43 protein-coding genes and 1 pseudogene are annotated in these 48,937 nt (G+C 69.4%); 13 read left to right on the top strand and 31 right to left on the bottom strand.

Annotated features, from left to right (window positions below; all coding sequences use genetic code 11):
• Positions 1 to 118: 118 nt before the first annotated feature.
• The 3 genes and pseudogenes from JHD63_RS06895 to mltG all read right to left on the bottom strand — a co-directional run.
• Positions 119 to 802, bottom strand: a pseudogene (locus JHD63_RS06895) (DNA polymerase III subunit delta'); the annotation flags it as partial.
• The gene (tmk, locus tag JHD63_RS06890) at positions 799 to 1,446 is read right to left on the bottom strand and encodes a dTMP kinase (RefSeq protein ID WP_198970006.1); all 648 of its coding nucleotides are present in this window, start codon (positions 1,444 to 1,446) and stop codon (positions 799 to 801) included. The pseudogene JHD63_RS06895 and the gene tmk, both read right to left, overlap by 4 nt.
• Positions 1,447 to 2,499 carry an endolytic transglycosylase MltG gene (gene mltG / locus JHD63_RS06885; protein WP_233167733.1) on the bottom strand — a complete coding sequence of 351 codons (1,053 nt, stop codon included), beginning with the start codon at positions 2,497 to 2,499 and terminating at the stop codon, positions 1,447 to 1,449.
• A gap of 47 nt (positions 2,500 to 2,546) precedes the next feature.
• On the opposite strand from mltG, the gene ygfZ reads away from it, so the two are divergent.
• Positions 2,547 to 3,464, top strand: coding sequence for a CAF17-like 4Fe-4S cluster assembly/insertion protein YgfZ (gene ygfZ, locus JHD63_RS06880; protein WP_198970005.1), 918 nt, complete (start codon positions 2,547 to 2,549; stop codon positions 3,462 to 3,464).
• An 80-nt stretch (positions 3,465 to 3,544) separates the two neighbouring features.
• Here the strand turns inward: ygfZ and JHD63_RS06875 are convergent, their stop codons facing one another.
• The 17 genes from JHD63_RS06875 to JHD63_RS06800 form a co-directional block, all read right to left on the bottom strand.
• Positions 3,545 to 4,417 carry a YbgC/FadM family acyl-CoA thioesterase gene (locus JHD63_RS06875; protein ID WP_198970004.1) on the bottom strand — a complete coding sequence of 291 codons (873 nt, stop codon included), beginning with the start codon at positions 4,415 to 4,417 and terminating at the stop codon, positions 3,545 to 3,547.
• Positions 4,414 to 5,376: an alpha/beta hydrolase gene (locus tag JHD63_RS06870; RefSeq protein ID WP_445327098.1), complete on the bottom strand. Its 963-nt coding sequence runs from the start codon at positions 5,374 to 5,376 to the stop codon at positions 4,414 to 4,416. The genes JHD63_RS06875 and JHD63_RS06870 overlap by 4 nt, the downstream gene beginning before the upstream one ends.
• A 313-nt stretch (positions 5,377 to 5,689) precedes the next feature.
• Positions 5,690 to 6,412: an ABC transporter ATP-binding protein gene (locus tag JHD63_RS06865; RefSeq protein WP_198970003.1), complete on the bottom strand. Its 723-nt coding sequence runs from the start codon at positions 6,410 to 6,412 to the stop codon at positions 5,690 to 5,692.
• Between the two features lie 10 nt (positions 6,413 to 6,422).
• The gene (locus JHD63_RS06860; protein WP_198970009.1) at positions 6,423 to 8,366 is read right to left on the bottom strand and encodes a branched-chain amino acid ABC transporter ATP-binding protein/permease; all 1,944 of its coding nucleotides are present in this window, start codon (positions 8,364 to 8,366) and stop codon (positions 6,423 to 6,425) included.
• A 17-nt stretch (positions 8,367 to 8,383) separates the two neighbouring features.
• Positions 8,384 to 9,259 carry a branched-chain amino acid ABC transporter permease gene (locus JHD63_RS06855; RefSeq protein WP_198970002.1) on the bottom strand — a complete coding sequence of 292 codons (876 nt, stop codon included), beginning with the start codon at positions 9,257 to 9,259 and terminating at the stop codon, positions 8,384 to 8,386.
• Positions 9,260 to 9,337: 78 nt separating this feature from the next.
• Complete coding sequence (locus JHD63_RS06850) at positions 9,338 to 10,564, bottom strand: ABC transporter substrate-binding protein (protein WP_198970000.1); 1,227 nt, start codon at positions 10,562 to 10,564, stop codon at positions 9,338 to 9,340.
• Positions 10,565 to 10,867: 303 nt separating this feature from the next.
• Complete coding sequence (locus JHD63_RS06845; protein ID WP_198969999.1) at positions 10,868 to 11,692, bottom strand: HDOD domain-containing protein; 825 nt, start codon at positions 11,690 to 11,692, stop codon at positions 10,868 to 10,870.
• Positions 11,693 to 11,776: 84 nt separating this feature from the next.
• Entirely contained in the window at positions 11,777 to 14,161 is a 2,385-nt protein-coding gene (locus tag JHD63_RS06840; protein ID WP_198969998.1) for a Tex family protein, read from the bottom strand.
• Between the two features lie 176 nt (positions 14,162 to 14,337).
• Entirely contained in the window at positions 14,338 to 16,443 is a 2,106-nt protein-coding gene (locus tag JHD63_RS06835; protein ID WP_198969996.1) for a S8 family peptidase, read from the bottom strand.
• A complete protein-coding gene (locus JHD63_RS06830) occupies positions 16,444 to 17,394 on the bottom strand; it encodes an FHA domain-containing protein (protein WP_198969994.1) in 951 nt (316 codons plus the stop codon). It lies immediately after the preceding gene.
• Positions 17,395 to 17,454: 60 nt separating this feature from the next.
• Entirely contained in the window at positions 17,455 to 19,653 is a 2,199-nt protein-coding gene (locus JHD63_RS06825) for a TOMM precursor leader peptide-binding protein (protein WP_198969993.1), read from the bottom strand.
• Entirely contained in the window at positions 19,646 to 20,443 is a 798-nt protein-coding gene (locus JHD63_RS06820; RefSeq protein ID WP_198969992.1) for a class I SAM-dependent methyltransferase, read from the bottom strand. The genes JHD63_RS06825 and JHD63_RS06820 overlap by 8 nt, the downstream gene beginning before the upstream one ends.
• Positions 20,444 to 20,504: 61 nt before the next feature.
• A complete protein-coding gene (locus JHD63_RS06815) occupies positions 20,505 to 21,293 on the bottom strand; it encodes a BMA_0021/BMA_0022 family TOMM bacteriocin (RefSeq protein WP_198969991.1) in 789 nt (262 codons plus the stop codon).
• Positions 21,294 to 21,310: 17 nt separating this feature from the next.
• Complete coding sequence (locus JHD63_RS06810; RefSeq protein WP_198969990.1) at positions 21,311 to 25,336, bottom strand: TOMM system kinase/cyclase fusion protein; 4,026 nt, start codon at positions 25,334 to 25,336, stop codon at positions 21,311 to 21,313.
• A 115-nt stretch (positions 25,337 to 25,451) separates the two neighbouring features.
• The gene (locus tag JHD63_RS06805; protein WP_198969989.1) at positions 25,452 to 26,168 is read right to left on the bottom strand and encodes an MgtC/SapB family protein; all 717 of its coding nucleotides are present in this window, start codon (positions 26,166 to 26,168) and stop codon (positions 25,452 to 25,454) included.
• A 20-nt stretch (positions 26,169 to 26,188) separates the two neighbouring features.
• Positions 26,189 to 26,311 carry a hypothetical protein gene (locus JHD63_RS24540; protein WP_255519254.1) on the bottom strand — a complete coding sequence of 41 codons (123 nt, stop codon included), beginning with the start codon at positions 26,309 to 26,311 and terminating at the stop codon, positions 26,189 to 26,191.
• Positions 26,292 to 26,498, bottom strand: a complete 207-nt coding sequence (locus JHD63_RS06800) for a hypothetical protein (protein WP_198969988.1) — start codon at positions 26,496 to 26,498, stop codon at positions 26,292 to 26,294. The genes JHD63_RS24540 and JHD63_RS06800 overlap by 20 nt, the downstream gene beginning before the upstream one ends.
• Before the next feature lie 382 nt (positions 26,499 to 26,880).
• On the opposite strand from JHD63_RS06800, the gene JHD63_RS06795 reads away from it, so the two are divergent.
• Positions 26,881 to 27,468: a DUF2239 family protein gene (locus JHD63_RS06795; protein ID WP_198969987.1), complete on the top strand. Its 588-nt coding sequence runs from the start codon at positions 26,881 to 26,883 to the stop codon at positions 27,466 to 27,468.
• Positions 27,465 to 28,844: an MATE family efflux transporter gene (locus JHD63_RS06790; RefSeq protein WP_198969986.1), complete on the top strand. Its 1,380-nt coding sequence runs from the start codon at positions 27,465 to 27,467 to the stop codon at positions 28,842 to 28,844. Before JHD63_RS06795 ends, JHD63_RS06790 begins: the two co-directional genes overlap by 4 nt.
• 72 nt (positions 28,845 to 28,916) lie before the next feature.
• On the opposite strand, the gene JHD63_RS06785 is transcribed toward JHD63_RS06790, so the two are convergent.
• From JHD63_RS06785 to JHD63_RS06770, 4 genes are read right to left on the bottom strand one after another with little or no spacing between them, the layout of a single operon-like run.
• The gene (locus JHD63_RS06785; protein ID WP_198969985.1) at positions 28,917 to 29,930 is read right to left on the bottom strand and encodes a TRAP transporter substrate-binding protein; all 1,014 of its coding nucleotides are present in this window, start codon (positions 29,928 to 29,930) and stop codon (positions 28,917 to 28,919) included.
• 37 nt (positions 29,931 to 29,967) lie between these two features.
• Positions 29,968 to 31,248 carry a TRAP transporter large permease gene (locus JHD63_RS06780; protein WP_198969984.1) on the bottom strand — a complete coding sequence of 427 codons (1,281 nt, stop codon included), beginning with the start codon at positions 31,246 to 31,248 and terminating at the stop codon, positions 29,968 to 29,970.
• Between the two features lie 10 nt (positions 31,249 to 31,258).
• Positions 31,259 to 31,765, bottom strand: a complete 507-nt coding sequence (locus JHD63_RS06775) for a TRAP transporter small permease (RefSeq protein ID WP_198969983.1) — start codon at positions 31,763 to 31,765, stop codon at positions 31,259 to 31,261.
• A complete protein-coding gene (locus JHD63_RS06770) occupies positions 31,762 to 32,283 on the bottom strand; it encodes a gluconokinase (protein ID WP_198970008.1) in 522 nt (173 codons plus the stop codon). Before JHD63_RS06770 ends, JHD63_RS06775 begins: the two co-directional genes overlap by 4 nt.
• A 220-nt stretch (positions 32,284 to 32,503) precedes the next feature.
• Between JHD63_RS06770 and JHD63_RS06765 the strand changes: the two genes are divergently transcribed.
• Positions 32,504 to 33,529 carry a LacI family DNA-binding transcriptional regulator gene (locus JHD63_RS06765; protein WP_198969982.1) on the top strand — a complete coding sequence of 342 codons (1,026 nt, stop codon included), beginning with the start codon at positions 32,504 to 32,506 and terminating at the stop codon, positions 33,527 to 33,529.
• Positions 33,530 to 33,759: 230 nt separating this feature from the next.
• Complete coding sequence (locus tag JHD63_RS06760) at positions 33,760 to 35,151, top strand: DUF4041 domain-containing protein (protein ID WP_198969981.1); 1,392 nt, start codon at positions 33,760 to 33,762, stop codon at positions 35,149 to 35,151.
• 350 nt (positions 35,152 to 35,501) lie between these two features.
• Here JHD63_RS06760 and eda read toward each other — a convergent pair whose 3' ends face one another.
• The 3 genes from eda to JHD63_RS06745 all read right to left on the bottom strand — a co-directional run bounded on the left by eda (position 35,502) and on the right by JHD63_RS06745 (position 39,116).
• The gene (gene eda / locus JHD63_RS06755; protein ID WP_198969980.1) at positions 35,502 to 36,155 is read right to left on the bottom strand and encodes a bifunctional 4-hydroxy-2-oxoglutarate aldolase/2-dehydro-3-deoxy-phosphogluconate aldolase; all 654 of its coding nucleotides are present in this window, start codon (positions 36,153 to 36,155) and stop codon (positions 35,502 to 35,504) included.
• A complete protein-coding gene (edd, locus tag JHD63_RS06750) occupies positions 36,146 to 37,987 on the bottom strand; it encodes a phosphogluconate dehydratase (RefSeq protein ID WP_198969979.1) in 1,842 nt (613 codons plus the stop codon). Before edd ends, eda begins: the two co-directional genes overlap by 10 nt.
• A gap of 148 nt (positions 37,988 to 38,135) precedes the next feature.
• Positions 38,136 to 39,116, bottom strand: a complete 981-nt coding sequence (locus JHD63_RS06745; protein ID WP_198969978.1) for a Bug family tripartite tricarboxylate transporter substrate binding protein — start codon at positions 39,114 to 39,116, stop codon at positions 38,136 to 38,138.
• Positions 39,117 to 39,298: 182 nt separating this feature from the next.
• Here JHD63_RS06745 and JHD63_RS06740 point away from each other — a divergent pair, with 182 nt between their 5' ends.
• The 4 genes from JHD63_RS06740 to JHD63_RS06725 are packed head-to-tail and all read left to right on the top strand — an operon-like array spanning position 39,299 to position 43,396.
• Entirely contained in the window at positions 39,299 to 40,168 is an 870-nt protein-coding gene (locus tag JHD63_RS06740) for an HpcH/HpaI aldolase/citrate lyase family protein (RefSeq protein ID WP_198969977.1), read from the top strand.
• Between the two features lie 39 nt (positions 40,169 to 40,207).
• Positions 40,208 to 41,416: a CaiB/BaiF CoA transferase family protein gene (locus JHD63_RS06735; protein ID WP_198969976.1), complete on the top strand. Its 1,209-nt coding sequence runs from the start codon at positions 40,208 to 40,210 to the stop codon at positions 41,414 to 41,416.
• A complete protein-coding gene (locus JHD63_RS06730) occupies positions 41,403 to 42,536 on the top strand; it encodes an NAD(P)/FAD-dependent oxidoreductase (RefSeq protein ID WP_198969975.1) in 1,134 nt (377 codons plus the stop codon). Before JHD63_RS06735 ends, JHD63_RS06730 begins: the two co-directional genes overlap by 14 nt.
• On the top strand, positions 42,533 to 43,396 hold the full coding sequence (locus tag JHD63_RS06725; protein ID WP_198969974.1) for an amidohydrolase family protein: 864 nt from the start codon (positions 42,533 to 42,535) through the stop codon (positions 43,394 to 43,396). The genes JHD63_RS06730 and JHD63_RS06725 overlap by 4 nt, the downstream gene beginning before the upstream one ends.
• On the opposite strand, the gene JHD63_RS06720 is transcribed toward JHD63_RS06725, so the two are convergent.
• Positions 43,384 to 44,292 (bottom strand): LysR family transcriptional regulator, encoded by a 909-nt coding sequence (locus tag JHD63_RS06720; RefSeq protein WP_198969973.1) that lies wholly within the window; start codon positions 44,290 to 44,292, stop codon positions 43,384 to 43,386. The two genes, JHD63_RS06725 and JHD63_RS06720, sit on opposite strands and share 13 nt — an antisense overlap.
• An 80-nt stretch (positions 44,293 to 44,372) precedes the next feature.
• Between JHD63_RS06720 and JHD63_RS06715 the strand changes: the two genes are divergently transcribed.
• Entirely contained in the window at positions 44,373 to 45,359 is a 987-nt protein-coding gene (locus JHD63_RS06715) for a tripartite tricarboxylate transporter substrate binding protein (protein WP_198969972.1), read from the top strand.
• A gap of 106 nt (positions 45,360 to 45,465) precedes the next feature.
• Here JHD63_RS06715 and JHD63_RS06710 read toward each other — a convergent pair whose 3' ends face one another.
• A complete protein-coding gene (locus JHD63_RS06710) occupies positions 45,466 to 45,969 on the bottom strand; it encodes an OmpA family protein (RefSeq protein ID WP_198969971.1) in 504 nt (167 codons plus the stop codon).
• A 101-nt stretch (positions 45,970 to 46,070) separates the two neighbouring features.
• Between JHD63_RS06710 and JHD63_RS06705 the strand changes: the two genes are divergently transcribed.
• Together JHD63_RS06705 and JHD63_RS06700 are read left to right on the top strand one after the other, a co-directional pair.
• Positions 46,071 to 46,637, top strand: a complete 567-nt coding sequence (locus tag JHD63_RS06705) for a gamma-glutamylcyclotransferase (protein ID WP_198969970.1) — start codon at positions 46,071 to 46,073, stop codon at positions 46,635 to 46,637.
• A 45-nt stretch (positions 46,638 to 46,682) separates the two neighbouring features.
• On the top strand, positions 46,683 to 47,219 hold the full coding sequence (locus JHD63_RS06700) for a superoxide dismutase family protein (RefSeq protein ID WP_198969969.1): 537 nt from the start codon (positions 46,683 to 46,685) through the stop codon (positions 47,217 to 47,219).
• On the opposite strand, the gene JHD63_RS06695 is transcribed toward JHD63_RS06700, so the two are convergent.
• On the bottom strand, positions 47,206 to 47,778 hold the full coding sequence (locus tag JHD63_RS06695) for a nucleotidyltransferase family protein (protein WP_198969968.1): 573 nt from the start codon (positions 47,776 to 47,778) through the stop codon (positions 47,206 to 47,208). The genes JHD63_RS06700 and JHD63_RS06695 overlap by 14 nt on opposite strands.
• 32 nt (positions 47,779 to 47,810) lie before the next feature.
• On the opposite strand from JHD63_RS06695, the gene pdxH reads away from it, so the two are divergent.
• Positions 47,811 to 48,458, top strand: coding sequence for a pyridoxamine 5'-phosphate oxidase (pdxH, locus tag JHD63_RS06690; RefSeq protein ID WP_198969967.1), 648 nt, complete (start codon positions 47,811 to 47,813; stop codon positions 48,456 to 48,458).
• 13 nt (positions 48,459 to 48,471) lie between these two features.
• On the opposite strand, the gene JHD63_RS06685 is transcribed toward pdxH, so the two are convergent.
• On the bottom strand, positions 48,472 to 48,937 hold a 466-nt coding region (locus tag JHD63_RS06685; RefSeq protein ID WP_198969966.1), incomplete at its 5' end, for a TonB-dependent receptor domain-containing protein.

Genomic DNA, 48,937 nt, shown 5'->3' with positions numbered 1-48,937 from the left:
CCCCCCCCCCCCCCCCCCCCCCCCCCCCCCCCCCCCCCCCCCCCCCCCCCCCCCCCCCCCCCCCCCCCCCCCCCCCCCCCCCCCCCCCCCCTCTTTACACAGATGTGTATAAGAGACAGGCGCGGGCCTGCGCCAGGGCGTCGGCGGGCCGGCCGCCGGCGGCGCGCAGCAGCGCCGCGGCATCTTCCGGCGCCACGCCCTCCCCGGCCAGCCAGGCCTGCATTTCCTGCTGCGACGGCCACAGCATGGTGTGGGCCTGGCAGCGGCTGCGGATGGTGGGCATGAGCTGGTGCGCCGCCTCGCTCGCCAGCACGAAGCGCACCTGGCCGGTGGGCTCCTCCAGGGTCTTGAGCAGCGCGTTGGCGGTGATGGCGTTCATCTGCTCGGCCGGGTAGACCAGCACCACCTTGCCGCGCCCGCGCGCGTCGGTGCGCTGCGAGAACTCGACCGCATCGCGCATAGCCTCGACCCGGATCTCGCGGCTGGGCTTGCGCTTCTTGTCGTCGATCTCGGCCTGCGCCTTCTCCGGCAGCGGCCAGTCCAGGGCCTGCATCTGCACCTCGGGCATGAGCACGCGCAGGTCGGCATGGGTGCGCACCTCGATCGCGTGGCAGCTTGCGCACTGGCCGCAGGCCAGGCCCTCGGGCGTGGAAGCGTCGCAGAGCCAGGCGCTGGCCAGCGCCAGCGCCAGGGGGTACTGGCCCAGGCCCGAGGGCCCCTGCAGCAGCAGGGCGTGGCCGCGCTGCGCCAGCAAGCTGCCGAGCTGGCGGGCGATCCAGGGCGCCAGAGGCGCGGCGCTCATGGCGCCCCTCCTGCGGGGCCGGTGCGCCGCGCCATGGCGGCCTGCACCTGCTGCGCCACGGCTGGGCGCGGCAGGTTGGCGTCGATGCGCACGAAGCGCGCGGGCGCGGCGGCGGCGCGCGCTGCGTAGCCCGAGGCCACGCGGCGGAAGAAGGCTTCGGGCTGGGCCTCGAAGCGGTCGGGGGCCCGGCTGCCGGCCAGGCGCTGCGCCGCCACCTCGGGCGGCAGGTCGAACCAGAAGGTCAGGTCGGGCTGGCGCACGCGGCCCTCGCCCGTGTCCTGCACCCAGGCCTCCAGCGCGGCCAGCAGCCGCAGGTCGAAGCCGCGGCCGGCGCCCTGGTAGGCGAAGGTGGCGTCGGTGAAGCGGTCGCACAGCACGACCTCGCCGCGCGCCAGGGCCGGCTCGATCACCTGCTGCAGATGGTCGCGCCGCGCGGCGAAGACAAGCAGGCTCTCGGTCAGCGGGTCCATGGCGTCGTGCAGCAGCAGGGTGCGCAGTTTCTCGGCCAGCGGCGTGCCCCCGGGCTCGCGGGTCAGCAGCACCGCCCTGCCCTGCGCGCGCAGCGCCTCGGCCAGGCCGTCGATGTGCGAGCTTTTGCCGGCACCGTCTATGCCTTCGAAGCTGATGAAGAGTCCGTCCTGCATCTACTCTGCTTTCGTGCCCGGGGGGCGATCCTGCCGGACCGCGGCGGGCGGCAGGCCGCGCGCGAGGCCGCGCTGGTACTGGTCGACTGCCCGGTTGTGCTCGTCCAGCGAAGGGCTGAAGTGGCTGCTGCCGTCGCCCCGCGCGACGAAGTACAGCGCGGTGGTGGCGTCGGGCCGCACGGCGGCCAGCAGCGCGGCGCGGCCGGGCATGGCGATCGGCGTGGGCGGCAGGCCGGCGCGGGTATAGGTGTTCCAGGGGGTGTCGGTGAGCAGGTCCTTCTTGCGCAGGTTGCCGTCGAAGGCGGCGCCCATGCCGTAGATCACCGTGGGATCGGTCTGCAGGGGCATGCCGATGCGCAGGCGGTTGGCGAATACCCCGGCGACCAGCCCGCGGTCGCTGGCGCGGCCGGTTTCCTTCTCGACGATGCTGGCCAGGACCAGGGCCTCGTCCGCGTTGCGCAGCGGCGTGTCGGGCGCGCGCTGGGCCCAGGCCGCCTCCAGCCGCTTGTCCATGGCGCGCAGCGCGCGCCGCAGCACGGCCAGGTCGCTGGAGCCCTTGGCATAGGTGTAGGTATCGGGGAAGAAGCGGCCTTCGGCCGGCACGCCCGGGCGCTGCAGCTGCTCCATGATGGCGGCGTCGGCCAGGCCCGCCGTGTCCGGGCGCAGTTGCTCGGCCTTGGCCAGGGCCTCGCGCACCTGGCGGAAGTTCCAGCCCTCCACCAGGGTCACGGCGCGCAGCGCCTCGTCGCCGCGCACCAGCTTGGACAGCAGGCTGCGCGGCGTGGTGCTGCGGTCCAGCTCGTAGCTGCCGGCGCGGATCTGCCGGTCCTGCCCGGACAGGCGGAACCACAGCCACAGCACGCGCGGATCGACGCGCACGCCGGCATTGGCCACGTCCTGCGCCACGCCGCGCGGCGTGCGGCCGGGTTCTATGGACAGATCGACGCTATCGGCCGGCAGGGGCAGCGGCTGGTGCAGCCACCAGAAGGCGGTGCCGCCCGCGGCCAGGAGCAGCAGCAGGACCAGCACCAGTAGTCGACGTAGTGTTTTCAAGCCCAGCGTGTCCTTCCTGACATCAACCGGGCATGATAATTCAGCGCATGACAGCGACCCTGAACGGAATCACCCCTCTCGAACATCTGGGCACCCTCCGCGTGGCGGGCGACGATGCCGTGGCCTTCCTGCAGGGCCAGTTGACGCAGGACTTCGTCCTGTTGCCGCCCGACCAGGCGCGGCTGGCGGCGTTCCTGTCGGCCAAGGGGCGCATGCAGGCGAGCTTCGTGGGCGTCGTGCGCGGGCCCGGCGAGGTGCTGCTGGTCTGCAGCCGCGACCTGCTGGCCGCCGCGCTCAAGCGCCTGTCGATGTTCGTCCTGCGCGCCAAGGCAAAGCTGACCGATGCGACGGCCGAGGTGGCGCTCTGGGGCCTTGCGGGCGAAGCCGCCGCCGCGGCCGGTGCCGTGGGGCCGACCTGGTCCAGGACCCATCCGGCCGAAGGGGTGGACCTGGTGGTGTTGCCGCCGGCCGCGGGCCAGGTGCGGGCGCTGTGGGTGGCGCCGTCAGGCGGGCCGGCACCTGCCGGACCTTCGCTCGCGCCAGCACTCTGGCGCTGGGGCGAGGTCGCCAGCGGCGTGGCGACGCTGACCGCTCCGCTGGTGGACCTGTTCGTGCCGCAGATGCTCAACTACGAGTCGGTGGGCGGCGTCAATTTCAAGAAGGGCTGCTACCCGGGCCAGGAAGTGGTGGCGCGCAGCCAGTTCCGCGGCACGCTCAAGCGCCGCGCCTACCTGGCGCATTCGGACTCCGAGCCTGCGGTGGGCGCGGAGGTGTTCCATTCGAGCGACGACAGCCAGCCCTGCGGCACCGTGGTGCAGGCCGCCGCCGCGCCCGCAGGCGGCTTCGATGCGCTGGTGTCGCTGCAGACCCGTGCGGCCGCAGATGGCCTGCTGCGCGTCGGCTCGCCCCAGGGGCCGGCGCTGGTGCTGCAGCCGCTGCCCTACGCGCTGCTCGACGATATCTGAAAATTCCGTATCAAAAATGGCTCAAGCCCAGGTATCACCTGGGCTTCCAGCTATATTAAATATAGCGCCAGCACCGTAAGCTAGAAGCAGAGCCGCATGCCGATGTGGGGGATGCCGACCTCGTCGAAGGGCGCGCCCGTCGGGGTGAAGCCGGCCTGCGCGTAGAAGCCCTGCGCGCTGCACTGGGCGTGCAGGATGACTTCGCGGTCGCCGCGTGCCCGGGCCTGGGCCAGCAGCGCGTCGAGCACCGTGCGCCCCAGGTGGGCGCCGCGCAGGGCGCGCAGCACGGCCATGCGTCCGACGCGGCCCACGCCCTCGGCGTGCCGCAGCAGCCGGCCGGTGGCCAAAGGCTGGCCCAGGCGGTTGTAGACCACGGCATGCACGGCGCCGGCGTCGTCGGCGTCCCACTCGTCCTCGGGCGCAATCGCCTGCTCCTGGATGAAGACTTCGGTGCGTATGCTGGCGGCATGTGCGCCCAGCGCGGCCCAGGGGCCGGAGCGGACCTCGGTCACGCCGGCGCCGGCCTCGAAGTCCTGCAGCAGGGCGCGCAGCGCCGGCGGCACCGGCCGCGCGGTCTGGGTGGCCGAGTCGGCGAAGACGTAGACCAGCTCGCACTCGATCAGCCGCCGGCCATCGCGGAAGATCGCGCCCTCGAACCCCATGGAGCTGTTGCCGATGCGGGCGCAGCGCACGGCAGCTTCCAGCAGGTCGTCCATGCGGGCCGAGGCGTGGTACTGCAGCGTGGCCTTCTTCACGTAGAGTTCGCCGCCCAGCAGGTGCATGGCCGACTCGTAGGGCAGCGCCAGCGCGCGCCAGTAGTCGGTGACGGCGGTGTCGAAGTACATCAGGTAGTGGGCGTTGAAGACGATCTTCTGCATGTCGACTTCGGCCCAGCGCACGCGCAGGCGGTGGCGCACACGGAAGTCGGCGGGGCGGGCGGCGGCGTGGGTCATGGGGCGGTTCCAAAGGCCTGGCGCAGCGCGGCGGCAGCGGCGGCATGGGCCTGCCGCGCCTGCGGCACGACGCGGCCCATCTTGATGAATTCGTGGGTGACGCCGCGCCAGAGCTCCAGCCCCACCGGCACGGCGGCGGCGCGCAGCAGGTCGGCATAGGCCAGGCCTTCGTCCAGCAGCGGGTCGCACTCGGCCAGGCCGAACCAGGCCGGCGCCACGCCTTCGGCGTCGGGCACCCGCAGCGGGGCGAAGCGCCAGTCCTCGCGGTCGGCGTCGTCGCGCAGGTAGAGGCCGAAGAACCAGGCGATCAGCTCCCTGCTCAGGATCGGCCCCTGGGCGTAGCGCCGGTGCGATCCGGTGTCCTGCCAGGCGCCGCAGCCGGGGTAGAACAGCAGTTGCAGCGCCAGCGGCAGGCCGGCGTCGCGGGCCTGCAGTGCGCTGGCGGCGGCGAGCGTGCCGCCGGCGCTGTCGCCGCCGACGGCGATGCGGCGGGCGTCGATGCCGTGGCCGGCGCCCTCGCGGTGCAGCCACGCGAGCGCATCCCAGGCGTCGTCGTGGGCGACCGGGAAGCGGTGTTCCGGCGCCAGCCGGTAGTCCACCGACACCACCGCGCAGCCGGCCAGCCGCGCCAGCTCGCGGCACAGCGTGTCATGCGTGGCGACCGCGCCGATGGTGAAGCCGCCGCCGTGCAGGTAGAGCAGCGCCGGCAGCGGCGCCGCGCCCTGCCCTGCGGCCACGGGCGCGTACAGCCGCAGCGGCAGCGCATGGCCGTCGCGCGCGGCGATGGTAAAGTCCTCCACGCGCGGCAGGGCGGCGCGCGGCACCTCCAATACCTCGGCCGCCGCGGCGTAGGCCTGGCGCGCCTGCTGCGGCGTGAGGGTCTGCATCGGCGCATGGCCGGCGCGGGCAATGCCCTGCAGCACGCCGCGCATCGCGGGCGTCAAGGCAGGCGCCTGCATCAGCGGGAAGGCGCGCCGAGTGCGGGCTTGGCGGCTTTTGGAAGGGGTGCGAGCGCGCGCGCCACGTGGCGCTGCGGTGTGTGCGGAGATGGCATGTCCTCGTTCTGTGTGCGGTTGGGGTGCGCCGCATTCTGTCTCAGAAGGTTCTCTAAGGCGACGCTGAACAAGTCCCCGCGCTGGCGCGCGCCCTGGTGTGGGATGGGATGCAAGGCGCAAACCGCAGCCATGGCCGCAGCCATGGCGAGGATTTGCAACGCCGCAGACCGCCCACGGCAGGGATGCGCGACGCGCGAGGGACTTGTTCAGCGTTGCCCTAATGCCCTCCGCCCAGGTAGGCGGCCTTGACCGCAGGATCGTTGCGCAGCTTCTCGGCCGGGCCGTGCAGGGATATGCGGCCGTTCTCCAGCACGTAGCCGTAGTCGGCCACGCCCAATGCCGCGGCCGCGAACTGCTCGACCAGCAGCATGGTCACGCCTTCGCTCTTGAGCCGCCCGATGATGCGGAACACCTCGGCCACCAGGATCGGCGCCAGGCCCATGGAGGGTTCGTCGAGCAGCACGACGTCCGGGTTGAGCATGACGGCGCGCGCCATGGCCAGCATCTGCTGCTCGCCGCCGGAGAGCGTGCCGGCCAGTTGCGTGCGACGCTCCTTGAGCCGGGGGAAAAGCTCCAGTGCGCGTTCGAGGTCGGCCGCCACGTCGCCGCGCGGCCGGCTGCCGGTCAGGCGGGGGAAGGCGCCGAGCGTGAGGTTGTCGGTGACCGTCATGGTCGCGAAGACGCGCCGCCCCTCGGGCGAATGCGCCAGGCCACGCTTGGCGATGTCGTAGGACTCCAGGCCGTCGATGCGCTGGCCGTTGAGCGTGATCTCTCCCGCGCCCGGGGCGATCATGCCGGAGACGGCCCGCATGGTGGTGGTCTTGCCGGCGCCGTTGGAGCCGATCAGGGTCACGACCTTGCCCTGGGGCACCTCGATCGAGATGCCGTGCAGCACCTCCACCTTGCCGTAGCCGGCGAAGAGATTGTGGATCTTCAGCATGCTGCGTTCCTCAGGCGGTGGCCGTGGCGGCATCCTGCCCGCCCAGGTAGGCCTCGATCACCCTCTCGTCGGCCTGCACCGCGGCAGGCACGCCTTCTGCGATCTTCTGGCCGAAGTCGAGCACCGACACGGTATCGCAGATGCCCATCACCACATCCATGTGGTGCTCGATCAGGATCAAGGTCACGCCATGCTCGCGGATCTTGCGGATGATGACCATCAGCTCCTTGATGTCCGGGGCGGTCAGGCCTGCGGCCGGCTCGTCGAGCAGCAGCAGCTGCGGATCGAGCGCCAGTGCGCGCGCGATCTCCAGCAGGCGCTGCTTGCCATAGGGCAGGTTGCGCGCCTCCTCGGCCGCGAAGGACTCCAGTCCGACGAATTGCAGCAGGCCCAGCGCGCGGGCCGCGGCGGCTTCGCTCTCGCGCCGGTAGCGCGGCGTGCCCAGGGCCACGTCCAACAGGTTGCTGCGGAAGCTGTGGTGCAGGCCCACCTGCACGTTCTGCAGCGCGCTCATCTCGCCGAACAACTGCACGTTCTGGAAGGTGCGCGCGATGCCGGACAGCGCGATGTCCGCCGAGGTGCGGCCGACCAGCGAACGGCCCGCGAACACCAGGCTGCCGGCGGTCGGCACGTAGATGCCGGTCAGCACGTTCATCATGGTGCTCTTGCCCGAGCCGTTCGGGCCGATCAGGCCATGGATCGACCCGCGCCGGATGGTCAGGTCGACGTCGTTGAGCGCCTTCAGGCCGCCGAACTGCATCAGCACGCCCTGGGCCTGCAGCAGATCGCCGGACGCGCCGGCATGCGCGGCGGTGAATACCGCGTCGGACTGTGCCCCGCCCTCTTCCACGCTCGGCGCGCGGGGCTGGGGCGTGCGGATGTTGATGGCCTTGCGCACGAAGCCGACGATGCCGTCCTGCAGGTAGTACACGACGAAGAGCATGATCACGCCGAAGATCGAGAGCCGCCAGTCGGTCATGGTGTCCAGCCAGAACGACAGGCCCGCGAGCGCCATGCTGCCCGCCACGGGGATGGCCATCTGCACCGCAGTGGCGCGCCCGCGCCGGATGGCCACGGCTGCCGTGGCCACCACCGCCACCGCCAGCGCCACCGAGACGTAGCGGAACAGCACCACGTCGTCCAGCAGCTTGGGCAGCAGCACGATGATGGTGGCGCCGAGCATGGCGCCGATGCGGCTCTTGCGCCCGCCCATGATGACGGCGAGCAGGAACAGCACCGTGAGTTCGAAGTTGTAGGTGTTGGGCGAGATGTACTGCTCGGAGTACGCATACAGGCAGCCGGCCAGGCCCGCGAAGCCGGCACTGATGACGAAGGCGTAGACCTTGTAGCGGTAGACCGAGACGCCCATGCAGTCCGACGCCACCGGGCTGCCACGCAGCGCCTCGAAGGCCCGCCCCAGGTGCGAGCGCAGGATGCGGTGCACCACGAGCAGCGCCAGCACCATCAGCACCGCCACCACCCAGTAGTACTCGCGCTCGTCGAGCTTGTGGCCGAACAGCGCGGGCTTCTCGAGCTTGATGCCCATGGGCCCTTCGGTCAGGAAACTCATCTCGTTGATGAGGATCTGGATGATGGTGCCGAAGGCCAGCGTCACCATGGCCAGGTACGGTCCCGACACCCGCAGCGCCGGCAGGGCCAGCAGCGCGCCGAAGCCGGCCGTGAACAGGATGGCGACCGGCACGGTGATCCAGAACGGCGCCGCCAGCTTGAGCACGAGCACGCCGGCCACATAGGCGCCTAGCCCGAACAGCCCCGCATGCCCGAGCGACACCTGGCCGGTGTAGCCGACCACGATGTCCAGGCCGAACAGCACGATCGCATAGATCATGATGGTTTCGAGCAGATGGATGTAGTACGGGTTGTCGATGCCGACCGGGAACAGCAGCAGCGCGGCAACCCCTGCGATGGCCAGCAGGCGGTGGCTGGTTTTCATTTTCTCGGACACCGTGCTCACACCTTCTTGATCGCCGTCTTGCCGAACAGGCCGGCCGGGCGCACCGCCAGCACGATGAGCAGCAGCACCAGGCCGGGCACGTCCTTGTAGCCGGTGCTGAGGTAGAAGCCGGTGGTGGTCTCCGCGATGCCGAGGATGATGCCACCCAGCACGATGCCCATGCCGCTGGTCAGCCCGCCGATGATGGCGACGGCGAAGGCCTTGAGGCCGAGCACCGCCCCCATGGTGGCGCCGGTGAGCGTCAGCGGCGCGATCAGCACGCCGGCAAATGCGGCCGTCATCGACGACAGCGCATACGAGAAGGTGATGACGAGCCCGGTATTGATGCCCATCAGCTTGGCCGCATCGCGGTCATTGAAGGTGGCGACCACGGCCTTGCCGTAGATGGAGCGGCGGTTGAACAGCTCGACCGCCAGCATCATCAGGATCGCGCCGGCCACCACCAGGATCTCCATCGGCAGCACGTTGGCGTTGAGGAACTTGATCGGAGACTCCGGCAGCGGCGACGGGAACTTCAGGTCATCGCGCCCCCAGACGTTTTCCGCCACGTTCTTGAAGATGATGCCCAGCGCGATGGTGGACATGATCCAGCCGAACTCCGACCTGATCTTGATCGCCGGCCGCACCCCGATGCGCTCCACCACCGCGCCCTGGAGCGCCCCGAACAGGCACACCAGGGGAATCATCAGCCAGTAGTTCACGCCTGCGTTGACCAGGGTCAGGCCGACCAGCGCGCCCAGCATCAGGGCGTCGCCCTGGCCGAAATTGAGGGTATCGGAGGTGGCAAAGGTGAGCTGGTAGCCAAACGCGATGACGGCATAGATCATGCCCAGCGCAATGCCGCTGAAGATGAGTTGCGTGAGGATTTGCATGGCGGCTTTCGAAAGGCGTGGACCAAAAAATGCGCCGCCGCGGGAGTTCCCGGGGCGGCGCCGGCATGCAGGCCGCGCCTACTTCATCAGTGCATCATTGGCCGCGACATCCTTCAGGCGAACCTGGGACGCGCTCTTCTGGTCGTCGGCGCTGGCAAAGACCACACGGCCGCCCTTGACCTCGCCGAACACCGGGATGTTGGCGGTGATCGCCTCATGGTCGGTCTTGGAGAAAGGCTTGTTGTAGGTGGTCACCACGCCTTCCACCGGCGTCTGCAGGTCTTCCAGGGCCGCCTTGATCTTCGGCCCGTCGGTGCTGCCGGCCTGCTTGATGGCCGCTGCCAGCAGGTAGATCGAGTCGTAGCCCTGCGCTGCGGACACCGGCGAATCCATGCGGTTGTTCTTCGGCTTGAAGGTCGCGAGGAAGGCGTCGATGAAGGCCTTGCGCTTGGGCGTGGTCGGCTCCTGGATGAAGGTCTGCGGCATGCGCGCGCCGTCTCCGCCCGGACCCGCGTTGTCGATGAAGTTGGCCATGGCCAGCGTCCAGCTGCCGATGATCGGCACCTTCCAGCCCAGCTTGGTCATGCCATTGGCGATCTGGGCGAGTTCGGGGCCGATGCCGTAGGTCAGCACGGCCTCGGCGCCCGCCTCCTTGGCCTTGAGCAACTGGGCCGTCATGTCGACGTCCTTGATGTTGAACTTCTCCACGGCGACCGCCGTGATGCCCTTCCTCTTGAGCGCCTTCTCCAGGTCTTCCCGGCCGAGCTGGCCGTAGTTGGTGGAGTCGGCCAGTATGGCGACCTTCTTGAAGCCGCGGCGCACGATGGCCTCCTCCACGATCATCGGGGCCTGGATGCTGTCATGCGCGGCGTTGCGGAAGACGTAGTTGTCCGGGTCCTTGTCGAACTGGTGCGTGATGACGGAGCCCGTGGCCACGTTGTTCAGCACCGGAATCTTGGCGTCCTGGAAGAAGCGCTGCGATGCCAGTGCCACGCCGGTGTTGATGTAGCCCACCACGGCCACCACCTTCTCCTTGTTGATGAATTCCTGCGCGATCTGCACGCCGCGCTCGTTCTTGGCTTCATCGTCGCGTTCGATGAGCTGGATCTTGCGGCCGAGCACGCCGCCGGCCTTGTTGATCTCTTCGGTGGCCAGGCGCACGCCGTCGCGCATGCTGACGCCCATGGACGACGAGCCTCCGGTGAATGGCCCGTCCACCCCGATCTTGATCGGGTCGGCGGCGAAGGCGCCGGCCGAGAACGCGATGGCGCCGGCGACGGTCAGGAGCTTGAAACTGAACTGCATGGCACATGTCTCCGATGGTGGGGCTGGCAGCCGCGGCGTCATGCCGCAGCGCAGGCCTGGGCCAACATAGCCAGAAGTCACACGCTTGAAGAGAGTGACAACCCTAGGGCAACGCTGAACAAGTCCCTCGCGTGTCGCGCATCCCTGCTGTGGGCGGTCTGCGGCGTTGCAAATCCTCGCCATAGCTGCGGCTATGGCTGCGGTTTGCGCCTTGCATCCCATCCCACACCAGGGCGCGCGCCACCACGCGGACTTATTCAGCGTTACCCTAGGCGTGCCGGGGCGCAGCCAGGCAAATGGCACTCAGAGGAACGGGCCGGCCTCGGTGCTGCTCGTCCAGTCGATCGGGTCCTGCTGCAGCACCGCGTCGATGTCCAGCCCCAGGGCCAGCCCGACGAGGTCCGGGAAGCTGGTGGCGAGTTCGCGCTCTCCCAGCCCGGCCTCGCGGGCCCGGGCGCGCCAGGCGGCCAGGTGGATGATGCCGGCCAGCGGCTCGCAGGCCTCTTCGTCGAAGGGCGCATGCTGGTGCCCCAGCGCATCGACGATCTGCGCCGGGAACTGCCAGTTGCGGGCCAGGCCGGCGCTGACCTGTGCATAGCTGTAGCCGAAGACGCGATGCTCCACGCGGGCGCGGCGCAGGTCCAGCGGCGGCACCGAGGCGTCGAGCGCCAGCATCTTTTCGGGCATGCCGCTGTGCATCACCAGCTCGCCCACGGCATGGACCAGGCCCGCGGAGAAGGCCGTACCGAGGTTCTGGTGCACGAGGCCTGCCAGCGAGCGCGAGATCCTGGCGACGTCCAGGCTGTAGCGCCAGAACTGCTGCATGTTCATGCCCGGCACCGAGCGGAACGCGCCACCGAGCGAGGCGGTGCTGACCAGGCTGCGCACATGGGCCAGGCTCAGGATGGCCAGCGCCTCGGACACGCCGCCGATGCGCTGCGACGGCTGGAGAAAGGTCGAATTGGCCAGTTGCAGCACGCGGGCGGTGAGGCCGGGGTCCGTGCCGATGAGCTGGCTGATCTTGCGCAGGTCCGGCGCCTCTTGATCGAACTCGTTCAGCAGCAGCGCCACCACCTTGGGGATGCTGGGAATGGCCGTGGGCGAGGCCAGCAAAGCGTTCAGCTCCATGGAACCGCTCCTGGTGGCGGGGCGTTGGTCCGGGGCGCTGCCACCGAAAGCGCCCGGGTCATTACCGCCTCGCGCGCGGGCCGTTCATTTGCCCGGTCCGCGGTTCTGCAGCCGCGCGAAGGCCGACGCCATGGCGCCGCCGACCTGGGGCGCGGCCGGCGCCGGACGGCGCGGCTGGCTGCGGCCGGCAGCCTCGAAACGGTTCTCGCGGGGCGCGTCGCGGCGGGCGCCGGCGCCGCCGCCGTCGAGCTTCATGCTCAGGGCGATGCGCTTGCGCTCCACGTCGACCTCGACCACGCGCACCTTGACGATGTCGCCGGTCTTGACCACCTCGCGCGCGTCGTTGACGAACTTGTAGGCCAGCTGGCTCACGTGCACCAGCCCGTCCTGGTGCACGCCCAGGTCCACGAAGGCGCCGAACTGGGCGACGTTGCTCACCGTGCCCTCCAGCACCATGCCCTCGCGCAGGTCCTGGATGTCGTCCACGCCGTCGTTGAAGCGTGCCACCTTGAAGTCGGGGCGCGGGTCGCGGCCGGGCTTCTCCAGCTCGGACAGGATGTCCCTGACCGTGATGACGCCGAAGCGCTCATTGGCGAACAGCTCGGGCCGCAGGGTCTTGAGCATGTCGGCCCGCCCCATGACCGAGGCCACCGGCTGGCCGATGCGGGCGATGATCTGCTCGACCACCGGATAGGTCTCGGGGTGCACGCCGGTCATGTCCAGCGGGTTGTCGCCGCCGCGGATGCGCAGGAAGCCCGCGCTCTGCTCGAAGGTCTTGGCGCCCAGGCCGGTGACGGCCAGCAACTGCTGGCGGTTGGCGAAGGCGCCGTTGGCTTCGCGCCAGCGCACCACGGACTTGGCCACGCTGCCCGACAGGCCCGACACCCGGGCCAGCAGCGGCGCGCTGGCGGTATTGAGGTCCACGCCGACGGCGTTGACGCAGTCTTCCACCACGGCGTCCAGCGTGCGCGCCAGTTCGCTCTGGTTGACGTCGTGCTGGTACTGCCCGACGCCGATGCTCTTGGGGTCGATCTTGACCAGTTCGGCCAGCGGGTCCTGCAGGCGGCGGGCGATGCTGGCGGCACCGCGCAGGCTCACGTCCACGTCGGGCATCTCCTGGCTGGCGAACTCGCTGGCGGAGTAGACCGATGCGCCGGCCTCGCTCACCACGACCTTCTCGATGCGGCGCTCGCTGGCCTTGGACAGCAGCTTGATCAGGTCGGCGGCCAGCTTGTCGGTTTCGCGGCTGGCCGTGCCGTTGCCGATGGCGATCAGGTCCACGCCGTGCTTCTCGCACAGCCTGCCCAGCGTATGCAGCGCGCCGTCCCAGTCCCTGCGCGGCTCGTGCGGGAAGACGGTGGCGGTATCCACCAGCTTGCCGGTGGCGTCCACCACGGCCACCTTGACGCCGGTGCGGATGCCCGGATCCAGGCCCATGACGGTGCGCGGGCCGGCCGGCGCGGCCAGCAGCAGGTCGCGCAGGTTGTCGGCGAAGACCTTGATGGCGACCCGCTCGGCGTCTTCGCGCAGCCGGGCGAACAGGTCGCGCTCGGTGGACAGGCTGAGCTTGACGCGCCAGGTCCAGGCCACGCACTTGCGCAGCAGCTCGTCGGCCGCGCGCCCGGCGTGGCTCCAGCCCAGGTGCTGGGCGATGCGGCCTTCGGCCAGCGAGGGCGGCGCGCCGCGGCCGGTGGCGGGCGCGTCCTCCACCGTGGGGGTGACCAGCCTGGCTTCCAGGATGCCCAGCGTGCGGCCCCGGAACACGGCCAGCGCGCGGTGCGAGGGCACGCGGGCGATCGGCTCGTCGTACTCGAAGTAGTCGCGGAACTTGGCGACGTCGGGGTTCTGTTCGTCCTTGCCTTCGACCTTCCTGCTCTGCAGCAGGCCTTCGGCCCAGAGCCATTCGCGCAGGCCCTGCACCAGGGCAGCGTCTTCGGCCCAGCGCTCGGACAGGATGTCGCGCACGCCGTCCAGCACGGCCGGCACGGTGGAGAAATCCGCGCCAGGCTTGCCGTCGTCCAGCACTTCGGGCGGGCGGGTGAAGGCCACGGCTTCCACGGCCGGGTCCAGCGTCGGGTCGTCCAACAGCTTGTCGGCCAGCGGCTCGATGCCGAATTCGCGCGCGATCTGGCCCTTTGTGCGGCGCTTCTGCTTGTAGGGCAGGTAGAGGTCTTCCAGCTCCTGCTTGGTGGGCGCGGCCTCGATGGCCGCGCGCAGGGCCGGGGTGAGCTTGCCTTGTTCGTCGATGCTTTTCAGCACCGACTCGCGGCGCTCCTCCAGCTCGCGCAGGTAGGACAGGCGGGCTTCCACCTCGCGTAGCTGGATGTCGTCCAGGCCGCCCGTGGCCTCCTTGCGATAGCGGGCGATGAAGGGCACGGTGGCCCCGCCATCGAGCAGCTCGACGGCGGTGCGCACCTGCTGCTCGGTCACGCGGATTTCGGAAGCGATCTGGCGAAGAATTTTCTGCATGTCTCGGCGCGCGGCCAGGGGACCGGCGAGGGAAGGTGAACGCGAAAAAGGACAGGAGCGGGCGAGTGTGCCATAGCCCGGGCCGCCTGGCGGCGGCATCGTTTTGCTACAAAATATATAGCATACAGCCCAAATAAAACCTGGGCTTCAAGGACTTTTTTCTTGAAAACGCTCGATCAGCCCGCCTCGCTCGGGGTTCGGAGACGGATCGGGCGCAGGCCAGGGTGACGGGCCCGGACGCGCTCGTAGCAATCGGCCACGCCGGGCGCTTGCAGGCTGACGGCCAGGACGCATTCGAGAACAGGGGCCGCTCCGGCCGGAATGGCGTCCGCGGCCATGCCCGCCCAGTAGCCCACGTCGAACACCGGCCGGTCGAGGCCCGCGCCGCCCCGCCAGCGCTGGCGGTGCAGGACCAGGCCCGATTCGGGCGCCGCAGCGGGCGCATCGAGGAAGAACGGACTGGCGCGCAGGTCGCCCCGCCCCGCCAGCGGCCGGAAGCTGATCTCCGCTCCCGGACCGGCGCGCTCCCTGGCGTGCTCCGGCCCCAGGCTGACTCCGGCGCAGAAGCTGGCCGTGATGCAGAGGGTGTCGGCCGGCAGCCAGGGGATGGAGAAGCGCCAGCACTCACCCGCGGCAATGGCGGCGCGGAACAGCACGGTGACGCCGTCGGGAGCGCATGCCAGCAGGGCCGCCCCGTCGTCCGTGAAGCGGCCCCAGCCGGTCTCGGCCGTTGCCCCGTCCGGATGCGGCGCCGCATGGTGGATGAGCAAGGTCTTCAGGGCCAGCGCGGACAGCCGGTCGGCGGCGCGGGCCGCCAGCTCGGCCGCCGCGCGCAGCACCAGGGGCGCGGCGAAGCTGGTGCCCGCCAGCCCGACGACGGCGCGCTGGAAGGGGCTGTACAGCGCCAGCAGTTCCTGCCGGGAGCCGCCGAAAGCCAGGCCGTCGGGTTTGAGCGGCCCGGCTCCGCGCCCGGGTCCGCAGCAACTGTAGGACGCGCGTTGCCATGCCGCACCACTGCGGTCGCAGGCGCCCACGGTGAGGGCATTGGCCATGTCGCCCGGCGGCTGGATGCGGCGGGCGTCGCCCGCTTCGCCATCGTTGCCGGCGGCGACGGTCAGCAGGATGTCGTGGCGCGCGCAGGTCTGCTCCAGCACCGCCGTCCAGACGTGCGCCTCATCGTCCTGGATCGGCATGCGCGGGCCCAGGCTGATGTTGGCGAAGCGGTGGCGGCCTACCTGCAGTTCGCGCTGGATGCGCAGCAGGACGTCGAACAGATCGGGGTCCTGGTACGAGTCCGGGGTGAGTACGCGGTAGTGGTCCACCCCCATCACCGGGCGCCGGAACGCGGCGCCCTGGCCCGCCTGACCGAACAGGAAGGCGGAAGTGACCTCCGTGCCGTGCATGAGGAACGCGCGCGCCGTGGCGGCCGTCTCGGGGTAGGCATGCTCGCGCGCCCAAGGCCCCATGTCGGCCACGCCCAGCCCGCCGTCGAAGATCGCGGCCCGCTCGCACGGGCTCGGCGGCGCGGCGAATGGCGGCGGCGCTGCGGGCCTGCGCAGCGTGCGGCGTGGCAGCGGTGGGACGCGCGCCTGCAGGGCCCGGGCCCGCCTGGCCAGTCGCAGGAAGCCGAAATCGGCCACGGCCAGCACCTGGGCCGCGGTGGCGACCACGCGCAGGAAGGTCAGGCCACCCGCGCGGATCTGACGCTCCGGGTCCGGCTGAATACCGTGTTGCAGGCAGAGCGCATGGAAGGCCGCAAGCGTGTCTGCGTCGCCCTCGCCCGCATGCAGGACCAGCTCGAAGACTCCGGGCTTGCCGGCCTCGGGCATCTCGCCCCGGAGCTTGTCTTGCGCCGTGGGCCAGTGCACATGCTCGACGGCATGGCGCGCCGGGTGTGCGCCGGACTCCAGCAGCGCCTCCCATCGGCAGACCGCCGGCTCGCCGCCTGCGACGAAGATCGTCAGTGCTGCGCCGCCGGCTGGCAGGGGCGCCATGCGGCTGCCGATCTCCCTCAGGCCGGCACGACGCAGGGATTCGAGCGTGAGATGGGCCGCCTCCCGGCGCGCCGGCGGCAGCCGTGCCTCGAAGACCGCTTCCCCTTGCACCAGGGCGTGCACAGGGGCGACCCGCCACTGGCGGCGCATTTCGCGGATCGAATCGAGCAGGCCCGGCGCGTCCGGCAGGCCGCCGCGGCAAGCGGCCTGCTCGGCATTGCGCTGCGGCGCGCGGCCCTGCTGCGCCAGCCTTTCGCCCTCGCCGAGCAAGAGCCCTCCGGCGGCCATCTAGCGCAGCCCACCCTCGTAGACCGTGCCCTTTCTGACGGTGAAGGCATAGCCCCCGAAGCGGATCTCGCCACGCCGGCGCTCGACCAGCGGCGGCAGCGGGCCCGGCTGCGGCAGGGCATTGCTGAGTTGGTGCTTGACCCGGAAGATCTGGATGTTGACGTACGACGGATCGACGTCGAGCATGCGCGAGAGTTCCTCCAGCGCAATCCATCCCTGGCTCTGCGCATCCAGGCCCCTGACCGCGTCCTGCAGGCGCAGCCGCGCCAGTGTGGCCAGGGTGTAGTGGTGGATGCGCTCCCCCAGCGGTATCGATTCGCTTCCCAGCACCAGATTGAGCCGGGTGTGCTCTTCGTTCTGGCTGACTTCGAAGTGCAAGGTCAGCTCCGAAAGATCGAGCCCTGCGCCTGCGGCCTGGGTTTCCTTCGTGGACTCCACATCGGCGCACAGCACGAACTCCCAGGCGTTGCCCGAGGTCTGCACCGTGGCGCCATCGGCCAGGTGGTCCAGGCCGCCGATGTGCTCCAGCATCCAGTGCCCATCGAGCACGTAGATGCTGAGCTCGGGCTGCGCGGCAGTGGGCAGAAGGTTGCCCTGCGGACTGAGGGCTATGGCACTGCCGCGCCCGTCGCGCGGAAAGAGACAGGTGGCCGGCGGGCTCAGGTCATTGACCGTCCAGATCGCACCCATGCTGGCACTGAGGCATATTTCCATGCCCAGCGCCAGAGGCGTCCAGTGGCCGGTGGGCAGACGCCGGCCACTGACCAGCGTCCCATTGCGGCTCTGGTCGATGATCTCCCAGCGGTTCTGGTTCCAGCGTACCAGCGCATGGATCTTCGACACGTCCGCCGCCGGTATGACGGTCTGGCATGCCGAGGGGTGACGTCCGAACGCATGGATCGGGCGCAGCATGACGCCGCTGTCGGAGTGCTTGTTCCAGAAAATTGCCATGAAGTCGTCTTGCCCTCGCGCAGTTCCATCGCCGCCATCCTGACGGCACGGAGCACCCGCTCAGACATACAGTCCTTGGGGATTCAGTTCTTCTTCGACCAGGGGCCGATCGCGCCAACCCATCGTGACCGGCACCTGGTAGAGCCGCGGGTTCGCCCGCTCGGGCCAGATATGGCACAGGCCCGGCACCACCATTTTCACGCAATGCAGCGCAATGTCCGGCCGGCTGTAGTCCAGCGCCAGGACCTCCATCCCGAGTGCCCGGGCCGCACGCACGCAGGCGCCGATCTCGTCCGCGATATCGGAGGACTGCGCACACTCCGATCGAAGGCGTGGCGTGGCGCCGGCAGCTGCCGCGCCGAGCAGGAATGCAGAATGGGCGTCTGCCACGGCGAACTGCTTGCCCGCGGCGACCAGTTGGCAGATCTCCGTCAGGGCCCGCTCGCACGCGACCGCCGCGTCCAGGCTGCAGCCGAATCCGACGGCCCACGCGCCACTGTGCTGGTGGTGCCCGACGGCCGCTGCCACCGGGATGCCGAAGTCATGGCGGATGTCCATGACCCAATGGCGCCATGCGGGCCCGAGCGTGCGGCCCACCCGCGCGCGGAATTCAGGCCGCAGCCCATCGAGATCCACACGCGGCCTCGCAAGCTGGTTGTACCACCAGATGGCCGCCGCATCGCGCTCCACCAGTTCGAGCAGGCCTTGCAGGATCGCCTCCTCGAGGGTGTTTCCGGCGGCACAGCCGTTCGACGTCCATCCGGCATGGCGTGTGCTGTGCGCCGGCGCATGGGCATAGCAATAGCCCAGGGGCAGATAGCACCTCGCTTGGTGGGTCAGGGACCAGGCGGGTGCCCATGACATCGTCTCGCCGGGTTCTGGCGCCACTGGCGCCTGCAGCAGCGTGCCGGCGCTCAGCCTGCGCGCCTCGCCGGTTTCGTGCTGACGTGCGCTGAAGTACGCCAGCGCCTGCGGCGGTATGCAGCGGGCATCCAGCTCCTCCGCCGCGGCGGTGACGAGCGCCTCGTCGCCCTGGTAGAAGGCCGCGTAGCGCTCTATCGCCTCGCACATGGCACTGGCACGGGACTGTTCTGCGGACATGCCTTTGCCCAGGCACCACTGCAACCAGGACTCCGGCGGCGGCGCAGCACCCTCGCTCAACGGGGTTCTGAAAATGCCGCTGCGATACACGCGCAAGCCGTCGCCGTCCTCTTCTCCGAGAGGCGCGACCTCGGTGATGGCGCCGCACAAGGCGCTCAACTCGGGCAGCAGTCGCTGCACGGTGTCGGCAGCCGGCATGCTGCGAGAGCCGCCATCGCGCTGGCGCAAGCGCAGGCAGGAGGCCGGCACGACGGGGCGCCGCTGCTGCTCGGCCAGCAAGCCCGGGTTGCCGCAACGCGCGCACTGCGGCCGCGCCGTGACGGCATGTACCCTTGGCGTGCCGACCGGATCGCCGGAGTCGGGCGGTGTGAACAGCAGGCCGTGCCTGCTGCCCGCCAGCACTTCCTGCAGACAGGGTTGCAGCGTGCGCCACCTGCCCTGCAGGAGCGCAGGGCCGTGGCGCACCGGCAGTGCCGGCACAGGGCCGCCGCTGTGCGCCTGCCACCAGGCGCGCGCCGGCTGGTTGCGCATCAGCCGGTGCGCCAGGCAGTGCCAGCATGCAGCCCCCGGCACGCGTGGTTTGAACAGCGGGCCGAGCATGGCCTGCTCTCCGGCGGGCCGGACCAGCAGCCAGGCGCGGCCCATGGCCGTTTGCTCGGTGTCGATCCGTTCGAGCCGCGTGTCGAGATAGTCGTCGCAGAAGACGAACGTGAGGCTGCCGCGGCCGGGTTGCGCCTCGTATGCCGAAGACGCCCAGTTCGCGGCATCGGCGGCATCGATCAACTCCGACAGCACGATGGCATCGGCGCCATGCGCGAGGGATGTGCGGACGAACGGCCGGGAAAAGTCCGGCGTGTGGTAGTTTTCGCCGCAAAGCCCCGCCGCGGGCTGGACGAAACCCTGCCGCAGCAGACCGTCGAGCGCATGCAGCATTCCAGCGAGCAGGCCCGCCGCACTCTCGTGGCTCCTGCAATACGACTCCAGGCTATCGCCCCGAGCAAGAACCTGCGCGAGTGCGAGCACGATTGGCGAATCGAACCGATAGGCCCCGGTCTCGCCAATCAGTTGCAGCCAGCCCGGCCCCGTCGCCGGCGGCAGATAGCGGCCATGCCACCGGAAAATGCCGCCGTAGAGATCCGTCCAGGCGCCCCTATCCATCGCCTTCCTTGCCCAGGCCAAGACTCAGCACCGTGTAGGGCCAACGGCGCCGCACCGCCTGGAATGCCGCCTCGAAGAGCCGATGCTGGTTCGAAAATGAAGAGAACGGATGTTCCTCCGAGAGAATCCGCATCGAGCGGTGCAGCCGGGCGATCTCCCCAGCCGTGTCGAAGCCGCATACCACCGGCAAGCGCATTCCGCCGACGTCCATGGGCAGATGCACGAGATCGGAGTGCACATAGTCCAGCACCAATCGCCCCATGCTGCGGCTCTGCTGCAGACGTTCGGCCAGACCTTGCAGCAGCGTTTCCAGCGGCGCCTTGGCGAGGTAGGGACACACCCCTTCCATGAGGAGGAGCACCGGCCTGCCGGGCCGCAGGCCGACCTGTTCCAACCATGCCGGCTCCAGAATCGAGCAGCTGAGATTGCGCCCCGCGCTCGGCGCATCCATGTAGCGCTCGCGCAGGTGTATGGCTTCGGGGAGGTCGATGTTCACCCAGTCCGCGGCCTGGCTGCCGGGAAGGCTCGCAAGGATGCGGCTCCTGCGCGTGCAAAGGCCGGCGCCCAGCGTGATGGCCATGCCCTGCGGATGGGACAGGAAGAACTCGGCGGCGAGCCGGTCGAACAGCGCCGCCCGCAACGCCGTGCCCCGAACAAAGGCCGCGTCTTGCGCATAGCCCGAGACATCGAGCGGCAGTCTGGAAACGATCTGCTGCGCCAGCGGATCGGAAAAGCCGGTGTCGGGAGCGACCCTGTGCGCCGCGGCACGGGCCGACAGGGTCAACAGCATGGTCGCGGCGGCACCCTGCAGGGCAGGCCAGGGCACATCGCCAGCGCCCGCCGCAACGTCTTCAGCAGGTGAAGGGATAGGCGCTACCCGTGTTGTTGTACGAGGTCAGCGCGATCGGCCGCATATGCTCCACTGCCGGTGCCACGGGATAGTTGAGCACGATGGCGTTCTTGATCGGGCTGCCGTCATCGTTCGTCCGGTTCCACTCACCCGCCTCGGCATCCCAGGTGAATGCCGGGTTGGTGACGAACTTGACCTGGAAGTTGAACGGGTTGTTGTAGCCCAGCCATTGGCTCAGCACCGGCGCCGCGTCCGTATCCGTTTCGCCCGACCGGGTCAGTTGCTTGAGGAACTCCGGAGACTGCCACGCGAGCGTGACGGCCCGCAGCACCACACCGCCGAAAGCCAGCAGCGAATCGGTTCCGCCGCTGGGGATGCCCAGGCTGGTGGGCAAGGCGCCGCGCAGCACCGAGGTGGCGCCGTCGTCGAAGGTGGTCACCGATCCCATGAAGTCCGGGAACATCTGGTAGTAGGCAGCCAGTGCTTCGGTGGCCTTGGCCTTGGGGGCCTGCGGCAGCACCACGGAGAACCCGTCGTCCATTCCGATCCAGCCCGCCGTCAGTTCCGGCTTCCATTCGGTCTGCTCGGCCGGATCGGCGCTGCGGTTGAGGACGATGTCGAGATTGGGCCACCAAGTGTTCAAGCCGAAGTCGCGGTGCAGGATGGGCTGGATGTCCTTCTGCGCCAGCAGTTCTTCCTGGTAGGCAGGATCGTCCCAGGATCGCGCGATGGCACGCAGATAGGCCAGTCGAAATTCAAGTAGCGGTTCCCCGCCCTGGTGGATTGCCATGAAGAACTCCTCGGTGGTTAGGAAATGTAAGCATAGCTCGGATTCGAGTGCCATGTTTGCAAATCCGAGCGCACGGCAGCTATATCGCCCAGGCGCGCAGCGATCCTCTCCTGCCCGGGGTGGAGTGCCTGCAGCGCGCTCAGGGCGTCCCATTCGGTTTTCAGCTTTCCTCCTTCGCGGGCCAGGCGAGCGGCCAGCAGGAGGCTGGGGCTTATGGCGGCGGGACTGCTGCCAGCTTCCTGCAGATACTGCGCCTTGCGCAGGTGAAGCTCGGCACCATAGAGCCCTTCCTGCAGTTGCTCGGCCAACTGCAGACACTCATCGATGCGCTGGATCGCCTCCTTCCAACGGCCGCGCTCGGCCAGCACCTCGGCGGCCAGCGAGCGGTAGTAGGTCTGGCAATAGGCACAGCCCATCTGCCAAAGCTCCTGCAGCGCCTCGTCCGCCTGATCGATCTCTCCCAGCGCCCAGCAGCGTATGGCTTGCCCGTAGCCTGCGAATGCCGGGAGCCCATAGCGTGCCGTGAGATGCAGCAACTCGGCGGTGGACCGCAGCGCGGCCTGCTTGTCGCCCCGGTGCTGGTGGCCGACGCTTTGATAGAGCAGCGCCATGCCCAGCGAAGGAATGTGCGACAGCGCCCTCGCCCATCCAACGGCATTGGCCGCATCCATCTGCGCGAGCGCATGCTCGCCGGTGAACCACCGCACCAGCGCCCGACCCGCGGCAGCCCAGACCCGGGTGTCGAATCCGAAGTAGCTGGCGTGGTGCGCGTGCGCGCGGACCGAATAGCCTTCGATGGCCTGGGTCAGCACCCGCTCAGCGGCGTAGAAATTGCCGTCGGAATAGTGCGCCAGGCCCAGGTAGGTATGGGCCGCCACCCGCGCGCCGGTATCCTGGCGTTCGCCGGCCAGATCCAGCAGCCGGTAGCCCAAGTGCCGGACCTCTTGCCGGTGGCTGGCCACGTGGTGATAGGTGATCATGGCCCACAGGTGCTGGACTTCCTTCTCCGTGGCCACCGTGCCGGTCAGCAGCGACTCCGACAGGGCGATCCTCTCCTTCACCTGCGCATGCGCCCAGCCGTACTTGTTCATGAGCGCCTGGGTCACGTAGCCGTTGAGATCCAGGCGCGCCTCACGCTGGCCGACGCCCTCGAGCCGGTCGATCCAGCGGTCCACCACTTCGGCGTAGGCGATGGTCTCGTCGTTCAAGGCGCGGTGCTGCGTGATGCGCAACTGCTGGATGGCATGGGCCACGGCCTGTACATGGTCCCCGGCATCGGCGTAGTGCTGCGCGATGCTGCTGGGCTCTTTGGTCGCGCGCAGCGGGTACAGGCGCGCCAGGGTCTGGGCCACGATCCAGTGCTGCTGCCGGCGCTGCACCGCCAGCATGCATTCATACGCCGCATCGCGGATCAGCGCATGGCGGAAGATGAAACCCGCCGCGTCGGAATCGGCCGCGCGCACGATGAGCCCGGCATCGAGCAATGCGGCCAGGCCGTCGGCCACGGACTGCGGGGTCTTGCCGGAGCAGGACTGCAGCAGTTCGAGGTCGAATTCCCGGCCTATGGTGGCCGCGAGCTGCAGCAGCTCCTTCACCGGTCCGAGCCGGTCGAAGCGGCTGATCAGCGAGTCCCGGAGGGTGACGGGAACGTCGACCGGCCGCGCCGAACTCTTGAAGAACCACGCGCCGCCCTTGTCGACCAGGTAGGTGTCGCGCAGCATGCGCGTGAGTTCATGGACGAACAGCGGAACGCCGTCGGTGCGGCCCACGATGTTGTCGATGACGGCCGGGTCGACGGTGTTGGGTGCCAGCAATTGGCGCGCGATCTGCGCGGCCTGCGCGTCGTCCAGTCGTGCGATCGGCAGGTGCGCGGCCTGCAACGCGGGCGGGCAATCCCATCCGGTGCGCGCGCTCAGCACCAGCAGCATCCGGCTCCTGGACAAGGCGGCCGCGACATGCTCCAGCAGCTCGACCGTGGTGGGATCGACCCAGTGCAGATCTTCCACCACCACCAGCAAGGGCGCCGACTGCGCCTGATGGAGCAGCCACCGGGCGATCGACTGCAACAGCAACGCCTTTTGCAGCGCCGGTGATATCTGGCTTTCGGCATAGGGGCCGAGCGGCAGCGAAAGCCACGAGCAGAAGATCGGCAACACCCGGCGGGCATCGCAGCCGGCCGCGCTCAGGGCATCCTGCAGGCGGTCCCGGGCCTCATGCGCGGCAAGCCCGGGTGCCGTACCGTCATACTGCTGGCGCAGCAGAGGCAGGATCGGCGCCAGGGCATTGTTGCGGTACTCCGGCAGGCACTGGAAAGCCATGACGCGGTGACGGTCCTCTTCGAGGCGATCGCGCAACGTCTCGACCACACACGACTTGCCGATGCCCGCTTCGCCACTGAGCAGCACCGCGCTACCGGTACCCAGTTCGGCGCCTCGCCATTGCTGCAACAGTTGCTCGAGCTCGCGCTCACGCCCGATGCACTTGCGCGATGGCAGCCTGCTCCTGCCGGGCAGCGTGGCCGTGGCGGCGAGGGACAGGTACTCGCCGCTCAGGCGATAGGTCCGAATGGGCAAACAGGAAGCCGGCATCCGCAGCGCATCGGCCTCTTCCCCATTGGCGAAACTGCGCAGCAACTGGTAGCAGCTCTCGCTGGCCAGAATGGCGCCCGCCGGCGCCTCGCTTTCCAGCCGCATGGCGATGTTCACGGCGTGGCCGGAGGGCGTTTCGCCGCCAGAGACCACCACCATCCCGGTGTGCAGCCCCATGCGCACCACCAGGTGCGCGCCCTCCTCCTCCTTGATCGCCGCGGTCCTGCGACGGCCCAGGTCGGCCAGTTCCAGCGCGGTCATGCCGGCCTGGCGCGCATCGGCATCGGAGGTCCGCGGGTAGCCGAACAGCACCAGCATCCGCCCTCCGAGCGATCCCGCCAGCACGCCGCCGCGCCGCGTGGCGGCGTCCGCGAACAGGCTGAATTCCTGCCGTTGCATCAGCTCAAGGTCTTCTATGTCCGAAATAGGCATGCCATGGTCGTCTGCTGTCGGCCAGATGGAGACGCTGCAGCACAGAACCGTGACCTGCCGCTTCTCGGAGAAGCTGCGCTTGGTGATCACCGTCTGGGCCAGGTATTCGTGCGACGGCGCACGGTCCGCATCCAGCGTGCCGACCAGGTCATCCAGGCGGATTCGCCCCAGCTCCAGCAGCAGCGCCTCGGCCGAGGCGCTGCGCTCGGCGGTCCGTTTCTTGAGCGCGCGGCGCAGCAGGCTCGCCAGAGGGTGGCCGGCGATCTCCGGCGGCAGCGGCACCTCCTGGCTGCTCAACTGCTGGTGGAAGATCTCGGCGGCCGACGTGCCCTTCATCACCGGCGCGCCGGTCAGGCACTCGAGGAACATCAGGCCCCAGGCGTACAGGTCCGACTGCACGCTGGGCAGTTCCCCGCGCAGTTGCTCGGGCGCACTGTAGGAAGGCGTCCCGAGGCATTCGTCGGTCATGGTCAGGGACGAGAACTGGGCGTCGCGCGCCTGCGGCACCACCGTGCTGACGCCGAAATCCAGCACCTTGGCGTGGGTGATCGCGCCGGTGGACATGAGCATCACGTTGTCCGGCTTCAAGTCCCGATGGACGATGCCCATCTTGTGGGCGCAGTCCAGCGCGTCCAGAACCTCGGCCATGATGCGCGCCGCCTCCACCGGGGTCAGAGCGCCATTGCGCTGTATCAGGCTCTTGAGCGTTTCGCCGGGCACATATTCGAAGACACCGTACACGTACGGCCCCTGCCGCCCCTTGTCGAGCAACTGGACGATGTGGGGATGCCGCAGCCTGGCGCACAGTTCCGTTTCGCGGTGAAAGCGGGCGATGCGGCGCATGTCCTCGGACAGCTTCACGACCTTGACCGCGACCATCGCGCCGGTCTTGCGCTGTCGGGCCAGGAACACCGTGCCATAGCCTCCCGCGCCCAGAGGTTCGCGCAGTTCGTACTCGCGAATGTCCAGTTGCTCCTGCCCAAGCGCATGGGTGGTGGCTGGAACGGCGGTAGCGTGCCGCATGCATGCCCCTTTGCGTGAATCCAAATTCTCTGCCCTGCTCTCAGGAACAGTGTAGCGTCTGGTGCCAGGCAAGCCTACATGTCGCATGACCCTTCAAGGCAGGGGCCGCCGCCGCTCACTCCTCCGCGCTGGAGTCCCAGAAGGCGTGCGAGACGCCGGGCTGCGCCTGGAGCGCAGCAGTGACGCGGTCCAGCTCGGAAGAGTCCACGGCGGTGGCGTACAGGGTGGCCTGGATCTCGGCGTCGGTCTGGCCGAAGGCATGCTGCTCCACTTCACGCACCGGGTACTGCGCCGCCTCCAGCAGTTCGACGATCTTCTCGCGCAGCTCCGCCTGCGCATCGCGCCGGCAGACCACGTAGACCCGGTAGGTCGCCTCGCTCGCTTCCTCGTCCACGGGGCGGCGGTTGATGCGGTTGACCACCGGCCGCAGCAGCGTGTTGCTGGCCAGCACGAACAGCGCCGCAATCAACGCTTCGCCAATCAGATCGGCCCCGGCGCAGGCGCCGACCGCGGCCGATCCCCACAGCGTCGCGGCGGTGTTGAGGCCGGTGACGTTGGCGCCCTCCTTCATGATCGCCCCGGCGCCGAGGAAGCCGATGCCCGACACGACATAGGCCACCACGCGCACCGCGCCGTCGTGGCCGCTCATGCGGTTGGCCATGTCGACGAACACCGCCGCGCCGACGGCGACCAGGGTGTTGGTGCGCAGTCCGGCGGTGCGCTGGCGCACCTGGCGCTCCAGGCCGATCAGGCTGCCCAGCACGAACGCGGTCGTCAGGCTGACGAAGGTGTCGAGCAGCGAGGCCAGGTTGAGGTTCCTGATTGCTTCCATGGTCGTCTCTTGCGTCAGGATCAACCGATGCGCCGGGCCGCGGCACCGGGCTCGTCGAGCGGCGGACGCACCAGGTCCACGCGGTGGCCGGCGGCCGTCGCGCCCAGGGCGCGGCACAGGCCGTCAGTGTTGCGGATCTTCATGACGCTTCCAGGTCAGCAGAAAGCCGCGAATGCGGCGGGAGGACCAGGCGGCATCGCCGTCCACGGACTGCACGAACGCGAGCGCGGCAGCGTCATGGGGCGGCAGCGCCGAAGACGGCGCAGCGACGGGCGCATGCGCAGCGTGTGCGCCCGGGCGCACAGCAAGGTCGGGACGCGTAATGGACATGGCCGGACTCCTCGGAAGCGGAAGCCCCATGCAAGGACACAGGCAGGCCGGAACGGGCGCGGGCTGGCGCGGCCCCGTCACGGGCAGGAGAAACGGCGATGGAGCCGATCCGCGCGGCAGGCGCGGACGCGGGAGGCTGGCGGCGGATCGGCTGGCGAGCCGCCCGGGTGCGGGTGGATCAGTCGGCCGGGCGCGCAACCGCCGTCACGGCGGGCTTCGCGTCGCTACAACAACTGGCACTGTCCACGCACGGGGCTCCAAAGTGAAAGTGCGCGGATTGTTGCACCGCAACGCGAAGTCGGTCAACCCAAGACCCTGATGAAGACGCATGGTGCGCGATATTTGACCCGGGTATAATGCAAAAAACCACGCCAACATCTCCATGCCGCATTCCGCCCCCCCTTCATCCGCGGCGGCCGGGCCCGCCACGGGCACCTGCACCGCCTTTCTGGGCTTCCACTGCATCGCTTCAGGCCAAAGGCCGGACGTGGCCGCACGGCTCGCTACCCTGGCTCCGCCCGACCCGGGTCAGGTGCTGGTGTTCGACGATGACAGCGGGCAACTGATCGATCTGCAGGTGCCTGGCCTGCCGGCGCCCGCTGCGGCCGAGGCGCCGTCACGGCCGCGCGGCCGGCCGCGCCTGGGCGTGGTGGCGCGCGAAGTGACGCTGCTGCCGGACCAGTGGGACTGGCTCTCGCGCCAGCCCGGCGGCGCCTCGGTGACGCTGCGGCGGCTGGTGCTGCAGGCGCGCCGTGTCGAAGGCGGGCGCGGCCAGGTGCGGGCCGCGCAGGAGGCGGCCTACCGCTTCATGACCGCGATCGGCGGCAACCTGCCGGGCTACGAGGAAGCCCTGCGCGCCCTGTTCGCGCAGGACCAGTCGCGCTTCGAGCTGCTGACCCGCGCCTGGCCCGAGGACGTGCGCCGCTACGCGCACGCCCTGGCCGCCGGCGCGTGGGAGGCCAGCCGATGAGCAGCGCCGCCCCGCCCCGCGGCGCCCCCGCGCCGGACGCCCCGCTGTGGGCGGTGTTCGCGCGCTTCCTCGGCCCGATGCTGTTGAGCAACATCCTGCAGTCGCTCTCGGGCACGCTGAACAACGTCTACATCGGCCAGATGCTGGGCGTGCGCTCCATGGCCGCCGTGGCCGGCTTCTTCCCGGTGCTGTTCTTCCTGATCTCCTTCAGCATCGGCCTGGGGGCCGGCGCGTCGGTGCTGATCGGGCAGGCCTGGGGCGCGCGCGACACGGCGCGGGCCAAGGCGGTGGCCGGCACCACGCTGGGCGCGGGCATCGCCCTGGGCCTGTTCGCCGCCGTGTTCGGCGGCACGCTCACCCGCCCGCTGCTGGTGGCGCTGGGCACGCCGGCCGACATCCTGCCCGAGGCCACCGCCTACGCGCGCATCATGCTGATCGCCATGCCCGGCTTGTTCGTGTTCCTGCTGGCCACGGCCATGCTGCGCGGCGTGGGCGACACCGTCACGCCGCTGCTGACGCTGGGCATCTCCAGCGGCGTCGGCCTGTTGCTGACGCCCGCTCTGATCCGCGGCTGGGGCGGCCTGCCGCAACTGGGCGTGACCAGCGCCGCCTGGGCCACGGTGCTGGGCTTTCTGCTCTCCACCGCCTGGATGGCCTGGCGGCTGCGGCGGCGCAGGAGCCCGCTGGCGCCCGATGCCGAGCTGCTGCGCCACATGCGCATCGATCCGCGCATCCTGAAGCAAGTGCTGCGCATCGGCATCCCGACCGGCGTGCAGATGGTGACCATCGCGCTGGCCGAGGTGGCGCTGCTGTGGATGGTCAACGGCTTTGGCTCGGAGGCCACGGCCGCCTACGGCGCGGTGAACCAGGTGGTGGCCTATGTGCAGTTCCCGGCGATCTCCATTGCGATTACCGCCTCCGTCCTGGGCGCGCAGTCGATCGGCGCGGGCCGGCCGGAGCGGCTGGGCGCCATCACGCGCACCGGGCTGTGGATGAACCTGGTGCTGACCGGCAGCCTGGTGCTGCTGGGCTACCTGTTCTCGCGCCGGCTGATGGGCTTTTTCATCACCAGCCCGCAGGTGATCGACCTGGCCCAGGGCCTGCTGCACATCATGCTCTGGAGCAGCATCATCTTCGGCATGGCCAGCGTGGTGGCCGGGGTGATGCGCGCCAGCGGCACGGTGCTGGTGCCCACCGGCATCGCCATCTTCTGCATCGCCGCGGTGGAGGTGCCGGTGGCCTGGGTGCTGTCGCGGCACATGGGCGTGGACGGCATCTGGATCGGCTACCCGGCCGCCTTCACCGCCATGCTGGTGCTGCAGTCGGCCTACTACCGGCTGGTCTGGCGCAAGAAGCGCCTGAAGCGAATAGCGTAGATGAATTGCTATTAAATATATAGCTATAAGCCCAGGAAATACCTGGGCTTCAGCCCTATTTCCTATGAATTCCTACTGGGCCGTGCCGCGCGCCTGCGCCACCGCGCCCTGTACCGCGTCCCAGGTGCTTTGCCCCACGCTCCTGGCGATGCCGGCGTTCACGGCCACCAGCTTGTCGCGCATGCGCCTGGCTTCGGCCGCGGGCAGCTCGTTGACCTGCATGCCCTTGTCCTTCAGTTCGGCCAGCGCCTTGGCGGCTTCCTCGCGCGTGTCCTTGCGCTCGAAGTCGCGGCTCTTCACGGCAGCGTCCTGCAGCACCTTCTTCTCGGCCGGGCTCAGGGTGTCCCACCACTTCTTGCTGACGGTGACGATCCACGGGCTGTAGACGTGGTTGGTCACGGTGAGGTACTTCTGCACCTCGTAGAACTTGCTGGAGACCACCGTGTTGAACGGGTTCTCCTGCCCATCGACCGCGCGCGTTTCCAGCGCCGTGAACAGCTCGGAGAACGGCAGCGGCACGGCGTTGGCGCCCAGGGCCTTGAAGCTGTCGAGGAACACGTTGTTCTGCATCACGCGCAGCTTGACGTCGCCCAGGTCTTCCAGCTTCTGCACCGGGCGCTTGCTGTTGGTGAGGTTGCGAAAACCGTTCTCCCAGTACACCAGGCCGACCATGCCCTTGGGTTCGAGCAGGCCCTTGATCTTCTCGCCCACCGGGCCGTCGAGCACGGCGTCGGCCTCCTTGGTGCTGCTGAACAGGAAGGGCGTGTCCCAGACTGCCATCTCGGGCACGATGCCGACCAGGGTGGCGGTGGAGCCCACCATCATCTCCTGCGCGCCGCCGATCAGCGCCTGCTGCATCTGCGTGTCGGAGCCGAGGGCGGCGTTGCCGATGGCGCGGATCTTCATCTTGCCGCCGGTGGCCTTCTCGACCTCCTGCGCGAAGTAGCGCACCGCGCGGCCCTGGTTGGACTGGTCCACCAGGCCGTAGCCGAAGCGCACCAGGCGCGGCTTGAAATCCTGCGCCTGGACGGCGCCGGCGGCGGCAAGGGCGGCCACGAGGCCGGCGAGGACGAACTTGATGCGCATGGGAGTCTCCTTGGATGAAGGGTGAGAGAGAACGGGTTCAGTGCATCCAGCGCAGCGGCGCCGTGATGAGCGAGGGGAACAGCACGAACAGCACCAGCAGCGCCACGTACATCAGCAGGAAGGGCGTGGTGCCCTTGATCACGGTCTCCATGCGCAGCCGGCCCACGCCGGCGACCACGTTCTGCACCGTGCCCACCGGCGGCGTGATCAGGCCGATGCAGCCCACGTAGATGAACATGAAGCCGAAGTACACCGGGTCGATGCCGGCCTTGATGGCCAGCGGCGCGCACACCGGGCCGAAGATCAGGATGGTGGGCGTGAGGTCCATGGCGGTGCCCACCACGAGCAGGAAGACCATCATCAGTGCCATGAACAGCATCGGGTTGCCCATCACGCCCGAGAAGCTGTCGGCCAGCATGTTGGGCAGGTCGGCCAGGGTGATCATGTAGGCGGTGACGGTGGCCGCGCCGCACAGGAACATCACCACCGCAGTCGTCTTGCCGGCGGCCAGGAACACCTGGTAGACGCCCTTCCAGTCCAGCTCGCGGTAGACGAACATCGACACGCAGAAGGCATAGACCGCGGCCACCACGGCCGCCTCCGTCGGCGTGAAGATGCCGCCCTTGAGGCCGCCCAGGATGATGACCGGCATCATCATGGCCCAGAAGCTGTGCAGCAGCGCGCGCAGGCGGTCGGGCCAGGCCACGCGCTCCATCGAGGCCAGCCGGTGCTTGCGCGCGATCCAGCCCCAGGCCAGGATCAGGAACAGGCCCATCATCAGCCCGGGGAACACGCCGGCCAGGAACAGCTTGCTGATGGACGTGTTGGTGGTCACGCCGTAGATCACGAAGGGCATGGACGGCGGAATGATCGGCGCGATGATGCCGCCCGAGGCCAGCAGGCCGGCGCTGTAGCTGCTCGGGTAGCCCTGCTGGCGCATCATGGGCAGCAGGATGGTGGCCAGCGCGGCGGTGTCGGCAATGGCCGAGCCGCTCATCGAGGCCAGCAGCACCGCCGCGCCGATGGCGACAAAGCCCAGGCCGCCGCGGATATGCCCGACGAAGGCCCGCGCCAGATCGATGATGCGGCGGCTCAGGCCGCCGGCATTCATCAGCTCGCCGGCCAGGATGAAGAAGGGCACCGCCAGCAGCGGGAAGTTGTCGAAGCCGGCCTGCAGGTTCTGCGCCAGCAACTGCGAGTCGAAGAAGTCCAGGTGCCACATCAGCGCGACACCGGTCAGCACCAGCGAATGCGCGATCGGCATGCCGATCACCATGCCGCCGATCAGCACGAACAGGAAAATGGCAGTCACGACCATGGGGCGCTCCTTATTCCACGCCCAGCTCGGCGCCGTGGTCGGCCGCCTGCCCGCGCAACAGGTCGCGCAGCACCACCACCAGCAGGCCGGCCGCCAGCACCAGCGTGGCCGCCGCGCCCAGGGCCAGCGGGTAGCCCAGCACCGTGCTGAAGCTGTTCATGCCGGCCTTCACCTGCTCCCACGAACCCACCAGCAGCAGCACCATGCAGCCGCCTACCAGCAACTGGCTGACCCCGTACAGCGCCTTGCGCGGCGTGCCCTGCAGGCGCGACGTCAGCATGTCGAAGCCCAGGTGCTTGCCCTCGAACGCGGCCACGATGGCGCCGATCGCCACCAGCCACACGAACAGCAGGCGCGAAATCTCCTCGTACGACACGATGCTGGTGGCGAATACGTAGCGCAGCACCACGTTGACGAAAACCGCCACCACCATGCCGGCGAGCGCCGCCACCATGGTGATTTCGGCGGCGCGCTTGAGCTTGCCGGGCGGGGGGGCGGGTGTCTCGGAATGGCTCATGCGGCATCTCCAGGCATGTCGGTGGGAACGGGAACTGGCGGCGCGGCGCCCAGCCAGGCCACGACCTGGGCCGCCAGCGCGGCGATGGGCGCGGTGGCGTCCAGCGTGAGCACGCCGGGCTCGCCCTCGGGCGACTCCAGCGTGGCGAACTGGTCGGCCACCAGCGTGGGAGAGAAGAAGTGCCCGGGCCGCGCGCCGACGCGGGCCTGCGCCGCCGCGTAGTCCAGCTTCAGAAACACGAAGCCCAGGCCGGGCCGCGCCTGGCGCAGGCGCTCGCGGTAGCGGCGGCGCAGGGCCGAGCAGGTCAGCACCAGGCCCTGCCCGGCCGGCGCCGATGCCAGCAGGCCGGCCAGCCGGTCGAGCCAGCCGCTGCGGTCGGCATCGGTCAGGGCAATGCCGGCGCGCATCTTGGCCACGCTCTCGGGCGAGTGGTAGCTGTCGCCCTCGTGCATGGCCCAGCCCAGGGCCTGGGCGCAGGCACTGCCCACGCTCGATTTGCCGCAGCCGGAGACGCCCATGACGACGATGGCCCGTCCGGTCGCATGCTGGCTAGCGCTATCCAATGAAGTCAAGGCAGAATTCAAGAAAGTTGCAGGGGTTGCAGGCCCCCGCGCCACCCCACCACTCAAGGTGCGCAGCACGAGGGCATCACATAAAAAGAATCCGCCTGCGGAAAACCCTGCAGCCGGATAGCGCTATCCTAAAAGACAATCGAAGGCAATCCATAAGGACTAACCCTTGACCGAAGCGCACCGCCGGCGCCGCAACAGCGGCCGCACCACCCTCGCAGACGTTGCCCGTGCTGCAGAGGTCAGCCCCATCACCGTCTCGCGCGCGCTGCGGCAGGAGCGCAGCGTGGACCCAGCCCTGGTCGAGCGCGTGCGCGCCGCCGCCGAGCGCCTGGGCTACGTGCCCGACCCCGCCGCGCGCGCCCTCGCCTCCCAGCGCAGCACCCAGGTGCTGGTGCTGGTGCCCCTGCTCTCCAACGCCCTGTTCGTCGACCTGCTGGAGGCCGTGCACCGCGTGCTGTTCCCCGCCGGCTACCAGCCGCTGATCGGCGTGACCCACTACGACACCGCGGAAGAAGAACTGCTGCTGCGCACCTACCTGCCGCACCGCCCGGCCGGCCTGCTGGTGACCGGCTTTGACCGCAGCGAAACCGCGCGCCAGCTCATCACCCGCAGCGGCGTGCCCTGCGTGCATTTGATGGAAACCAGCGACGCCCCCGGCGTGCACTGCGTCGGCTTCTCGCAGATCGACGCCGGCGCCGCCATCACCCAGCACCTGCTCGACCGCGGCCGCCGCCGCATCGCCTTCTGCGCCGCGCAACTGGACCCGCGCACCCTGCAGCGCGCCGAAGGCTACCGCCGCTGCCTGCGCGCCGCCGGCCTGTACGACCCACGGCTGGAACTGCTGAGCCCCGAGCGCTCATCCATCGCGCTGGGCGCGCGTCTGTTCGAAGAAGTGCTGCAGCGCCAGCCCGAGGTGGACGCCATCTTCTTCTGCAACGACGACATCGCCCAGGGCGGCCTGCTGGCCGCCAACCGCCTGGGCGTGCCCGTGCCGGGCCGCATCGCCGTGGCCGGCTTCAACGACCTGGCCGGCAGCGACCAGATGGTGCCGCCGCTGACCACCGTGCGCACCCCGCGTGGTGAGGTCGGGCAAGCGGGTGCGACGATGCTGCTGGAGCTGATGCGCGGCGGTGGGGCGGAGGGGCGCTGCGTGCGGCTGGACTATGCGCTGGTGGTGCGGGAGAGTACGTAGCGGGCGGTTGTCGTGGGGACGGCATGGCGTCGATGTCTTGGTGGGCGACAACACCAATGCGTTGGAGACGGCGCAGAGAGTCGGCCAGAAGAAGCTCTTCGTCTCAGCTCTACGAGTGGCGGCTCAAGACTGGGAGCCGCCGGTCGAGTCAAACCAAATGATCGGCAGCTATGGCTAAAACTTTCACCCCGGATACAGTCATCGTAACCGGAACAAAAAGTGGAGTACGGATGACACTCAGTGACTTCTGGAGCGGAACAAAGCACCGGGTCCGAGCCGAACGATTAGAGCAAGAGCTGAAGGCTTCGCAGTCGTCTGCCGACGAACTTCGAAAGCGCTGTGAGGTGCTGGAGGGCCAACTGCAGCAATGCGGCCTACTGAGTCTGGGTGAAATCAAAGGCTTAGTCAAAATGGAGGAAGACCGGCTTGCACAGACCAAGGCGCATGTGGCAGCGGCCCAGGCCGAAGTGGACGCCGCCTTTCGAAATTTGAAGGACATCCAGAAGGCAATCCTGGTTGCAGAGGACACGGTGGAGCTCGAATCGTTCGCGCTGTACTTGCCCAAGTATCAATTCACCAACAGCGCCGACTACAAAGGCCGTCTGGATGCAATCCGTGAGGAGCAGAAAGAGTCGGCCCGAAGATTGAGCAAGGAAGTCGAAAGTTGGGACCACGCGGGGGTCACGCTGACAAAGACGGAGTGGAAACAGTTGCGCAAGGATGTCTTAAAGCTCTCGCTGCGCGCATTCAACAGCGAGTGCGAGAACTGCATCGACAACGTCAAGTTCAACAACTTCGACCGCATGGAAGAACGCATCCGCCGGTCTTTCGACGCCTGCAACAAACTGCTCAGGCGGACAGAGTGCTGGTGGACGGAAGTGGTCCTTCAGCGCAAGTTGGCAGAGCTGCACCTGGCTCACGAATTCCAAGTGAAGCGCGCCGAGGAGAAAGAGATGGCGCGCCAGGCTCGCGAGGACCAGCGTGAGCAGGAAAAGCTGGAGCGCGAAATCCGCGAGGTGCGTGCCAAGATCGACAAGGAGCGTCGGCACTTTGCCAGTGCAATTCAGAAATTACAACTTCGGTTGGCAAGCGCGCAGAACGAGCAAGAGCGTGAAGACCTGCAGGCACGCCTCACCGAAGTGGTGCAGAAAAACCGGGCGCTTGATGAAGAAGAGCGACTCTTGGATTACCGCGAGCAGAACGCTCGAGCCGGCTACGTATACGTGATCTCGAACATCGGCGCGTTCGGCGAGGGGGTCTACAAGATTGGAATGACACGACGTCTGGAGCCCATGGATCGAGTCGACGAACTAGGCGATGCCTCTGTGCCATTTCGGTTCGACGTGCACGCACTGGTGTTCTCCGACAACGCACCGGCGCTCGAGGCAAAGCTGCACGCGCATTTTGCAGTAGGGCGCATGAACAAGGTCAACGGGCGCAAAGAGTTCTTCCGCGCCGACCTCAAAGAGATCGAAGCGGTGATCCGGGCGAACTACGACGCAGTGGTCGAAGTGGTGCATGCGGCGGCGGCAGAGCAGTACCGCGAGAGCCTTCGGATGGTCATGGCGGCGGAGTCCATCCAAGCGGCGGAACTGGCTGTGGCCGCAGACGCCCGGGGGTGATCTTTTGGTTGCCAGCGGAGTCGATGATTCTGGGCGCGATATCTTCGGAGATAAAGCGCCTTGCGCGTAGCGGGCTGGTGAACCTTCTGATCGCTGCGCTGACTGACCGCTCGTTGGCAGCGAGCGTGAATACGCCTGTCGGCATCGACAGACGGCTCACGCTGCAAATGCGCCGTTAGTTTTGACTTCTGACTAGGGTCGAAAAGAGCCCACCACCGTCTCTCGAACCCAAGGGCAGCCCTACGACCTGCGTGCACCCTATCCACAGCGCTCCACACCAACTCGCTACTCAATTAATAGCTAAAAGCCCATGATCCACCTGGGCTTCAAGCATTTTCCCTCTATAAATATCAGCCCCGCCCTGGCCGCATCAACTGCGACGCCTCCCGCGCCAACTGCGTAATACGCCCCCAATCCCCGCTGGCAATCGCATCAACCGGCGTCAACCAAGACCCCCCCACGCAAGCCACATTCGGCAGCGCCAAGAACTCCGCCGCATTGCCCGCATGGATCCCGCCCGTGGGGCAGAAGGTGACGTCGCCAAACGGCCCGTTCCAGGCCTTGAGCATGGGCGCGCCGCCGGCCTGGAGCGCGGGGAAGAACTTCAGTTCGGTCAGGCCGTCTTCCTGCGCCACCATGATTTCGCTGCCGGTGGCCACGCCGGCCAGTAGCGGCAGGCCCAGGTCGCGGCAGGCCTGGCCTACGGCGCGGGTGTAGCCGGGGCTGACGGCAAAGCGGGCGCCGGCCTTGGCCACGGCTTGCGCGTCGGCGGCGGTGCGCACGGTGCCGGCGCCGGCGACGGCTTCGGGCACCTCGCGGGCGATGGCTTCCATGCAAGCCAGGCCCTGCGGGGTGCGCAGGGTCACTTCGAGCATGCGGATGCCGCCGGCCACCAGCGCACGCGCCAGCGGCACGGCATGGGCCACGTCGTGCAGCACGATCACCGGGATGACCGGGGCGTCGCGCATCACGTCGAGTGCGCTCAGTGTCTTGTTCACAGCCATGTGCAGGCTCCTTCTTCCGCCGTCAGGGCGTTGCGGCGCATGCCGGCAAAGAGCTCGCGCCCCATGCCCGCGCCATTGTTGTCTTGTAGTTCCGCCGGCATTTGTGCCAGCGGGCGTGCGTTCCATTCGGCCTCGGCCACCAGCACCTGCAGCGTGCCGGCGTTGGCGTCCAGCCGCACCCGGTCGCCATCCTGCACCTTGGCCAGCGGGCCGCCGGCCAGCGCCTCGGGCGAGACGTGGATGGCGGCCGGCACGTTGCCAGAGGCTCCGCTCATGCGCCCGTCGGTCACCAGCGCCACGCGGTAGCCCTTGCCCTGCAGCACCGCCAGCGGCGGCGTGAGCTTGTGCAGCTCGGGCATGCCGTTGGCCTTGGGGCCTTGCCAGCGCACCACGCAGACCACGCCGTTGTCGCCCTGCTGGCACAGGCGCTCCAGGCTGCCATCGTGGAAGGCCTTCTGCAGGCCGTCCTGCGAGTCGAACACCGCGGCCGGCGCCTCGATCACATGGCGATCGTCCGGCACGGCCGAGACCTTGATCACGCTGCGCCCCAGGTTGCCCGACAGCAGCTTGAGCCCGCCGATGGGGCTGAACGGCGCCGTGGCCGGGCGCAGCACGCTGTCGTCCTTTGACGCGCCGGCATCGTGCCAGCGCAGCGCGCCGCACTCCTCCAGCGCGGGGATGCGGGTGTACTCGCGGATGCCGCCTTCGCGCACGGTGAGCACGTCTTCGTGCATCAGTCCGGCGTCGAGCAGCTCGCGGATCACGTAGCCCGGGCCGCCCGCAGCCTGGAACTGGTTCACGTCGGCGCTGCCATTGGGGTAGACGCGCGACAGCAGCGGCACCACTTCAGACAGCGCGGCAAAGTCGTTCCAGTCGATGGTGATGCCGGCCGCGCGCGCCACGGCCACCCAATGGATCAGGTGGTTGGTGGAGCCGCCCGTGGCCAGCAGTGCAACCATGGCGTTGACGATGCAGCGCTCGTCCACCAACTGGCCGATGGGCGCAAAGCGCTTGCCGCGGATGATGCCCAGCGCGGTGCGCGTGGCCTCGCGCGTGAGCGCCTCGCGCGCGGCGTTGCCGGGGTTGACGAAGGCGGTGCCCGGCACGTGCAGGCCCATGGCCTCCAGCAGCATCTGGTTGCTGTTGGCGGTGCCGTAAAAGGTGCAGGTGCCCTGGTCGTGGTAGGCCTTCTGCTCGGCCGCCAGCAGCTCGGGCCGGCCGACCAGGCCCTGGGCGGCCTGCTCGCGCACCTTGGATTTCTCCTTGTTGGACAGGCCGCTGGTCATCGGCCCTGCCGGCACGAACACGGTGGGCAGGTGGCCGAAGTGCAGCGCGCCGATCAGCAGGCCGGGCACGATCTTGTCGCACACGCCCAGCATCAGCGCGCCGTCGAACACGTCGTGCGACAACGAAACGGCGGTGGACATGGCGATGGTGTCGCGGCTGAACAGGCTCAGCTCCATGCCGGGCATGCCCTGCGTCACGCCGTCGCACATGGCCGGCACGCCGCCGGCCACCTGGGCCGTGGCGCCGCCGCGGCGCGCCTCGTCCTTGACGATGTCGGGGTAGTGCTGGAACGGCGCATGGGCCGACAGCATGTCGTTGTAGGCCGTGACCACGCCCAGGTTGGGCGCGCGCTCGGCCACCACGCGCAGTTTGTCGTTGGCGGGCATGCCGGCAAAGGCGTGGGCGACGTTGGCGCAGCCCATGCGCTCGGCGCCGGGCGTGCGGCCGGCCATGCGCTCGACCAGGGCCAGGTAGGCGCTGCGCCGCTCGTGGCTGCGCTCGCGGATGCGGTCGGTGACGCCGCGTACGGTGGGGTGAAGTGTCATGCGGGGCTCCGGGGACGGCGAATGGCGGCAGACTGGCCCGGTGGGGCATGCCCACCCGCGGCTGCGCCGTGTATTCGGACGATCCTACCCCCGCCGCCCGGCCCGCGAGCATGCGCAGGTACGAACCGGTTACGAAAAGACTCCGGGCTCAATCCGCCTTGATGTCGGCCTTCTTCGCCACATCCTTCCAGCGCGATACCTCGGCGGCGATGAAGCCGGCGAACTCGGCCGGGTTCATGACGGCCGGCTCCGCGCCCTCCTTCAGGAAGAAGCTGCGCATGTCTTCGGACTGGATCTGGCGGTTGATCTCGGCATTGAGCTTGTCGACGATGGGCTGCGGCGTGTTCGCCGGCGCAAGCACGCCCCACCACAGGTCCACCGCGCTGCCTCGGTAGCCGGCCTCTTCCAGCGAAGGCAGATCGGGCGCGACCGGCGAGCGGCCGGCCGTGGTGACCGCAAGCGCCCGCACCCGGCCGGCCCGCACCTGCGGCATGATGGACGGCGCGCTGGCCACCAGCATCTGGATCTGGCCGCCCAGCAGGTCATTGGTGGCCGGGCCCATGCCCTTGTACGGTACGTGCAGGAAGTGGGAACCCGAGGCGTCCGCGAACAGCTCGGTGGCGAACTGGTTGATGCTGCCGGCGCCAGAGCTGCCGTAGTTCAGCTTGCCGGGCGAGGCCTTGGCGGCGGCGACCAGTTCCTGGATCGTCTTGTACGGCGTGTCCTTGTTGACCGTGACCAGCAGCGGGCCCTTGGCCAGCAGCGCGACCGGCTTGAAGTCCTTCACCGCGTCATAGGACAGGTTAGGCCGGATGGCCGCGCCGGTGGTAAAGGTGGACGACACCACCGCCAGCGTGTAGCCGTCGGCCGGTGCGCGCGCGACCGTGCTGTTGGCGATCACCCCGCCGCCCGCGGGCTTGTTGTCCACCACGAAGGGCTGGCCCAGCGCATCCTGCAAGCGCTTGCCGATGGCGCGGGCGAACACGTCATTCGAGCCGCCGGCGGCACTGCCCACCACCAGCGTGACCGGGCGTGTGGGGTAGGCAGTGGGCTGCGCGAAGGTGGCGCCGTGCGATGCGAACAGAACACCGGCCATGAGCACGGCACGGCGAAACGGGATATGGGGCATTCTTGTCTCCTTAATAGCAATAGCGGCGCGATCCTACCGAGGAAAACGCGCTCCAAGCACGATGTTTCGGAACTCAAAAGACCAGTTTTTCTGGTGCTTCTGCCGTGTGGCTTGGTCCACACTGGCGGCTACCCTGGCAGCCGCCTGAGGCGCGTACGTTCCTGAGTCCCGCTCAACCGCCCATGAGAAGCAAACTGTTCGTCCCCGGATCCCGGCCGGAACTCTTCGGCAAGGCCTTGCAGGGCGACGCCGATGCCCTGTCCTTCGACCTGGAAGATTCGGTAGTGGAAGCCCGCAAGGCCGAGGCGCGGAACGCCGTCGGCCGCTTCATCGCCAGCGCGGGCGCGGGCGGCCACGGCAAGACGCTGATCGTGCGCGTCAACGCGCTGCACACGCCGCACTTCACAGCCGATCTGGCCGCCGTCGTGCGCCCAGGCCTGCACCTGCTGAACCTGCCCAAGCCCGAGACGCCGGAGCAGGTGATCGAGGCCGCCGAAGCGCTGCTGCGCGCCGAGCGCGACCACGGCGTCGTGCAACCGGTCGGACTGCTGCTCAACATCGAGACCCCGCGCGCGCTGCGCAATGCCGCAGCCCTGGCCGGCGCTCACCCGCGCGTGGCGGGCCTGCAGCTAGGCCTGGGCGACCTGTTCGAGCCCATGGGCGTGGACCGCCGCGACGCCGCCGCGGTGCAGCAGGTGATGTTCGCGGTGCGCATGGCCGCGGGCGAAGCCGGCGTGTTCGCCTACGACGGCGCGTTTGCCGACATCCGCGATGCCGATGGCTACGGCGCCGAAGCCGCCATGGCGCGCCGGCTGGGTTTTCTGGGCAAGAGCTGCATCCACCCCAGCCAGATCGCGCTGGCCAACGCCGCCTTCCGGCCGAGCGATGCCGAGATCGCCCACGCGCTCCAGGTGCTGGAGGCCGCTGGCGCGGCCGATGCCGGCGGCGTAGGCGCCTGGGTGGTCGACGGCCGGATGATCGACGCCCCCTTCCTCGCGCGGGCCCGCGCCATCGCCGCCAGCGCACGGCGGCTGGGCCTGATTGGCGCCTGAACCGTTCCCCTGTTTCCCCTGCCTTCCCTGACTGCCGCCATGACCGTTGATGCTTCTTCCTCCCCTCCCGTGCGCACCGGCCCGCGCGGACCCCTGACCGGCGTGCGCGTGCTCGACCTCAGCGCCTATATCGCCGGCCCCTATGGCTGCACGCTGCTGGCCGACCAGGGCGCGGAGGTCATCAAGATCGAGCCGCCCGCCGGCGACAACCTGCGCAAGTACCCGTCCACGCTGGAGGCCGAAAGCCGCGCCTTCCTCGGCGTCAACCGCAGCAAACTGGGCGCCGTGCTCGACCTGAAGCAGCCTGAAGACCTGGCCGTGCTGCGCGGGCTGGTGCGCAGCGCCGATGTGCTGGTGCACAACTTCCGCCCCAGCGTGCCGGCGCGCCTGGGCATCGACTACGACAGCCTCAGCGCCATCAACCCGCGCCTGATCTACTGCGCAGTCACCGGCTATGGCGAGCAGGGCCCGCTGCGCGAGAAGGCCGGTTACGACCAGGTGCTGCAGGCCATGACCGGCATGTGCGCCCTGCAGGCGCCCGCCGGCGCGGCGCCGCAGATCGTCTACGGCTCGGTGGTCGATTACTACGCCGCCTCCATGGTGGCCGCCGGCGTGGCCTCGGCCCTGTATGAGCGCGAGAAGAGCGGCCGTGGCCAGCATGTGGGCGTGTCGCTGCTGCGCTCGGCGCTGGCGATGCAGTCGGCGCGCCTGGTGTGGGCCCGGGGCGAGCCGCGCGAGGTCGGCCGCGACATGCGCTCCGGCGGCGTCACCGGCATCCACCCCACCCGGGAAGGCTGGATCTACTTATCGGCCAACACGCCGCATTTCTGGCGCGCGCTGTGCGAGAAGACCGGCCTGAACGAGCTGCTCGCCACCGACCGCTACGACAGCGTGCGCAAGCGCGCGCGGCTCCAGGAGGAAATCCTGCCCAAGCTGCACGCGGCGCTGGCCGGGCGCAGCGCGCTGGACTGGGAGCGCCTGTTTGGCGACGAGGTGCCCTGCGCCGCGGCCCGCGCGGTGGAGGACATGTTCGATTTCCCGCAGGTGCAGGTCGAGGACATGATCGCCCGCTTCGAGCACCCTTCGCTCGGCAGCTACCGCGGCTTCACCCGTGCCATCGCCTTCCGGCGCACGCCCGGCCCCGACCCGTTCGCCGCCCCGGCGCTGGGCCAGCACGACGCGATCGTGCGCGCCGCAGCGCGGGCCAGCCACCACGACGGCACAGGAGCACGCCATGGACAGGATTGATTGCGCCGTCATCGGCGCCGGCGTGGTCGGCCTGGCCATCGCGCGCGCGCTGGCCGCCGCCGGCCGGGAAGTCCTCATCCTCGAAGCGGAGAACGCCATCGGCACCCAGACCAGCGCGCGCAACTCCGAGGTGATCCATGCCGGCATCTCGTACGCGCCCGGCTCGCTCAAGGGCCGGCTGTGCGTGGCCGGCAAGGCCGCGATGTACGCCTACTGCGAGGAGCGCGGCATCGGCCACCGGCGCATCGGCAAGCTGGTGGTCGCCACACAGGAGTCCGATCTGCCGGACCTGGAAAAGTACCTGGCGCTGGCCGCCGCCCAGGGCGTGACCGACCTGCAACGGCTCAGCGCCGCCGAGGCCCGCGCCATGGAGCCCGCGGTGGCCTGCGTGGGCGCGCTGTTCTCGCCCTCCACCGGCATCGTCGACAGCCATGGGCTGATGCTGGCCTACCTGGGCGACGCAGAACGCCACGGCGCGGTGCTGGCGCCGCGAAGCCCGGTCACCCACGGCGAGGCCACGGCGGATGGCATCGTGCTGCGCGCGGGCCGCGGCGACGGCGCCACCGAGCTGCTGTGCACCACCGTCGTCAACGCCGCGGGCCTGGGCGCGCAGCGGGTGGCGCGCGCCATCGCCGGCATGCCGGCGGCGCAGGTGCCGCCGCTGTACTACGCGGTGGGACACTACTTCACGCTGGCGCGCAGCTCGCCCTTCAAGCACCTGGTCTATCCCACCAACCGCGAGGGCGACCTGCGCGCCCACGTCACGGTGGACCTGGGTGGGCAGTGCAAGTTCGGGCCCGATCTGTCTTGGCGCGAGAGCATGGACTACCAGTTCGACGCCAGCCGCGAAGCCGCCTTCTACCAGGCGGTGCGCCGCTACTACCCCGGCCTGCGCGAGGGCGACCTGCAGCCCGGCTACACCGGCATCCGCCCGCGCCTGCAAGGGCCGGGCTCGTCGCTGCAGGACGGCGCCAACGATTTCGTGATCCAGGGCACGGCCCAGCACGGCATTGCCGGGCTGGTGAACCTGTTCGGCATCGAATCGCCCGGGCTTACGTCTTCTCTGGCGCTGGGCAACTACGTGGCGGCGCTGGTCGCACGGCAGGGCGCTGCCGCATGAACGGCACCGCCGTCCCCCACTCCCGGGGCACGGCCGCTCCGAAGCTGACGATGCCGGCCAACGCCTGCGACGCGCACATCCACATCCATGACCGGCGCTTTCCCAGCCTGGGCGACCCGCAGCGCGCGCTGGCCCAGGCCACCGCTGCCGACTACCGACGGCTGCAGGCACGGCTGGGCACCCAGCGCACGGTGGTGGTCACGCCCACGGTGTACGGCACCGACAACCGGGTCACGCTCGACGCCATCGTCCAACTGGGCGCAGACCGCACCCGCGGCATAGCGGTGCTGCACCCCGACGTGGATGACGCCACGCTGCAGGCGCTGGATGCCGCTGGCGTGCGCGGCATCCGCTTCACCTTGTTCAACCCGGCCACGGCAGTTACCCGCTTCGACATGGTCGAGCCGCTGGCGCGCCGCATCGCGCCGTTGGGCTGGCATGTGCAACTGCACTGGCGCGGCGACCAGATCGTCGAGCATGCCGCCCTGCTTCAGCGCCTGCCCTGCACCACGGTCCTGGACCACATGGCCCGCCTGCCGCACCCGCAGGGCGTGGCACACCCGGCGTTCGACGTGGTCGCACGTCTGCTGGACAGCGGTCGCGCCTGGGTCAAGATGTCCGGCCCTTATCTGGACGCAGCGCCTGCGGGTGAGGCTGACAGCCGCGCAGCCGTGGCGGCCGCGCTGCTGCAGCGCGCGCCCGAGCGGCTGGTGTGGGGCAGCGACTGGCCGCACCCGACCGAGCAGCAACACACACCCGATGACGCAGCGCTGCTGGACCGCTGGGCCTCCTGGGTACCGGATGCCGTGGCACGCCAACGCGTGCTGGTCGACAACCCGGCCCGGCTCTACGGCTTTTGAGCGCCAGCCATCGCTTCTTCGCCATAGCGCCGCCGCACCGCACCATGGAACGCCTCCAGCACCGCCTGCATCAGCCGGCTCTCGGCATCGGCCGGCCGGCACACCAGCGCGATCTGGCGCACCGGTGCGCCACGGCCCAGCGGCACCTGCAGCATCGGGTAGGCCTGCAGCAGTTCCTGGCGCAGCGCCGGCACCACCGACACGCCGAGCCCGGCCGACACCATGGCGGCGATGGCCTCGGTGCCGGGCAGGTCGAAGGCCTCGCGCAGGCGCGGCGCGATCCGCTGCACGTACTGCGCGGCCATCCGCCCGCCGGTGGTGACCGGGTCCATCCGGATCCAGTCGTAGCGGCGCAGCAGTTCGGCCGGCGCGGCCAGGCGCGCCGTGGGCGGCGCGATCATCACGAAGGTTTCGCGCAGAAGGGGGAACCAGCTCAGCCGGCTCGACCCGCCCGACTGCGGCCGCACCAGCACGGCGGCGTCGATGCGGCCGGCTTTCACGTCGTCCATCAGCGCGCTCGACAGGCCCTTGGAGATGGCGTATTCCAGCGTCGGCGCGCGCTCGCGCAACTTTTGCACGGCTGCCGGCAGCAGCGCCACCTGCGCCGACTCCACCGTGCCGAGCCGGATGCGCCCGGTGATCGCCACGCCCTGGCGGCTGCGCAGCGCCTCCAGCGTATCGACCGTCTGCGCCAGCGTGCCGGCGATCTCGAGCGCGAACGGCGTCGGCCGCACCTGCCGGGCCGAGCGATCGAACAGCGGCTGGCCAAAGTAGATTTCCAGGTGCTGCATCTGCTGGCTCACCGCGCTCGCGGTCAGGTTGACGTCCTTGGCGGCGGCCGCGAACGAGCCGTGCTGCAGCACGGCTAGCAGGGTCTGGAGAAATTGGAGTTTCACAGGCGCGCTTCCGGCGCTATTGTCCCTGCAACCCCTGCACGTGCTCCGCGCGCTTTTCACTGCCTATAAGAGAGACATCCATGAGACTGCATCCACTGCGCGGCACCCGCCGCCTTTTTTTGGCGGCCGCCGGCGCCGCCCTGCTGCCGCTGGCCACGCCGGCGCAGCCAGCCGCCTTCCCCACCAAGCCGATCCGCGTCCTCGTGCCCTATGCCGCTGGCGGTGGCGCCGATGCCAATGCGCGCCTGCTGGCCCAGCCTCTGTCGGCGCTGCTCGGCCAGCCGGTCATCGTGGAAAACCGCCCCGGCGCCAGCGGCGTGCTGGCCGCGCAAGCGGTGTTGCAGTCGCCCGCCGACGGCTACACGCTGCTGTTCGACACCTTCCCGTATGCGGTCAACGCGGTGCTGCGCAAGCTGCCCTTCGACCCGGTCAGGGATCTGGCGCCGGTGTCCCAGGCCATCAACATGCCCAACATCCTGGTCGTGCCCGCCAATGCGCCCTACAAGACCTTCAAGGATCTGGTGGCCTACGCCCGCGCCCATCCGGGGGAACTCAACTACGCCTCCTATGGCGCCGGCGGCTCGGCCCACCTGGCCGCGGAAATGCTCAAGCGCGACGCCGGCATCGATTGGGTGCACGTGCCCTACAAGGGCGGCGCGCCGGCCATCACCGATCTGTTGGCCGGCCAGGTATCGGCGTACTTCGCCAACCCGGTCTCCGGCCTGCCCTATGTACAGTCGGGACGGCTGCGCGCACTGGCCACCACGGGCGCGCACCGCATGGAGGCGCTGCCGGATGTCCCCACGGTGCAGGAGAGCGGCTACAAGGACTTCGAGGTGGTCGAGTGGAACGGCTTCTTCGCGCCTGCCGGCACCCCGCAGCCGGTGATCGCCCGCCTGGCCGCCGCCGTGCGCGACGCCACGCGCCAGCCCGAGGTGCAGCGGCGCATGCTGTCCATGGGCATCGAACCGGTCGGCAACACGCCGCAGGAATTCAAGACCTTCCTCGACGGACAGATTTCGCGCTGGAGCGCGCTGGTCAAGACCAATGGCATTACGGTGGATTGACGATGCTACAAAATATATAGCTAGAAGCCCAGGATTTACCTGGGCTACAGGCATATTTCATCAAGAATCCGACGCTTGCGGCGGCAAGGCGCGAGGCCAAGTCGTATCAGTCCACCAGCATCACGTCCACCCGATTCGCCGCGTCAGCCTTGCCGAACGGGGTGGTGGGCGTGGTGCTTACGCGGCCGCGCAGTTCGATCTTGTCCTCGGGCAGCCCCAGCCCCCGCAGGACCTCGCGCACGTTGACCACGCGCAACGCATCCACCGAGCTGGTGTCCAGCGGCCCGATGGAGGCGCCCGCATAGCCGAGCACCAGCGCCCTGCGGCCGACCGTGACGCCCTTGACGACGTTGGCCAGCGCCTGCTCGGCCCCGGGCGCCAGCGCACTGCTGCCCGGCGCGAAGTAGAACTTGACGATGCCATCCTCGATCGCCACGCGCGCAGCGTCCGACGACACGGATGCAGGCGCGGCCGGCGCCCGCCGCACCGGCTTGTGGCGCGCATGGAACACACCGGCCGCGACAACGCTCGCGACCACCAGCAGCACCACGAGCGCCACCAGCCCCAAAGCCAGGCGCTGCGGGCCGTCTTCGTCGTGCGAGAAGCTCATGGGAGTGACACCTGGATGAAAATTGGGGTTTTGCCTCTAAATTGTAGATGTCGTCCCCATCGTCGCTGCCGGCGCCCCTTTGCGGGCGCGATCCCGCGGCCATGCTGCAGCACACCCTGGCGCGCTGGGGCGGCCGTGACGATCTCTGGGTCTTCGGTTATGGCTCGCTCATCTGGCGCCCCGACATTCCCTATGCGGAGCGGCGCGCGGCGCGGGTGCACGGCTGGCACCGGGCGCTGAAGATGTGGAGCCGCGTCAACCGCGGCACGCCGGAGTTCCCGGGCCTGGTGTTCGGGCTGCTCAGCGGCGGCAGTTGCCGCGGCATGGTGTTCCGCGTCGAAGGAGCGCGCGGCCGCGACACCCTCGCCGCCCTCTGGGAGCGCGAGATGGTGACCGGTGTGTACGACCCGCGCTGGCTGCGCTGCGCCACGCCGCAGGGGCCGGTCAGCGCGCTGGCCTTCACGCTGTCGCGCACCAGTCCGAGCCACACTGGCATGCTCAGCGATGAGGACTACCGCCGCATCTTCGCCGCCGCCAGCGGCCGCTTCGGCAGCACGCGCGACTATGCCCACAGCACCTACGAGGCGCTGCGGCGGCTGGGCATCGAGGACCGGGCGCTCGCGCGGCTGCTGCGTCTGTCACAAGCGGATGCACCACCGCGCAAGTAGAACCGTAGAGTCGTCGGCCAAATGTTCTCTTGCCGAGGCTCTTCCATGCACCATTCCCCGACTGCCCTGCCCGTCCTTGCCGCGGGCCTCGCGGCCCTGCTGCTGGCGGGCTGCGCCAGCAATACCCCCGCACCGCCCCGCGCCGTGGCCGAACTGCAGCCCACGCGCGGCAGTACCGTCTCCGGCATGGTCGAATTCGTGCAGCAGGGCGACGTGATGCACGTCAGCGGCACGATCCGCGGCCTGCCGCCCAATTCCGAGCACGGCTTCCATATCCACGAAAAGGGCGACTGCTCCAGTGGCGACGGCATGAGCGCCGGCGGCCACTTCAACCCCATGGCGGCCATGCACGGCCGCTTCGGCCAGCCCGGCGTCCACGCGGGCGACCTGCCCAGCCTGCATGCCGACGCCAACGGCGTGGCCACCTTCAGCGCGGACGACCGCATTGCCGCGGTCGGCAGCGGGCCGGCCGACGTCATCGGGCGCGGCCTGATCGTGCACCGCGATCCGGACGACTACGTGAGCCAGCCCGCCGGCAATTCCGGCCCGCGCCTGGCCTGCGCCGTCATCACCCGCCGCTGAGCAGGCGCTCGGCCGCGGCCAGATCGGCCAGGGTGTCGACGTCGGCGACGGCCCCGGGGTCGTCAAGGATGATGTCGTCCACCATGTGCAAGGCGCGCAAGCCGTGCAGCACGCTGCGGGCGCCCTCGTCACCGCGCAGCACCATCAGTTGCGGCCCGGCAGATGCCGCGAACCCGACCGGATGCGCGGGTCTGCCGGCGACCCAGGGCACCACGGCGGCCAGGGTGCCCCGCTCCAGCCGTTCGGCCACGTGGAGCAGGCTCAGCGGGCGGATCAGCGGCAGGTCGGCGGGCAGTATCAGCCAGCCCTGTGGGTTGGGCGTGGCCCGCACCGCTGCTGCGATGGCGTCGCCCATGCCGGGGTGCGCCGCCTGCTCCAGGTGCCAGGGCAAGCCGCTTTCGCGCACCGCCGCCAGCGTGCGCTCCAGCACCGCCGTGCCGCCGAGCAGCGCCTGCAGTTTGTGCACCGTACCGCCCGATGCACGAAAGCGCTCGCCCCGGCCAGAGGCCAGTACCAGCACCGTGGGCCGGAACGCAAGGAGGGGGGAGGTCTGCTGCATGGGAAGGAGGCGTGCGCCGGCACAATACTGCCATGAGCCAGATTTCCACCGAGATTGCCGACCTGCGCAAGAACTACGGGCGCGCCGCCCTCGACGAGCAGGCCTCGCATGCCGACCCCTTGCAGCAGTTCGACCAGTGGCTGCAGGAGGCGCTGGGCGCCGCTTTGCCCGAACCCAATGCCATGACGCTGGCCACCGTGGGCAGCGACCTGCGGCCCAGCACCCGCATCGTGCTGATCAAGGGCTATGACGCGCGCGGCATCGTCTGGTACACCAATTACGAAAGCCGCAAGGGCCGGCAACTCGCGGGCAACCCCTTTGCCGCGCTGCAGTTCCACTGGGTGGAGCTAGAGCGCGTGGTGCGCATCGAGGGCCGCGTGGAGCCCACCAGCGCGGAGGAAAGCGACGCCTACTTCGCCAGCCGGCCGCTGGATTCGCGCATCGGCGCCTGGGCCAGCCCGCAGAGCCAGGTCATCAGCGGCCGCGGCCTGCTGGTGGCCAACGCCGCCAAGTACGGCGCCCAGTTCCTGCTCCAGCCGCCGCGCCCGCCGCACTGGGGCGGCTACCGGCTGGTGCCCGATACCTGGGAATTCTGGCAGGGCCGCCCGAGCCGCCTGCACGACCGGCTGCGCTACCGGCGCGAGGGCGAGGGCTGGCTGCGGGAACGGCTGGCGCCCTGATCCCCGGACCGCGTCAGAAGTCCGCGCGCAAGCCCACCTTCAGGCTGCGGCCCGGCAGCGGCGCCCTGGGGTAGGCGGTAGTCGTCAGGATCGAGGTCGCGCTGTAGGCCAACTGGTTGCCGATGTTGTCCAGCCGCGCGTACCAGAGCAGGCTGCTGCGCCTGCCGCCCACGCTGACGTCCGTGCGGTAGCCGAGCGAGGCATTCCACAAGGTGTAGGCCGAGGTCGCACGCGAGCCGTCGGCCGGCACGCGGTTCTGCGCCGCGAGGTGGTCGAAGCCGACACCCGCGCGCCAGGCGCCCTGGGCCCAGGCCAGGCTGGCGCCGACCCGCGCCGGCGCGATGCGCGGCAAGGGCTGGCCGGTATCGGAATTGGTGGCGCGCACCAGATCGCCACGCAAGCGCAGGTCCAGCGTCGAGCCTGCCGCCGCGCCCTGGGCGGGCGCTGCCGCGACACCGCCCGCGCCGAGCAGGCGCACC

The sequence above is a fragment of the Xylophilus sp. ASV27 genome, assembly GCF_016428875.1.
Classification (GTDB): domain Bacteria; phylum Pseudomonadota; class Gammaproteobacteria; order Burkholderiales; family Burkholderiaceae_C; genus Xylophilus.
The sequence above is the reverse complement of the archived record's forward strand: the minus strand, read 5'-3'. Positions and strand labels throughout refer to the sequence as shown.

Excerpts from the sequence above, each read along its gene's own strand:
- tmk (WP_198970006.1), bottom strand. The coding sequence starts at position 1,446 with ATGCAGGACGGACTCTTCATCAGCTTCGAAGGCATAGACGGTGCCGGC.
- ygfZ (WP_198970005.1), top strand. The coding sequence starts at position 2,547 with ATGACAGCGACCCTGAACGGAATCACCCCTCTCGAACATCTGGGCACC.
- JHD63_RS06875 (WP_198970004.1), bottom strand. The coding sequence starts at position 4,417 with ATGACCCACGCCGCCGCCCGCCCCGCCGACTTCCGTGTGCGCCACCGC.
- JHD63_RS06870 (WP_445327098.1), bottom strand. The coding sequence starts at position 5,376 with ATGCAGGCGCCTGCCTTGACGCCCGCGATGCGCGGCGTGCTGCAGGGC.
- JHD63_RS06865 (WP_198970003.1), bottom strand. The coding sequence starts at position 6,412 with ATGCTGAAGATCCACAATCTCTTCGCCGGCTACGGCAAGGTGGAGGTG.
- JHD63_RS06860 (WP_198970009.1), bottom strand. The coding sequence starts at position 8,366 with ATGAAAACCAGCCACCGCCTGCTGGCCATCGCAGGGGTTGCCGCGCTG.
- JHD63_RS06855 (WP_198970002.1), bottom strand. The coding sequence starts at position 9,259 with ATGCAAATCCTCACGCAACTCATCTTCAGCGGCATTGCGCTGGGCATG.
- JHD63_RS06850 (WP_198970000.1), bottom strand. The coding sequence starts at position 10,564 with ATGCAGTTCAGTTTCAAGCTCCTGACCGTCGCCGGCGCCATCGCGTTC.
- JHD63_RS06845 (WP_198969999.1), bottom strand. The coding sequence starts at position 11,692 with ATGGAGCTGAACGCTTTGCTGGCCTCGCCCACGGCCATTCCCAGCATC.
- JHD63_RS06840 (WP_198969998.1), bottom strand. The coding sequence starts at position 14,161 with ATGCAGAAAATTCTTCGCCAGATCGCTTCCGAAATCCGCGTGACCGAG.
- JHD63_RS06835 (WP_198969996.1), bottom strand. The coding sequence starts at position 16,443 with ATGGCCGCCGGAGGGCTCTTGCTCGGCGAGGGCGAAAGGCTGGCGCAG.
- JHD63_RS06830 (WP_198969994.1), bottom strand. The coding sequence starts at position 17,394 with ATGGCAATTTTCTGGAACAAGCACTCCGACAGCGGCGTCATGCTGCGC.
- JHD63_RS06825 (WP_198969993.1), bottom strand. The coding sequence starts at position 19,653 with ATGGATAGGGGCGCCTGGACGGATCTCTACGGCGGCATTTTCCGGTGG.
- JHD63_RS06820 (WP_198969992.1), bottom strand. The coding sequence starts at position 20,443 with ATGCTGTTGACCCTGTCGGCCCGTGCCGCGGCGCACAGGGTCGCTCCC.
- JHD63_RS06815 (WP_198969991.1), bottom strand. The coding sequence starts at position 21,293 with ATGGCAATCCACCAGGGCGGGGAACCGCTACTTGAATTTCGACTGGCC.
- JHD63_RS06810 (WP_198969990.1), bottom strand. The coding sequence starts at position 25,336 with ATGCGGCACGCTACCGCCGTTCCAGCCACCACCCATGCGCTTGGGCAG.
- JHD63_RS06805 (WP_198969989.1), bottom strand. The coding sequence starts at position 26,168 with ATGGAAGCAATCAGGAACCTCAACCTGGCCTCGCTGCTCGACACCTTC.
- JHD63_RS24540 (WP_255519254.1), bottom strand. The coding sequence starts at position 26,311 with ATGAAGATCCGCAACACTGACGGCCTGTGCCGCGCCCTGGGCGCGACG.
- JHD63_RS06800 (WP_198969988.1), bottom strand. The coding sequence starts at position 26,498 with ATGTCCATTACGCGTCCCGACCTTGCTGTGCGCCCGGGCGCACACGCT.
- JHD63_RS06795 (WP_198969987.1), top strand. The coding sequence starts at position 26,881 with ATGCCGCATTCCGCCCCCCCTTCATCCGCGGCGGCCGGGCCCGCCACG.
- JHD63_RS06790 (WP_198969986.1), top strand. The coding sequence starts at position 27,465 with ATGAGCAGCGCCGCCCCGCCCCGCGGCGCCCCCGCGCCGGACGCCCCG.
- JHD63_RS06785 (WP_198969985.1), bottom strand. The coding sequence starts at position 29,930 with ATGCGCATCAAGTTCGTCCTCGCCGGCCTCGTGGCCGCCCTTGCCGCC.
- JHD63_RS06780 (WP_198969984.1), bottom strand. The coding sequence starts at position 31,248 with ATGGTCGTGACTGCCATTTTCCTGTTCGTGCTGATCGGCGGCATGGTG.
- JHD63_RS06775 (WP_198969983.1), bottom strand. The coding sequence starts at position 31,765 with ATGAGCCATTCCGAGACACCCGCCCCCCCGCCCGGCAAGCTCAAGCGC.
- JHD63_RS06770 (WP_198970008.1), bottom strand. The coding sequence starts at position 32,283 with ATGGGCGTCTCCGGCTGCGGCAAATCGAGCGTGGGCAGTGCCTGCGCC.
- JHD63_RS06760 (WP_198969981.1), top strand. The coding sequence starts at position 33,760 with ATGACACTCAGTGACTTCTGGAGCGGAACAAAGCACCGGGTCCGAGCC.
- eda (WP_198969980.1), bottom strand. The coding sequence starts at position 36,155 with ATGGCTGTGAACAAGACACTGAGCGCACTCGACGTGATGCGCGACGCC.
- edd (WP_198969979.1), bottom strand. The coding sequence starts at position 37,987 with ATGACACTTCACCCCACCGTACGCGGCGTCACCGACCGCATCCGCGAG.
- JHD63_RS06745 (WP_198969978.1), bottom strand. The coding sequence starts at position 39,116 with ATGCCCCATATCCCGTTTCGCCGTGCCGTGCTCATGGCCGGTGTTCTG.
- JHD63_RS06740 (WP_198969977.1), top strand. The coding sequence starts at position 39,299 with ATGAGAAGCAAACTGTTCGTCCCCGGATCCCGGCCGGAACTCTTCGGC.
- JHD63_RS06735 (WP_198969976.1), top strand. The coding sequence starts at position 40,208 with ATGACCGTTGATGCTTCTTCCTCCCCTCCCGTGCGCACCGGCCCGCGC.
- JHD63_RS06730 (WP_198969975.1), top strand. The coding sequence starts at position 41,403 with ATGGACAGGATTGATTGCGCCGTCATCGGCGCCGGCGTGGTCGGCCTG.
- JHD63_RS06725 (WP_198969974.1), top strand. The coding sequence starts at position 42,533 with ATGAACGGCACCGCCGTCCCCCACTCCCGGGGCACGGCCGCTCCGAAG.
- JHD63_RS06715 (WP_198969972.1), top strand. The coding sequence starts at position 44,373 with ATGAGACTGCATCCACTGCGCGGCACCCGCCGCCTTTTTTTGGCGGCC.
- JHD63_RS06710 (WP_198969971.1), bottom strand. The coding sequence starts at position 45,969 with ATGAGCTTCTCGCACGACGAAGACGGCCCGCAGCGCCTGGCTTTGGGG.
- JHD63_RS06705 (WP_198969970.1), top strand. The coding sequence starts at position 46,071 with ATGCTGCAGCACACCCTGGCGCGCTGGGGCGGCCGTGACGATCTCTGG.
- JHD63_RS06700 (WP_198969969.1), top strand. The coding sequence starts at position 46,683 with ATGCACCATTCCCCGACTGCCCTGCCCGTCCTTGCCGCGGGCCTCGCG.
- JHD63_RS06695 (WP_198969968.1), bottom strand. The coding sequence starts at position 47,778 with ATGCAGCAGACCTCCCCCCTCCTTGCGTTCCGGCCCACGGTGCTGGTA.
- pdxH (WP_198969967.1), top strand. The coding sequence starts at position 47,811 with ATGAGCCAGATTTCCACCGAGATTGCCGACCTGCGCAAGAACTACGGG.